Source organism: Peribacillus sp. NPDC046944 (genome assembly GCF_050272735.1).
Classification (GTDB): Bacteria; Bacillota; Bacilli; order Bacillales; family DSM-1321; genus Peribacillus.
The window spans coordinates 1-40,998 of record NZ_JBNNML010000011.1; the positions used below are offsets into that span (position 1 = coordinate 1).

General features: G+C 41.5%; 36 protein-coding genes, 15 tRNA genes, 1 rRNA gene and 1 pseudogene. 39 read left to right on the forward strand and 14 right to left on the reverse strand.

The window, feature by feature from the left end; all coding sequences use genetic code 11:
* The 18 genes from rrf to ACQKIC_RS17375 form a co-directional block, all read left to right on the forward strand.
* A 5S ribosomal RNA gene (gene rrf / locus ACQKIC_RS17290) occupies nucleotides 1-104 on the forward strand; the annotation flags it as partial.
* A gap of 9 nt (nucleotides 105-113) precedes the next feature.
* Nucleotides 114-188, forward strand: a tRNA-Asn gene (locus ACQKIC_RS17295).
* Between the two features lie 4 nt (nucleotides 189-192).
* Nucleotides 193-284: transfer RNA gene (locus ACQKIC_RS17300), tRNA-Ser, on the forward strand.
* 10 nt (nucleotides 285-294) lie between these two features.
* Nucleotides 295-369, forward strand: a tRNA-Glu gene (locus tag ACQKIC_RS17305).
* Nucleotides 370-384: 15 nt separating this feature from the next.
* A tRNA-Val gene (locus tag ACQKIC_RS17310) sits at nucleotides 385-460 on the forward strand.
* An 85-nt stretch (nucleotides 461-545) separates the two neighbouring features.
* Nucleotides 546-619, forward strand: a tRNA-Met gene (locus ACQKIC_RS17315).
* Nucleotides 620-624: 5 nt separating this feature from the next.
* Nucleotides 625-700 (forward strand) — tRNA-Asp (locus tag ACQKIC_RS17320).
* 13 nt (nucleotides 701-713) lie between these two features.
* Nucleotides 714-789 (forward strand) — tRNA-Phe (locus ACQKIC_RS17325).
* Nucleotides 790-796: 7 nt separating this feature from the next.
* Nucleotides 797-872 (forward strand) — tRNA-Thr (locus tag ACQKIC_RS17330).
* A 12-nt stretch (nucleotides 873-884) separates the two neighbouring features.
* A tRNA-Tyr gene (locus ACQKIC_RS17335) sits at nucleotides 885-968 on the forward strand.
* 6 nt (nucleotides 969-974) lie between these two features.
* Nucleotides 975-1,048 (forward strand) — tRNA-Trp (locus ACQKIC_RS17340).
* 14 nt (nucleotides 1,049-1,062) lie between these two features.
* Nucleotides 1,063-1,138: transfer RNA gene (locus tag ACQKIC_RS17345), tRNA-His, on the forward strand.
* A gap of 38 nt (nucleotides 1,139-1,176) precedes the next feature.
* Nucleotides 1,177-1,251 (forward strand) — tRNA-Gln (locus tag ACQKIC_RS17350).
* Between the two features lie 3 nt (nucleotides 1,252-1,254).
* Nucleotides 1,255-1,329, forward strand: a tRNA-Gly gene (locus ACQKIC_RS17355).
* 8 nt (nucleotides 1,330-1,337) lie between these two features.
* Nucleotides 1,338-1,411, forward strand: a tRNA-Cys gene (locus ACQKIC_RS17360).
* A gap of 9 nt (nucleotides 1,412-1,420) precedes the next feature.
* Nucleotides 1,421-1,501, forward strand: a tRNA-Leu gene (locus ACQKIC_RS17365).
* A gap of 422 nt (nucleotides 1,502-1,923) precedes the next feature.
* Complete coding sequence (locus ACQKIC_RS17370) at nucleotides 1,924-2,748, forward strand: methyl-accepting chemotaxis protein (protein ID WP_402990773.1); 825 nt, start codon at nucleotides 1,924-1,926, stop codon at nucleotides 2,746-2,748.
* A gap of 312 nt (nucleotides 2,749-3,060) precedes the next feature.
* Entirely contained in the window at nucleotides 3,061-8,022 is a 4,962-nt protein-coding gene (locus tag ACQKIC_RS17375; RefSeq protein ID WP_427592035.1) for a S8 family serine peptidase, read from the forward strand.
* A gap of 162 nt (nucleotides 8,023-8,184) precedes the next feature.
* Here the strand turns inward: ACQKIC_RS17375 and ACQKIC_RS17380 are convergent, their stop codons facing one another.
* Both ACQKIC_RS17380 and ACQKIC_RS17385 read right to left on the reverse strand, forming a co-directional pair.
* Nucleotides 8,185-9,075 carry a TauD/TfdA dioxygenase family protein gene (locus ACQKIC_RS17380; RefSeq protein ID WP_427592036.1) on the reverse strand — a complete coding sequence of 297 codons (891 nt, stop codon included), beginning with the start codon at nucleotides 9,073-9,075 and terminating at the stop codon, nucleotides 8,185-8,187.
* A 614-nt stretch (nucleotides 9,076-9,689) separates the two neighbouring features.
* Nucleotides 9,690-10,910, reverse strand: coding sequence for an ATP-binding protein (locus ACQKIC_RS17385; protein WP_427668716.1), 1,221 nt, complete (start codon nucleotides 10,908-10,910; stop codon nucleotides 9,690-9,692).
* A 299-nt stretch (nucleotides 10,911-11,209) separates the two neighbouring features.
* On the opposite strand from ACQKIC_RS17385, the gene ACQKIC_RS17390 reads away from it, so the two are divergent.
* Both ACQKIC_RS17390 and ACQKIC_RS17395 read left to right on the forward strand, forming a co-directional pair.
* Entirely contained in the window at nucleotides 11,210-12,349 is a 1,140-nt protein-coding gene (locus tag ACQKIC_RS17390; RefSeq protein WP_402867468.1) for a zinc-dependent alcohol dehydrogenase, read from the forward strand.
* A 300-nt stretch (nucleotides 12,350-12,649) separates the two neighbouring features.
* On the forward strand, nucleotides 12,650-13,108 hold the full coding sequence (locus tag ACQKIC_RS17395) for a hypothetical protein (protein ID WP_402867469.1): 459 nt from the start codon (nucleotides 12,650-12,652) through the stop codon (nucleotides 13,106-13,108).
* A 34-nt stretch (nucleotides 13,109-13,142) separates the two neighbouring features.
* Here ACQKIC_RS17395 and ACQKIC_RS17400 read toward each other — a convergent pair whose 3' ends face one another.
* Entirely contained in the window at nucleotides 13,143-13,916 is a 774-nt protein-coding gene (locus ACQKIC_RS17400; protein WP_402955170.1) for an STAS domain-containing protein, read from the reverse strand.
* A 157-nt stretch (nucleotides 13,917-14,073) separates the two neighbouring features.
* Nucleotides 14,074-14,967 carry a PdaC/SigV domain-containing protein gene (locus ACQKIC_RS17405; RefSeq protein WP_427592038.1) on the reverse strand — a complete coding sequence of 298 codons (894 nt, stop codon included), beginning with the start codon at nucleotides 14,965-14,967 and terminating at the stop codon, nucleotides 14,074-14,076.
* A gap of 112 nt (nucleotides 14,968-15,079) precedes the next feature.
* Here ACQKIC_RS17405 and ACQKIC_RS17410 point away from each other — a divergent pair, with 112 nt between their 5' ends.
* Together ACQKIC_RS17410 and ACQKIC_RS17415 are read left to right on the forward strand one after the other, a co-directional pair.
* On the forward strand, nucleotides 15,080-15,628 hold the full coding sequence (locus tag ACQKIC_RS17410) for a histidine phosphatase family protein (protein ID WP_402867472.1): 549 nt from the start codon (nucleotides 15,080-15,082) through the stop codon (nucleotides 15,626-15,628).
* A 202-nt stretch (nucleotides 15,629-15,830) separates the two neighbouring features.
* On the forward strand, nucleotides 15,831-16,619 hold the full coding sequence (locus ACQKIC_RS17415) for an HAD family hydrolase (protein ID WP_402867473.1): 789 nt from the start codon (nucleotides 15,831-15,833) through the stop codon (nucleotides 16,617-16,619).
* A 33-nt stretch (nucleotides 16,620-16,652) separates the two neighbouring features.
* Here the strand turns inward: ACQKIC_RS17415 and ACQKIC_RS17420 are convergent.
* A pseudogene (locus ACQKIC_RS17420) lies at nucleotides 16,653-17,159 on the reverse strand (DUF3231 family protein).
* Nucleotides 17,160-17,387: 228 nt separating this feature from the next.
* On the opposite strand from ACQKIC_RS17420, the gene ACQKIC_RS17425 reads away from it, so the two are divergent.
* Nucleotides 17,388-17,993, forward strand: a complete 606-nt coding sequence (locus tag ACQKIC_RS17425; protein ID WP_402868498.1) for a spore coat protein — start codon at nucleotides 17,388-17,390, stop codon at nucleotides 17,991-17,993.
* Between the two features lie 62 nt (nucleotides 17,994-18,055).
* Here the strand turns inward: ACQKIC_RS17425 and ACQKIC_RS17430 are convergent, their stop codons facing one another.
* From ACQKIC_RS17430 to ACQKIC_RS17440, 3 genes are all read right to left on the reverse strand, one after another.
* Complete coding sequence (locus ACQKIC_RS17430) at nucleotides 18,056-18,421, reverse strand: carboxymuconolactone decarboxylase family protein (RefSeq protein WP_402867474.1); 366 nt, start codon at nucleotides 18,419-18,421, stop codon at nucleotides 18,056-18,058.
* An 85-nt stretch (nucleotides 18,422-18,506) separates the two neighbouring features.
* The gene (locus ACQKIC_RS17435; RefSeq protein ID WP_427668718.1) at nucleotides 18,507-19,301 is read right to left on the reverse strand and encodes a cytochrome c oxidase assembly protein; all 795 of its coding nucleotides are present in this window, start codon (nucleotides 19,299-19,301) and stop codon (nucleotides 18,507-18,509) included.
* Nucleotides 19,298-19,813: a DUF2243 domain-containing protein gene (locus tag ACQKIC_RS17440; RefSeq protein ID WP_402867476.1), complete on the reverse strand. Its 516-nt coding sequence runs from the start codon at nucleotides 19,811-19,813 to the stop codon at nucleotides 19,298-19,300. The genes ACQKIC_RS17435 and ACQKIC_RS17440 overlap by 4 nt, the downstream gene beginning before the upstream one ends.
* 352 nt (nucleotides 19,814-20,165) lie before the next feature.
* Between ACQKIC_RS17440 and ACQKIC_RS17445 the strand changes: the two genes are divergently transcribed.
* Complete coding sequence (locus ACQKIC_RS17445) at nucleotides 20,166-21,005, forward strand: manganese catalase family protein (RefSeq protein WP_402867477.1); 840 nt, start codon at nucleotides 20,166-20,168, stop codon at nucleotides 21,003-21,005.
* 177 nt (nucleotides 21,006-21,182) lie between these two features.
* The gene (locus tag ACQKIC_RS17450) at nucleotides 21,183-22,163 is read left to right on the forward strand and encodes an NAD(P)H-quinone oxidoreductase (RefSeq protein ID WP_427592040.1); all 981 of its coding nucleotides are present in this window, start codon (nucleotides 21,183-21,185) and stop codon (nucleotides 22,161-22,163) included.
* A 52-nt stretch (nucleotides 22,164-22,215) separates the two neighbouring features.
* On the opposite strand, the gene ACQKIC_RS17455 is transcribed toward ACQKIC_RS17450, so the two are convergent.
* On the reverse strand, nucleotides 22,216-22,881 hold the full coding sequence (locus tag ACQKIC_RS17455; protein ID WP_427592041.1) for a TetR/AcrR family transcriptional regulator: 666 nt from the start codon (nucleotides 22,879-22,881) through the stop codon (nucleotides 22,216-22,218).
* Nucleotides 22,882-23,105: 224 nt separating this feature from the next.
* Between ACQKIC_RS17455 and ACQKIC_RS17460 the strand changes: the two genes are divergently transcribed.
* Nucleotides 23,106-24,575 carry an aldehyde dehydrogenase family protein gene (locus ACQKIC_RS17460; protein ID WP_427592069.1) on the forward strand — a complete coding sequence of 490 codons (1,470 nt, stop codon included), beginning with the start codon at nucleotides 23,106-23,108 and terminating at the stop codon, nucleotides 24,573-24,575.
* Nucleotides 24,576-24,766: 191 nt separating this feature from the next.
* On the forward strand, nucleotides 24,767-25,531 hold the full coding sequence (locus ACQKIC_RS17465; protein ID WP_427592042.1) for an arylamine N-acetyltransferase family protein: 765 nt from the start codon (nucleotides 24,767-24,769) through the stop codon (nucleotides 25,529-25,531).
* A gap of 36 nt (nucleotides 25,532-25,567) precedes the next feature.
* Here the strand turns inward: ACQKIC_RS17465 and ACQKIC_RS17470 are convergent, their stop codons facing one another.
* Nucleotides 25,568-26,050, reverse strand: coding sequence for a tetratricopeptide repeat protein (locus ACQKIC_RS17470; RefSeq protein WP_402867481.1), 483 nt, complete (start codon nucleotides 26,048-26,050; stop codon nucleotides 25,568-25,570).
* Nucleotides 26,051-26,243: 193 nt separating this feature from the next.
* Here ACQKIC_RS17470 and ACQKIC_RS17475 point away from each other — a divergent pair, with 193 nt between their 5' ends.
* From ACQKIC_RS17475 to ACQKIC_RS17500, 6 genes are all read left to right on the forward strand, one after another.
* Nucleotides 26,244-26,477: a hypothetical protein gene (locus ACQKIC_RS17475; RefSeq protein WP_402867482.1), complete on the forward strand. Its 234-nt coding sequence runs from the start codon at nucleotides 26,244-26,246 to the stop codon at nucleotides 26,475-26,477.
* A 371-nt stretch (nucleotides 26,478-26,848) separates the two neighbouring features.
* On the forward strand, nucleotides 26,849-27,643 hold the full coding sequence (locus tag ACQKIC_RS17480; protein ID WP_402990734.1) for a transporter substrate-binding domain-containing protein: 795 nt from the start codon (nucleotides 26,849-26,851) through the stop codon (nucleotides 27,641-27,643).
* A gap of 56 nt (nucleotides 27,644-27,699) precedes the next feature.
* Complete coding sequence (locus ACQKIC_RS17485) at nucleotides 27,700-28,344, forward strand: amino acid ABC transporter permease (RefSeq protein WP_402867484.1); 645 nt, start codon at nucleotides 27,700-27,702, stop codon at nucleotides 28,342-28,344.
* The gene (locus tag ACQKIC_RS17490; protein ID WP_427592043.1) at nucleotides 28,341-29,075 is read left to right on the forward strand and encodes an amino acid ABC transporter ATP-binding protein; all 735 of its coding nucleotides are present in this window, start codon (nucleotides 28,341-28,343) and stop codon (nucleotides 29,073-29,075) included. Before ACQKIC_RS17485 ends, ACQKIC_RS17490 begins: the two co-directional genes overlap by 4 nt.
* Nucleotides 29,076-29,374: 299 nt before the next feature.
* A complete protein-coding gene (locus ACQKIC_RS17495; protein ID WP_402867486.1) occupies nucleotides 29,375-30,262 on the forward strand; it encodes a YitT family protein in 888 nt (295 codons plus the stop codon).
* A 169-nt stretch (nucleotides 30,263-30,431) separates the two neighbouring features.
* Nucleotides 30,432-30,803, forward strand: coding sequence for a hypothetical protein (locus tag ACQKIC_RS17500; RefSeq protein WP_402867487.1), 372 nt, complete (start codon nucleotides 30,432-30,434; stop codon nucleotides 30,801-30,803).
* Between the two features lie 141 nt (nucleotides 30,804-30,944).
* Here the strand turns inward: ACQKIC_RS17500 and ACQKIC_RS17505 are convergent, their stop codons facing one another.
* Both ACQKIC_RS17505 and ACQKIC_RS17510 read right to left on the reverse strand, forming a co-directional pair.
* The gene (locus ACQKIC_RS17505) at nucleotides 30,945-32,009 is read right to left on the reverse strand and encodes an ATP-binding protein (protein WP_402990731.1); all 1,065 of its coding nucleotides are present in this window, start codon (nucleotides 32,007-32,009) and stop codon (nucleotides 30,945-30,947) included.
* Nucleotides 32,010-32,280: 271 nt separating this feature from the next.
* On the reverse strand, nucleotides 32,281-33,741 hold the full coding sequence (locus ACQKIC_RS17510; protein ID WP_402867489.1) for an aldehyde dehydrogenase family protein: 1,461 nt from the start codon (nucleotides 33,739-33,741) through the stop codon (nucleotides 32,281-32,283).
* Between the two features lie 118 nt (nucleotides 33,742-33,859).
* Here ACQKIC_RS17510 and ACQKIC_RS17515 point away from each other — a divergent pair, with 118 nt between their 5' ends.
* From ACQKIC_RS17515 to ACQKIC_RS17530, 4 genes are all read left to right on the forward strand, one after another.
* Nucleotides 33,860-34,738: a LysR family transcriptional regulator gene (locus ACQKIC_RS17515; protein ID WP_402990728.1), complete on the forward strand. Its 879-nt coding sequence runs from the start codon at nucleotides 33,860-33,862 to the stop codon at nucleotides 34,736-34,738.
* Between the two features lie 233 nt (nucleotides 34,739-34,971).
* Nucleotides 34,972-35,064, forward strand: a complete 93-nt coding sequence (locus ACQKIC_RS17520) for a putative holin-like toxin (RefSeq protein WP_402867491.1) — start codon at nucleotides 34,972-34,974, stop codon at nucleotides 35,062-35,064.
* 133 nt (nucleotides 35,065-35,197) lie between these two features.
* Complete coding sequence (locus ACQKIC_RS17525) at nucleotides 35,198-35,770, forward strand: TetR/AcrR family transcriptional regulator (RefSeq protein ID WP_402867492.1); 573 nt, start codon at nucleotides 35,198-35,200, stop codon at nucleotides 35,768-35,770.
* 63 nt (nucleotides 35,771-35,833) lie between these two features.
* The gene (locus ACQKIC_RS17530) at nucleotides 35,834-37,267 is read left to right on the forward strand and encodes a DHA2 family efflux MFS transporter permease subunit (protein ID WP_427592044.1); all 1,434 of its coding nucleotides are present in this window, start codon (nucleotides 35,834-35,836) and stop codon (nucleotides 37,265-37,267) included.
* Nucleotides 37,268-37,331: 64 nt separating this feature from the next.
* On the opposite strand, the gene ACQKIC_RS17535 is transcribed toward ACQKIC_RS17530, so the two are convergent.
* Together ACQKIC_RS17535 and ACQKIC_RS17540 are read right to left on the reverse strand one after the other, a co-directional pair.
* Complete coding sequence (locus ACQKIC_RS17535; RefSeq protein ID WP_402867494.1) at nucleotides 37,332-38,543, reverse strand: MFS transporter; 1,212 nt, start codon at nucleotides 38,541-38,543, stop codon at nucleotides 37,332-37,334.
* A 12-nt stretch (nucleotides 38,544-38,555) separates the two neighbouring features.
* Nucleotides 38,556-38,942: a MarR family winged helix-turn-helix transcriptional regulator gene (locus tag ACQKIC_RS17540; protein WP_402867495.1), complete on the reverse strand. Its 387-nt coding sequence runs from the start codon at nucleotides 38,940-38,942 to the stop codon at nucleotides 38,556-38,558.
* A gap of 295 nt (nucleotides 38,943-39,237) precedes the next feature.
* Between ACQKIC_RS17540 and ACQKIC_RS17545 the strand changes: the two genes are divergently transcribed.
* Both ACQKIC_RS17545 and ACQKIC_RS17550 read left to right on the forward strand, forming a co-directional pair.
* A complete protein-coding gene (locus tag ACQKIC_RS17545) occupies nucleotides 39,238-40,266 on the forward strand; it encodes an NADP-dependent oxidoreductase (protein ID WP_402867496.1) in 1,029 nt (342 codons plus the stop codon).
* A 193-nt stretch (nucleotides 40,267-40,459) separates the two neighbouring features.
* A complete protein-coding gene (locus tag ACQKIC_RS17550; protein ID WP_427592045.1) occupies nucleotides 40,460-40,840 on the forward strand; it encodes a YbjN domain-containing protein in 381 nt (126 codons plus the stop codon).
* Nucleotides 40,841-40,998: the final 158 nt, after the last annotated feature.

Sequence of the window (40,998 nt, forward strand, 5' to 3'; positions counted from 1 at the left end):
AGCGAAGAGGTCACACCCGTTCCCATTCCGAACACGGCAGTTAAGCTCTTCAGCGCCGATGGTAGTTGGGGGTTTCCCCCTGTGAGAGTAGGACGTCGCCAAGCTTGTATTGTTCCGCAGTAGCTCAGTGGTAGAGCATTCGGCTGTTAACCGAACGGTCGTAGGTTCGAGTCCTACCTGCGGAGCCATATTGGAGAGCTGTCCGAGTGGCCGAAGGAGCACGATTGGAAATCGTGTAGACGGGTAACCCTGTCTCAAGGGTTCAAATCCCTTGCTCTCCGCCATTTAATACCTGGCCCGTTGGTCAAGCGGTTAAGACACCGCCCTTTCACGGCGGTAACACGGGTTCGATTCCCGTACGGGTCACCATTTCGATAACTTATTGGAGGATTAGCTCAGCTGGGAGAGCATCTGCCTTACAAGCAGAGGGTCGGCGGTTCGATCCCGTCATCCTCCACCATTTCTTTTAAAAAGCATCAAGTTGTTTCTTTATGAATGGAACACTTAACACGAAAACTTGAGGCATATAGTAACATTATTATTATCGCGGGGTGGAGCAGTCCGGTAGCTCGTCGGGCTCATAACCCGAAGGTCGCAGGTTCAAATCCTGTCCCCGCAATCTATGGTCCCGTGGTGTAGCGGTTAACATGCCTGCCTGTCACGCAGGAGATCGCGGGTTCGATTCCCGTCGGGACCGCCATTTTTAATTGTTTGGCTCAGTAGCTCAGTCGGTAGAGCAAAGGACTGAAAATCCTTGTGTCGGCGGTTCGATTCCGTCCTGAGCCACCATAGTAGTGCCGGTGTAGCTCAACTGGTAGAGCAACTGACTTGTAATCAGTAGGTTGGGGGTTCAAGTCCTCTTGCCGGCACCATGTTTCATCCGTGGAGGGGTAGCGAAGTGGCTAAACGCGGCGGACTGTAAATCCGCTCCTTCGGGTTCGGCAGTTCGAATCTGCCCCCCTCCACCATCTTACAGGGGTATAGTTTAAAGGTAGAACAGAGGTCTCCAAAACCTCCGGTGTGGGTTCGAGTCCTACTACCCCTGCCAATTTTATTGTTATGGCGATTGTGGCGAAGTGGTTAACGCACCTGATTGTGGTTCAGGCATTCGTGGGTTCGATTCCCATCAGTCGCCCCATTTTCAATAAAATGATGGTATAATGAATATAACATTAATGGGCTATAGCCAAGCGGTAAGGCAACGGATTTTGATTCCGTCATGCGAAGGTTCGATCCCTTCTAGCCCAGCCATATGCGAAAGTAGTTCAGTGGTAGAATACAACCTTGCCAAGGTTGGGGTCGCGGGTTCGAATCCCGTCTTTCGCTCCAAAAATGTTGGCGGCATAGCCAAGCGGTAAGGCAGAGGTCTGCAAAACCTTTATCACCGGTTCAATTCCGGTTGCCGCCTCCAACAAATTTTGCCCGAGTGGTGGAATGGCAGACACGCTGCACTCAAAATGCAGTGCCGCAAGGCGTGCCGGTTCGACCCCGGCCTCGGGTATCATACGGTCGAAGATATTAAATACAAAAAGGATCTCAACTTAATTGTTGAGGTCCTTTTTGTATTTAATAAACATGAGATTTAGATTATACGTCAGAAAGGATGTGAAATATGTCCATTCTCAATTCAGGTTATGCAATTCTTTCTTCAATAACTTAAGACATTCCCCTTACTTGTTATTTACTATGGTGATTGGATTATCAAAAATTCGAACCATAATGTTTTTATATGCGTTTAACAAAGCGTTAAACGCAATGCTCTTAGTGAACGAAACTTATTGAAATAGGTTGAAACGCTAGGTGGTTTGCCCTGAAATTTTTTAATGACATGATTAATTTGAAAAATAAAGAGTTCAGTATAGGCGTTCTTACCCATTATCCTGTAATATTATTACTAAACGTAATAACAGGGGGTTTTTTGATATGAGCATTTCTTTAAGGACTAACATAAGCACTCAAGTATTGGATGAAACATCCGTTTTAGCTGCACTGGAGTCAAATTTAGCAATGATAGAATTCAATCTAAATAGAGAAGTAATATGGGTAAATGAAAACTTTGCAATGACCTTGGGATATACAATTGGTGAAATGAAAAATATGCAGCATCATCAATTTTGTACAACGGAATTCAGGAATACCCGAGAATATGAATCATTATGGGTTACCCTCAAAAATGGAAAAAGGTTTCAAGAAAAAATTCAAAGGGTCGGTAAAACCGGGAATCTCCTATGGCTCGAAGCCACCTATATACCCATCCTAAATGAAGAAGGTAAGGTCCATGCTGTTCTTAAAATCGCAACAGATATTACAGAGCGTGAAAACAACACAATAAAAATCATTTCTCAGCTAAAAGATATGCCTGAAAAATTAGTGAATATCGTTGTTGAGAATTCCAATGAGAAAATTCAAGCAGTGGAGTCACTAAAAAAACAAACGGGTTTAATAAGTGATGTATCTAAAATCATACAAACCATCTCTTTCCAAACAAATGTATTGGCCTTAAATGCAGCGATCGAAGCAGCTCGAGTAGGGGAACAAGGTCGAGGTTTTAAAGTTGTTGCAGACGAAGTTAGAAGATTAGCAGGAAATGTTGATAAAGCCATAAAAAATATAAATTCCAATGTAGAAAATATTACTTTAGACGTAGAGAAGGTTAGTGAGATAACAGAAGATTTACAAAAAAAAATCATCGACACTCAATCCATATTCAATAAGACGATTGAAAAGTTAGAAGGGATGACTAAATAAATGAGAATGCTAGGTTTCCCTAAACTAAATATTCTTAATTTTTAAAAAATGTGGATAAAGAGAAATCATTACTTGATATCATAATGGAGTTATTGAAAATCTCTACAGATTGGCCCTCTTAGTATAGGGCTTTTTTTGTTTTCCAAGCTATGGGCTATATCAGGGCATGGGGCTGAATAGTGAATCTAGGTATTAGGGATGATACTGCTAGATTTTTCGAAAAAATCATTGACAATGATAATCATTCTCGACTATGATGATTTGGTGTGGTCCACCACATATACGGTAATGAGTAGGGAGAGAGCTTATTTTATGAGACAGAAAAAAACTTGGCTTCAAACGATGGCGGCAATTACGCTTGCCACATCTGCAATTCTACCAGTCGGTTCAATAGCTTCTGCGGAGGAGGAATCCAATACAGAGACCGATCAATTAATAGTTAAATATAAAACGAATAAAGCCGCCTTATCAAAAAAACAAATGAAAAACATAGGCGTTGAAGATGTAGAAGAGGAAAATCAACTGGGGCTGTATGATGTAAAAGCTGAAGAAGCAAATACTGCCATTACAAAGCTTGAAAAGATGGATAACGTCGAATATGTTGAGAAAAATGTTACATATCAAACCGCTGAAACTATAGATGTAAATGATACATATTATAAAAACCAATGGAACTTAAGTGCCATCGATGCACAGGGCGCATGGGAAAACGTCAAGGATAATAGCAATCTAGTAAAAGTAGCTGTGCTTGATACAGGTGTTCAAGGTACTCATGAAGACTTAGCAGGCCGTGTACTAGAGGGGAAAACATTCGTAGAAGGATATGATGCAGCGTTTCAAGGGGATGACCAAGGTCATGGTACATTCGTATCCGGGATCATTGCCGCGAATGCTAATAATGGAAAAGGGATTTCAGGTATAGCAGGTGAGAAGAATGTCCAAATACTCCCTGTTAAGGTCATGAATAAATCAGGTGTCGGGGATGCCTTCAATATTGCACAAGGTATTGATTATGCAGTTGAGCAAGGTGCTGATGTCATCAATATGAGCATAAGCGGTGAATATAGCGAAACAATAGAAAAGGCCGTAAAGAATGCCGCGGATAAAGGTATCGTGGTTGTAGCTGCTTCAGGTAACGGCGGCGGCAATGCAGATGCATCCTATCCTGCCGCTCTTCCGAATGTCTTATCGGTTGGTGCCGTTGCTACAAAAGATCAAGTGTATGAACGCTCGAATTATGGGAGCACTTTAGATATCGTGGCACCAGGCGTCAATGTTTTAAGTACTTCATTACTTGGTGATTTAGGTACGGATGCAGGCCACTACTCTACAGGTTCTGGTACATCCTATGCTGCTCCACATGTTGCTGCCGTTGCGGCGCTGTATAAGCTCAACCATCCAGAAGCGACTTCGAGTCAAGTCGAGGAAGCACTAACATCAACGGCAATCGATTTGAACGAAGAGGGCTGGGATGAGAAAACGGGCCATGGTAAGCTAAATGCGAAAGCCGCGTTAGCGGATGATGTGGAAACTCCCTCATTAGCATTCGTCTTACCGAAAAAGAATGCGAATGTCGTTGGCACCACGACTGTACAAGTAGCGATTAATGATGCGAATACAAGTAAGACTATTTTCTATACAGACGAAGTAAACGATGGAAATGTCATCGGTGAGGTAAAGACAGCGAGTCAAACCTCGGTGCAATTCAAATGGGATACGACTAAGGTGGCAGACGGGTCACATCAGGTAATTGCCGTTGCACTCGATTCGAATGGTAAAGAACTGTCCCGTACTCAAACATCGGTGAAGGTAGTGAATGCCCCGCAATCAGGCTACATGTTCACGGTTACGACACCAAGCGGTACGATTGCAAAAGGTGCATCCGTTAAACTGTATGAAAAAGTGGAACAAGAGGATGACACAAATGCTTATGGCTACAATGAATTGTGGGCAGGCACGACAGATACGGAAGGAGCCGTTCGTGTTCCGAGCCATGTGGGTACGGATTTGAAAAACTTACAAGTTGTTGTCCAAGGGAAATTCGATACGGCAAAAGGTAACTCGTGGTTCATGTATTCACGTGAGGTGGCTTCATCAGGAACGATTACGTTAAAAAGTGAAAATACCGTTCCAGTCGCATTGAATACGGTGGATGAAGAAGGAAAAGGTTTGCCAGGTGCACAATACTTCATCGCCATGAAAGATGCAAAGGATATGACATTAGGTTCAACGACAATGATTAATGAGGAAGGTGCGAAAGAGGCACCGACTGTCTATTTAGATAAGGGCGCATATAACATTTTCTCCTACCATAAGGCCGAGGGGAAAACGTACTTCCTATCAAATACAGCAGCCCAAGTAGGGAACGATACGAAGACTTTGAATTTTGACAGCCGTGAAGCTGGGGAAGTGGCCATTGATAATCGTGATAAGGGACTGGAAAATGGCGTGTTGTATTTATATAATGATGCCATTTCAGAAGCAATCGGTTCAGACGAAGTCATCACTGGTCAAAAATTCTTTGTCACACCGGGTGACTACGATTATATGGTTGATGCGGAAGTGAAGGATCCGGATGGCGGGGAAAACTGGGTTTACGTCCTTGCGAATGATAAAACAAAAGCCGTCATCAAAAAAAATAAAAAGACGGTGATTAAAGCCGGTGGTTCAATCGATATTACAAAATTTGAACCGGATCAAGAATCACTTAAAAATTACTACAAGCAACGGGGCTTAACGTACATTGAACGTCCTTATCCAAATATTGCGTATAAACTAGATAGAGCATTTTACACGAAGCAAACATTTGGTGATGATTACGGCAATAAATTAGCGGGCATGTACCGAGGCTCCCTACATTCAGAAGATGCTTTGTATAAAAAAGATGTGAATACAGGAAAAACCGTGACCACTGTGGATGACGAAGCACAAATCGAAACGATTAACTTCGGTGACATCTATTCGAAGTACAAAGTTATGAGACTATCTGATAATAAAGTGATGCTTGATAGCCATGCGAAGAACGCAACAAACCCAGCCAACCGCCAATATTATTTCTATTCTTTCTGGGTGACGAGCAGTTCGGACGTGACGGAAGGGAAATATGAAATTTCACTGACGTTGGATGAAAATCCTTTAGCGAAAAAGGGCTTATACAAGGCAATCCATATTGACATGCAGGATTCAGGCACGACGATGCAGGTGAAAAATGAAAAAGGAGATAATGTTCCATCATACATTACGATCAATCGTTTAGAGAAAACGGAAGATGGCGATTCGGAATGGGTTCAATCTCTGGGTCAGAATACGGATACGACGAAAAGCTTATCATTACCAAGCAATCTCGAATTAAGCGATGAAGAAAATGGTAACATGGCGATTATTCGTTACACACAGCCATCAGGTGAATACTCGTATATATTCCGCCAGTTCACCAGTTTAGATGAATTAAAGAACATCTCCATTCCGGATAATATGCAAAAGGTTGCGGTGACGGCGATGGATGGGGACAAAAAGCTTGATGGTGTCTCTACAAGACTTTGGATGATTAAAAAGCCTGTTACAATAGGTGGTCAAGCAACCTATGTAACGGCGAATAATTTACAAAATTATAAGTATGATTCAATTTATCTAGAACCAGGAAACTTCGTCATGGAAGGGAACTATGTTTCATTACCGGATGAAAACAACCAGAAGGCCAACTATTATTTCCTTGAACCAACAGTACAAGTGAAAGATGGCCAAACGAATACAGTGGTTTTCGATAAAGAGAAATTAGCCCAAGTGAAGGTCTCAGCTGACGCAACAGGCTACAGCGATGTACGAGGGGCCATTATTTATCCGTACAACGAATATAGTCAGTCCTTTATAAAAACATTACGCGTTGGTCATACCTTTTATGTACCGTCCAACTTAAAAATGGATTTACAAGTTCAACTAGGTCTTGGCGACAATGAATCAGCGAATATCATTTGGAACTACTTCCTATCAAAAGGTGAACAAACATTCCAAAAAGGGCAGAAAGTCCAGTGGCAGGTTGGAGGCGACTTCAAGGCTAATATTACCCTCTCAAAAACAAAACTGCTTCAGGGAGACAAGCTTTCCGGTCATACATCCATAAACGATGCATATGGGAATGCCGTATCATCGGTATTAGTCAATCAGTCGACTGACTTCAGCATAGCTGACGATGCACTCATTGCCTATGAAAAACAAGCGAACGGGCAAATTGTTGAAAAAGCAGTGAAGAGCGACTATACGATTAGTCATGGTGGAACAACGGCTTCAGCTTCAAGTGTCAAGCCTGTACTGCGTATTTACGATAAAGCGGATAATAAGGTATTCGAAGACGCCAGTCTGGAATATTACGGACATATCGATGATAAGGATATATCTTTGAAGGAAGGTCAATATCGTGCAGAATTAGCACTGGCCGCAAGTCCTAAAGGACCAATCGCATCAGCGAAGAATACGGGTCTATTCCAAATCGGTAAAGATGCGGAGATCGTAGCACCGGTTCCGGGCATCAAAGAGGAAGTAAAGGTACCGACTATCTCACCGGTCACCGACCAAACAACCGTGGTAAAAGGAAAAACGACGCCTAAAGCGGTTGTGACCTTAAAAAATGGTAAAAAGAATATCAAATCCGCAAAAGCGGATAAAAATGGGCAATACACAATGAAGATTTCCAAGCAAAAAGCGGGTACGAAGTTATCTCTTTCTGCGACACTAAAAGGCTATAAGGCTAGTAAAGTAAAAACGATTACCGTGCTCGACCGCACTGCGCCAACCGTAAAGGTAAAGCCCATTACAGTTACAGATAAAACGATGGCTATCACGATCGTTACCGAAAAAAATGTGACGATGACATTCACAGCAAAAGGAATGACGTATACTAAGCCTGTTTATAAAAATGGCAAGTATACATTGAAAATCGCTAAACTCCCTGCCAAGACGAAATGGACATTGATCGTCAAGGACAAAGCCGGGAATAAAACGAAGAAAACAGGCGTTGTATTAGACCGAACTGCTCCAAAAGCAGCAACTGTGGAAAAAGTGACAACGACAACTACTGTCGTAAAGGGAAAAGCGGAGAAAAAAGCAACGGTCACCATATATAAAGGAAAAGAAAAAGTAGCATCGGGTAAAGTCAATGCGAAAGGTGCATTCTCAATCAAGGTGCCAAAGCAAAAAGCCAATACGATATTGCATGTTGTCGTCCAGGATGAAGCGAAAAATAAGTCAAAAGTGGCGAAAGTGAAAGTTGGGAAATAACTACGAATCAACCTCCGATATAGGAATATCGGAGGTTGATTTTTTTTAGCTGTAAACGATTTGGGGTTAAGCGGATTGGATTTCTTATAATTCAAATGAAGATCATGGAGTCCTATCAACATACTGAGAAGAAACAAATATCTGGTAGGCTCGTACTATCACTTATTTCTTATTAATTAGTTTACTGGCTTCGCCTTGCTGATTTACGGGAATATCTTTTCCGACTGTGACACGGCGTACAACGCGTTGGTCTTCGTAGTCTGCTATTGCGTAATGTTGAGTGGCCAAGTTATCCCAGATTACGACATCCCCTTCAGTCCACTGCCAGCGTACGGTGTTTTCCAAGCGCGTGACGTAAGAATCAAAGATGCTTAGTAGTCTTTCGGATTCGCTTGTGGAATAGCCTTCGATCCTGCCTGCAAATCCTCCTAGTAACAGATGTTTTTTACCTGTTTCGGAGTGCACATGAACTACGGGATGTCTTGTTTTATAAACGGTCGATGCAAATACGGCACGATAGTTCTTTTTCACTTCATCATCAATCGTTTCACTTGGTTTGAATTGTGCATAATCATATTCATTTGTATGAATACCCCATGCTTCATCTGCAAGCTTTTGCAAACCTACCGGAAGGTCTTCATATGCTTGATTCGTATTCGCCCAAACCGTGTCTCCACCCACATTTGGAATGGTGACGCCTCTTAGAATGGAGTATTTGGGAACTTCGGGAACGAACGTGACGTCAGTATGCCAATGGTTGGCTTTGGCACCTTGTTCGGAATCGAGCTCGAAGATATAGTTGGTCTTGTCTTTTACGGGTACGGTTGGATGTGCGTAGGGTTCACCCAATAGACTGGAAAATGCTTCTTGGCCTGCATCGTCTAAGTGGTGTTGCCCTCTGAAGAAAACCACTTTATGCTCGTTCAGTGCTTGCTTGATTTCGTTAAAAATAGCCGGGTCCAGGTCTCCGCTTAATTGAACACCTTGAATCTCCGCTCCGATTCTTCCTGCTACTGGTACCACTTTCACTTGTTTTGTCTTAACTTCAGTCATACTATATTCCTCCTCTATTTTTGAAATGAATGTCTCCTTGATATAACCTTATCAACTAAAAATATGATAAAGTGGGGGACTACTGGAAAAAAACCACTACGCTCTATCGCTGCATGATGTTTCAGAAAAATCCACTTTGAAAAATTTCTTTTTTCTTTCCACTAACTAGAAGTCCCGTTTTTTTAGATAGGTTGATTTTCTAGTGAGGTTTCACTGACATTTACAATACATCCCGCTAATACTAATCGAGAGACCGTACCTTTTTAACTGGTACTATTCCTTCAATAAGTCCCCTCCTTGTTTTAAATTACACTTTACCTACTCGAATAGTCGACTTTTAAGACGTAAGAAACAAAAAAGAGATCCAACAAAGAGTTTCCTCTTGTTGAATCTCTGGTAGACCAGTTGATTCCGAACGTCTAACTATATGGTCTATTCTGGAAAGTGGTTTGTGTATGAATGCATCTTACCAATGATTGGATGAGTTTGTCAATGAATTTTATATTATTCTTATAGTTTTAGTTGGAATAAATGGCAAGATCATTTTAACGTCCAATAGAAAAGGATGACCTTATGATAGCGGGTCACCCTTTGTACCTATAGTATCAATACACTCATCCCTTATATACAGGGAAATAAATAATAAAGGAAGTTCCTTTATTCACTTGGCTTTCAACGACGATTTTCCCCTTGTACTTTTGGGCAATGGTATAGCAGACTGTCAGACCGATACCGGTTCCTCTATCTTTCAGTGAATAAAAGGGGGTGCCGATTATTTCAAGCTGTTCTTTGGATAGACCGACGCCTGTGTCGGTTATTTTGATTTTTGCCATGTCTCGTTCCTGACTGGTCTCGACGATGATAAATCCTGGATTGTTCATGGATTCAATGCCATTTTTCATAATGTTGACCAGTAGTTGCTTGAGCTCAATGGGATTGATCTTGATGATTAAATCTTCCTTGAATCGTAGTTGGAATCCTATATTACGATTGTTTGCAAAGCTGGTCAAAAGGTCAGAGGTCTTCTGGATTTCCTGATTCAGCTGGATGACCTCAATATTATCGGTATGGGGTTTTGCCAATGATAGATAGTCATTGATAATGACCTGTGTGAATTCCAGTTCGGTAAGCATCGTTTGTACGTAGAATTTTTCCGTTTTGCTCAATTCCTTTTCTTGATCCAATAGCTGGGCAAATCCCTTTACGACCGTAATTGGGTTTCGAATCTCGTGGGCGATGGTGGCAGCAAGCTGACCGACCGAATCCAATTGCTTGGCTTGTTGTAATTCGGTATGAAAGGCATTTATGGAATTCATCCTGTTGTTCGTACTGATGAACACAAAGGCCAAGATGATCTGGATTGCGATGAAATTCAAGATATTTCCGAAACTATCAAGAGAGACGTACTTATATGTATATTGTAAATCTGTATGAGAAATAAGATGGATGGAAATTGGACCAAGTATGGCATTTGATGCAGCTACAATGTAAAATCCGATTTTATCAAATAAAAATATGGGGATTAAGGGTGCCATGGCAAACATGGCCATCATGATGGCGGTATCTGGATACAACCAGAATTTCAGGTATAGGTAAATCGTGATGAGTAGAATGAAAATCGTTTTCCATTTGTTTTCGTCTTTTTTTATGAAAAAAAACAAAGATAGTATGATGGCGGATATCAAGAAAACTTGTATAGCCATATCGATAGGGTCATGTTTCCAGCTTATTGGCGATACGGAAATGCCCACCACTAGTAATAAAGACAACACAATCATGAAACTCTTAAGAATGAATCGTTGTTGGTTTTGAAAATACTGATGGTTTTTTAACATACATCACCTTATTCTAAAAATTCTATTTAATTAATAGTAATCTTTTCCTGGTTCTTTGTAAATCAGAAAAGATAGGGTGTGTGTTCAGCTTTTGATTTCCTGTCTATTACTAGAGTATGAAAGGCAGGTCAGTAAGGAAGTTGTTAGGCAGCAATAGGAATAGGTAGGAATGTATGCCCTGATTGAATCGTGGAAGTTTATTTTTTTACAAAATTTTCTTTGAAAATTTGCAAATGGGGACATATTAGTAAGATGGACGGGTATAAAAAAAGTAATAAGAATCCATTAGGAGGTTGAATATGAAGGCGGTAACTTTTCAAGGTGCAAAGGATATAAAAGTAAAAGAAGTGGAGGATCCGAAATTACAGCAGAAGGATGATATCATCGTACGGGTGACATCGACGGCGATTTGTGGGTCCGATCTTCATATTTATCAGGGAGCGCTCCCGACACATAAGGATTACGTCATTGGCCATGAGCCGATGGGAATCGTGGAGGAAGTCGGACCGGAAGTCACGAAGGTAAAGAAAGGGGACAGGGTCGTCCTTCCTTTCAATATTTCGTGTGGACATTGTTATTATTGTGAACATGATATGGAAAGCCAATGTGATAATTCGAACCGTAATGAAGAAATCGATACGGGTGGATATTTCGGCTTTACGGAACGTTATGGGAACTATCCAGGCGGACAGGCTGAATATTTGCGGGTACCATACGGAAACTTCATGCCATTCGTGATCCCGGAGTCGTGTGAACTAGAGGATGAGGCGCTTCTGTTCATGTCGGACGTGCTCCCGACCGCTTATTGGAGTGTGGAGAATGCGGGTGTGAAGGAAGGCAGCACGGTCGCCATTCTAGGGTGTGGACCAATCGGTTTGATGGCCCAGAAGTTTGCCTGGATGAAAGGCGCCAAGCGTGTGATTGCCATCGATAACCTTCCCTACAGGCTGAACCGGGCAAAACAGATGAACAAGGTGGAGACGTATAATTTCGATGAGTATAATAATATGGGTGCCTATATTAAGGAAATCACTTCAGGCGGAGTGGATATCGTCATTGACTGCGTCGGAATGGACGGAAAAAAATCAACCATTGAAGCCATCGAGCAAAAACTCAAGCTTCAGGGCGGAACATTAAGTGCCATCGAGATTGCGATGAACTCAGTCAAGAAATTCGGTACGATCCAACTGACCGGTGTATACGGATCCAAATATAATATGTTCCCGCTTGGTAATTTATTCGAACGGAACATTAACCTGAAAATGGGACAAGCCCCGGTCATTCACTACATGCCGATGCTTTTTGATAAAATTACAAAAGGTGAGTTCGATCCGACAGAAATCATCTCACATAAAGTCCCGCTCGACCAAGCGAGTGCCGCTTATCAAATATTTAACGACCATGAAGATGAATGCATCAAAGTCGTGTTAAAACCATAAAAATGCTTCATGCATGCCAAAAGCCAATGCGTCTATCCATTGGCTTTTTTTTGTGCAGAGGATGAAAATACGAGTATACGAGGTCCGGTTATTCCAGTATGGTCGATATGGGAAATGGACATTTTGGTATGTTGTCTGGCAGATCGGGGCCAGGTGAGGAAGAGACTATCAACATTCACTTTTATGCTAAAGAGAAAAATGTACTGTTATTAAGAAAGAATCGCTTCGAAGGGAGATTGAATAGACGCGTCAGGGGGAGAAAATGTTATATAATAATAGCAAAAGTAAGGGGGAAAGTGAATGATAGTGAATACTGTAGCAGAATTGTGTGCAGAAGTTGAGAAGGTGTACCAGCCGTTACATGTTACATTAACGATTGACATCCTAGATAAGAGATTCGGTCCTGTAAAGGCGGAAGCGGAGATTACCGTTTGCCCCGTTGAATCCAAGGGGTATTTCGAGATCCTGGTCGAGGAACTTGAATCGGAGCATATCTATGCTGCTGAAAATGGGTCCATTTATGGCAGCTTTGGCATTGACCAAAGTATCCAGGTTTATGATGAGGTATTGAACACGGTTCCATTCGATGCATTAATCGGAACGGGAAACTGGAAAGAAAAGATGGATTCATATTTGGCGGAAGATACATTAAAGAGTCAACTTGAAACCGTGCTGAAGAATTACCAGTTCAGCGATATGAGCGGGAAATATAAATTCAGAAAAATATGCACGATAACGGACTTTCACCTTGAAAAGTGAACAAAATAATAGAGAAGGCGATGTCGCCTTCTCTTTATTCTTTAATTAATTTAAATCCATTGGTATCCAAGATATATTGAATGCCTTGCCTAAAGGAATTGAAGGGACGAAAATCGATATCTATCCGAGTTCGGAGGATCGACTGAGCAAGTTTTGGTCCGATGCCGACCACGACGGGTTCCACACCCATTAAGGACAGGGCCTTGAATATTTTATTGATACCATCCAATTCGAACATATCAAAGTCATGTTTAAACGAAGTGAAATCCAGGATGATATACTCGATTTGGTGATCTCTACAATAGTTCAGGATTTTAGATTGAATCGTTTCTAAACGGTCGGGCGTCATTTTTCCTATGATAGGCACTAAAGCCGTTGAATCGTGGACGGTTGGGATTATCGGCGTATCGATTTCCATAAGCAGTTTTTTGCCTTCCTTGATCGTTTCCTCATATTCCGTTACATCTTGCCATGAGAGGATAAAGCCTGTTCGCTTTCCACTTTCATTCAGTATTTCATCCACCATGATATTGGCACTGAATTTTTTGAAAAGAACGATTTGTGCCGAGTGTGGAAAAGGACCATCCCGAAGAATTTTTTCCTGTCGTTCCCCGTGAAAGGAACTGACGTTTAGTCCAATGAAATCATCGGGATTTGTTATTCTCACATAGGGACCGATGGTTACTAAAAGATCCCTCGCATATTGGTTAAACCAAACAATGGTATGGTCGGAATCCGTTAAAAAGATGTTTTCTTCTATTTTATCCAACAGTTGGTACGTGTTGACGTTATTTAATATATCTGACATGGAGATACCCCTTTATGCGATTTCTTATGATGCTCGCTCGCCAAAAATCGTAACAGATTGAGATGGATCTGTCTATTCTTTATCATATGTTAGCGAGAATGAATAAAGGGTAGTAAAAAGGCATAGGAGTTAAAGCCAATCCCCATGCCAAACTACATCATTTATAAACCGCCCCCGGGATTTTTATGGATGGGTTTCCGGAAGAATAGGGAGCTACTTCGTATTCCTGGAATATTAGATAAATTCCGTCTTTAGTGTAATAAAACTGGGAATGTTTGTTTACGGGAACATCACTTTGTTTATCGACAAAAAAGTCTTCATGTTTGCTCATGTATTTGTAAGCGTACTTCTGTACTTTCTTATATTTCTGTTTCGATGTGAGGATGTCGGCAATTTTCATTTGCTTGCCGGAAGATATTTTGAAATTATATGATGTTACAGCGCCGATTCCGTGTGCCCCGCCCTCATATACATAATTGTAGAGCAGGATACTTAGCTTTCCGTCTTGGTTGTACTTCACTTTATATTGGGTCGCATACATATAGTTACACGTTTTCCCATTGCACCACTCTTCATTTTTATCTTCCTTATCCGCTTGTTTCACTTTTAAATAGGATGTATAAGCTTCTTTGGCATGTTTAGTGAATGTTCGGTTGATTTTTTCCTGGGCTGTTTTACTTTTTAGTCCGGATACTTGAGGATACGATAAGTCACTGATACTTTTATACTTCTTCTTGGTAATCTTCACGGGGCTGAACGCTAAATATTTAGTAGATACATAGGATTTTTTGTCTTTGTAACGAATTTCCGACCATCCCGATTTGGTTCTGGAATAGACGGTCACTGATTTTCCTTTCTTTAGGGAGCCGACTTTTTTATAGTTGGTCCCAGGACCGCTCCTGACGGTCAAATCACTGTTCTTCGTATTGACCAAGGCATTTTCGGTAGTGGCAGCGGAAGCAGAGTCAGTTGATAGCAGAAAGTATGAAATAGTTGAAAAAGCTAGTATGGTAGCGAGGACGATTTTTGAGAGGTTTTTGATTGGCCACATGCGCATTCCTCCTAGTGCTATATTTTTACAGTTCCATTATATAAGGGTATTGATTAACTAGATAGTGTTATTTACGTATCAATTATATTACACAGATAATGAGGGGAATAGGATGAAAATTGGACTTGTACGACATTTTAAGGTCAATCATGATTTTCCAACCGGAAAGTATGTGACGGCCGATTTCATGGACCAATGGTTCAAGGATTATGATGAAGCGGATATTGTTTATGGGGAAACTCCACTATTGGATGTGGAGTGGAAGGCTTGCTACACAAGCGATATGTCGAGGGCACTGAAGACCGCCGAGCATATTTATCCCGATAAAATCATTCAAATGAAGGAACTGCGTGAAATTCCTTCGCCCCCTCTTAAAGGGAAAGTGAAACTGCCCTTCATTCTATGGGCCATCTGGATTCGGTGCTCCTCATTCTTGAACAAGCAAACGAGACTGGAAATCAAGAAAGCTGAAAAGCGGATCAATCAAGCACTGGATCAAATCTTGGCAAATGGGGAGCAAGATACCCTGATCGTGAGTCATGCGGCTCTCATGGTGTATATAAGGAAAGAGTTGATCCGAAGGGGGTTCTCTGGTCCGAAGTATGCAGTCGCCAGCAATGGGAGGTTATATATGTTCGAAAAGGTCCCCTTTCCTAAATAAGTGGAAAATAGTTTGTAAGGGGCCACAATGATAGTGGTATGGGTGGTTTGTATCCGTGTAAGTAATGCGAAAATCTTTTTATTATTCCAGAAAAAGATGTAGGTAATTTCCCCAATAGTTATTCTTTTTCCAACCGTTGTGGTTTATTATTGTAATAGTGCAATTTTTTCGAATATAACGAATGGAAAAGAGGGTGAACGTCTTGGTGAAAGCTATATTTTTTGATTTGGATGATACATTACTCTGGGATCAGAAAAGTGTGAAAGAAGCTTTTGTAGCAACATGTGAAGTGGCAAAGGCGAAGTATGACGTGAATATTGGCGAGTTTGAGGAAGCGGTGCGCAAGGAAGCACGTGAGCTTTATTCTTCTTATGATACATACGAGTTTACGAAAATGATTGGAATCAATCCTTTCGAAGGGCTTTGGGGAGATTTTCAGGATGACCATGATGAGTTCCGGAAAATGGCCAAGATTGTGCCGACATACCGGAAAGAGGCATGGACCAGAGGGTTGAAGGCCCTAGGTATTGATGATCCGGCATTCGGGGCGGAACTTGCAGAACGCTTTCCGGCTGAGAGACGGAAAAAGCCGTTCATCTATGAAGAGTCCTTCCGCGTGTTGGATGAGTTAAAAGGAAAGTACAAATTGTTATTGCTGACGAATGGTTCACCCCAGCTTCAAAATACGAAGCTTGAAATCACGCCTGAACTTGTCCCATATTTTGATCAGATTGTCATTTCCGGTGCGTTTGGACGCGGAAAACCGGATGCTTCCATTTTTGAGCATGCACTTGAACTCATGAATCTTGATAAGGATGAAGTGCTCATGGTCGGTGATAATTTAATGACGGATATTCTTGGTGCCACACGTGCCGGCATTCAGTCGGTATGGATCAATCGTCATGACAAGGAACGGAATGAAGTCATCCCTTCCTATGAAATCAAACATCTAGAAGAACTATATCCCATTCTTGAGGGGTTAAAAGAATAAAACAGAAATCCCCCTTTATTCGGGGGATTCATTTTATTTCGTTTTATTAAAATGGAGGGGTGGCGGGACCAACCATCCTTTTTTCTTGTTCAAATGAAGGAATTTGGCACCCATAGCTGCATGTTCAGCATGGAATTGTTCGAACATCCCTGCAATATCCTCCCGTATGGATTGGGCTATCATATTGCTGCAAGCTATTAAACCGGCTGCAATATCCATGGATATGGAAGCGGCGATTTCCGGGTCCTGAAAGCGGGCGCCAACGGGGATTTCATCAATATCGACTTTTGATCGATCAGGTGGCGTTGGCGGTAATCCGATACCATTTTCCTTCAATAGTGCTTCCACTTCGGCGATTTCCTGTTTCCCTCGTTCGATTTTTTCTTAAATCAATTTACGCAGATCTTCATCACCAGCATGGTTGAGCAAGGTTTGATGACAAGCGACACAGCCCTTTGTCGTTACTAAATAGGTCCACGTTCCAAATACTTCTCCATAGTGCATCGGTTCTTCTTTTGGATTTCCACTTAATATTCCCATCGTCAACCTCCTTATGAAATAGGCAATCATATTGTAATGTACCCCGATATCAAACCGTTATTCATCGCAACGAAGAACGATATATCAATGAGAAATTTGGTCAATGGAAGGGAACAGGCATGAATATTCCCTATCGGTTTACCCATACTAATATTGGTTCCAACATCATACAAGGAGGGGATGTAAGTGCAAAATCAAAATCAACAACAGGGTCAAACACATCAAAATATGCAAACAGGCGCGGTACCTCCGCAAATGAATCATGGTGGTCATGAACTATTTGATGCACACGAAGTGCTAGCGGGGACGATTAGTGTTTTGGATACCTATATGTTGCTCCGTCAACATGTACAGGACCCAGAATTATTGGATATCCTTGATCGTCAATATCAGTTCATCCAACAGGAATATAATACTTCCTTAGAGGCTTTCCAGACGGGGCAAAAACCTTCCGTCCCAACCCAAACCTACAATATGAATCAAGGCAATGATTTTATTTATGGCCTAAAACCATCGAAGCCGAAGAAACCTTACCAATCGGTGTCAGAGATTAATGATCAAGGAATTTCGGGCTTGATGCTAGGGGCTTTGAAATCCAGTGCAACGTTAAAAGCCATGTCCGCACTTGAGATGACAAATCCAGTACTGCGTCGGGTCATCGCTGATTCCGTTCCGAATTGCATAGAGATGGCCTATGAGATTTCGCTTTATCAAAACAAACATCATTATTACCAAGTACCACAGCTTCAACAGCAGGATATGCAACAAATGATAAACTCATTTGCTCCTGCAAGCGGGAATCCAACCAATACCAACAACAATATGACCCATTGATCGGACCATAATCATTAAAGAAGGCGAGCATGCAATATGCTCGCCTTTCCTTGTTTCGATTGTTATTGTTTGAGCTGGTTCAAATCATCAATGCACGTTTGGATGAGCGTGACTGCCTGGCTCATCGCTGCACCACCACCAAATGCAACGGTTACGCCTATTGTTTCAAGTATTTCCTGTTCCGAGCAACCTTGATCGAGGCAGCCTTTCGTATGATAGATTATGCAATATTCATCCTGGGAATATAAGCTTATCCCTAAAGCTATCAGTTGTTTCTGCTTCTTCGATAAGGTGCCTTCTTTAAAGCATTCTTCCGTTAAAGAATTGAACTTTGTTGCAAGTTCAGGCATCTTTTCCGTAAAAGAGCCAATTCCAGCTTTATATTCATGAAGAGCGGCTTCTGTCGTGTTCTTCGTTTCATATTCCAAGTTCCATTCAGCTCCATCCCTAATATTCTTTTCCTAGAAATTAGTATGAGCCAAATAGGGATGATTAAACATAAAATCATAGGGATTAAAATTCCGTATTTAGCGGCGGACGGGGTCTGGCGGTTTTATACCATTGAAAGCAAAGCAAACCAATGAGTACGAGGTCGATGGCATCCCCGGCATAGTACATGAGGACGGCTCCGGATTCCGCCTGGTGAGACATGACCCCGATTGGAGGGTTTGCATAGATGTATTTGGATAGGATTCCATGACCGGCTAAAGCAAGGACGAAGATAATGCATCGGAATACGAAACTGAACCGGTGCGGGGCCGGATCGATATAAACCATGGAAGCCGTGAAAAGATAGCCGGCAAGGAATACATGGATATGCACCAACAGATAGAGAGAGGCATGTTGGTGCATGGCCGCATACAATTCCGTCGTATAAAGCACCCAAAGCCCTCCGATATTCAAGGTGGATGCTGTGATGGGGTTACTCAAAATGCGCACTGGCCAGGTTTTCAACAGACGTGAAAGTCGTCTTGCGTGAGGTACTTTTAATGTGCGGAGCAGAAGAGTCATGGGTGCTGCAAGGACCATCAGCAGTGGAGCAAGCATGCCAAGGAGCAAATGGCTGACCATATGTGCGGTGAAATTCATATGACCCCGGTCTGCTATGGGTCCGATCACTGAAGCGGCAGCACAAGTCACTCCGAACACCCAAAAGAACATTCGGTAAAGTGGCCACTTTTTATGCTTCCGGTTGGAAAGGATCATCGCTGCTATATATAGGACCAAAATGATGACGAGTAGAATCACCAGAGAGAGTCCGGAAGCAGGCCCACTCGTGATATGGTGCATATGTTCATCCTTTGTCATGATGATTTAGATTCTTTCGCTCTTATTATCGTGCTTCGTCTTGTTCGATAGATAAGGTAGACACCGACTACAATCAATGCCGCAGCAATTATATTCCAAATCATATCGTACGGGAGGATATCCACATCATAACGAATTTGATGCAGCCTCATCAGCTTATGTTGAATGGTCCCGTCATATAATTGGAAGCCACCAGCCCCTAGAAACACACCGCCTTGCCATCTTTTCAACCATAAGGCATTCCGTCTGCGAAGGTCAGCGAACATGAATAAAGAACCGATGGTCGCAAACCAGCTCAAAGCATGAAATAAACCATCAGAAACGAGTCCGATATTGGTCGTCGACTTATCATAAAAATGATGCCAATGCAGGAGTTGATGAAAAACCATTTCATCTATGAAGGCGACAAGGCCAATGCCGAATAAGATGCCCGACCAAAGATTGCGGGACGAATGGATATAGCGATTTTCCGACATGGATTTATTTTTATGGTGCCGTGGTCTAACGTCCATATATGTATCCTCCTTCAATGAATCGTAGGTATACTAAACCGTGAATCCTCTCAGTTTTTTTGAAACTATAAGTCTCCCTACAGTTAAGTATCTTCCATATATTGATAATATCCATTGTTTCTACTATACCACCCGAAGGACAAAATGAACCTCTTATTCAACCAGTATTCACAAATTTTTTTGTGAAGATTTTTGTGGTTTTGGGGCAGGAAATCCGGGTAATAAAATAAACGTGACAGTAATTAGTAACCTTCCATTCGGAAAAAGGAAGGGACGATGTCAACCTAACAGCAAAGAAAGATTCATAAAATAGCACGGATAAAAACTCTAGAAAACTAAAGGAGGAATCATTATGTTTCGTCATCAAAAAGAATTGCAATTTGAAGTGAAACCAGATCGTCCGGATCCTATGCTTGCCCGTCAAATCCAAGAGGTATTGGGTGGACAGTTCGGGGAAATGACAGTCATGATGCAATATTTATTCCAAGGCTTTAACTGTCGTGGAGAAGAAAAGTATAAGGACATGTTGATGGACATTGGTACGGAGGAAATTGGACACGTTGAAATGCTTTGTTCCTTGATTAGTCAATTGCTGGATGGAGCTTCACCCGAAGATCAAGCAGAAGCAGCCAAAGACCCGGTAACAGCAGCCATCATGGGCGGCATCAATCCACAGCATCTGCTTGTAAGCGGACTTGGGGGACTGCCAACGAACTCAAATGGTGTTCCTTGGAACGGTTCCTACATCGTAGCGAGTGGTAATTTATTAGCGGACATGCGTTCAAACCTGCATGCTGAGAGTCAAGGACGTTTGCAGGTAGCGCGTTTGTACCATATGACAAAAGATGAAGGTGTACGTGCGACCTTCCGTAAAATGCTTGCACGCGATCGTTATCACCAATATCAATGGATGGCAGCCATTGCAGAGTTAGAAGAGAAAAATGGTGTAGTCGTGCCGGCTTCCTTCCCACCTGAAGCCGAATTGGAATCACAGAAGGAAGCCTATGAATTCTGGAACCTTTCAGAAGGACAAGAATCAGCAGAAGGTCTATGGGCGACAGGAAGCGCTCCGGATGGAACAGGAGATTTTGTCTATGTAGCCGAGCCCGTTGCAAAAGGTCAAATCCCTAATCCAAAGGTTCCCGCTACTCAATTGCATCATGATCTGGATGGTAAGGCCGTATTGAAATAAGACCTTTTAATTATCATGTTTTGTAACCTGTCCCTCGGGGGGCAGGTTTTTTCTGATTAGGAAGCAAGGGAATCATGCTTATTTTAACGCTTTCCTAGTTTTGACATTCAATGATTTGCCTGATGCTTTTATTTAGAGTAGCATATAGCTCACAAAAAGGACTGGGGGAGATTATAAATGAAAGCAGTGACAGTGAAGCAACCTGGAGGTGCGGATCAATTAGAATTTGAGGAATTTTCCATTCCACGTATAGGTCCTGGTGATTTGTTGATCAAGGTGCAGGCCTCTGCAATCAACAGAACGGATATCATAGCCAGGGAAGGAAAAGCTGGATACATGACCAATCCCATTTTAGGCATCGAAGTGGCCGGTGAAGTAGTGGAAGCAGCACCTGGAACCCGTATCGATTTAGGAACAAGGGTAATGGGACTCGTTAATGGTGGGGGATATGCAGAATACGCCGTCATGCCCGCGGACCGGGCAATGTTGGTACCGGAAAACCTCACATTTGAAGAAGCTGCAGCCATTCCCGAAGTATTTCTGACAGCTTTTCAAACTCTGTTCTGGTTAGGACAAATAAAAGATCAGGATACCGTGTTGATTCATGCCGGAGGAAGTGGAGTCGGTACGGCCGCTATCCAATTGGCTAAACAAATGACCCAAGCAAAGATCATCACAACCGCCGGTTCGGAAGAAAAACTGGAGTTTTGCCAATCCCTTGGGGCGGATGTATGCATCAATTATAAAAAACAATCGTTCGACGAAGAAGTACTGAAGGCCACTGATAATAAAGGCGTGGATGTAATTCTTGATTTCGTCGGTGCTTCATACTGGGAGAAAAATCTTAGAAGCATAGCCACGGATGGACGCTGGGTGTTAATCGGCATCCTGGGCGGAACCGTGGTGAATCAAGTGAACTTGATGGATCTGCTGCTTAAGAGGGTCCATTTGAAGGGTACCTTATTGACTCCAAGAAGCGATGCGTATAAAAAAGAGCTGACGGAAGAATTCGTCCAAAAAGCGATGCCGTTATTCAAACAAGGCAAAATCAGGGCGATAGTGGATCGAGCCTTCCCGTTTGAAGGTGTCCAAGAGGCCCACCGACATATGGAACAGAATAAGAATACAGGGAAAATAGTCATGAAGGTACATGAATAGAAGCAAAGGGGCTGACCAGAAATTTTCTTGGTCAGCCCCTTTTTCATGATCATCAGAATGTCGATGCAAGCTTTTGAAGGATGCGTTCGATCACTTCATGGATCTGTTCATCCACTTCGCCGTCAATTGCCTCAGGTTTTAGCACTTGTACTGTCTTCGCTTGATAATGATCATAAAGGACATGCTTCAAGGAAAGTCCTTCTTTTAATAAAAAGGAGGAGTCCGTCATGACTTTCAGTGCAGCTTCATCCTGAATGATCAGGATTGTGGGATTCAGCTCATGGAAAATTCCATCTGCCATTCCCTGTGAATAGAACGAGTGGACGGTAGCCAGCCGTTCTTTTCTCGCCTCCATCTTTCTTGAATAGAGTGCGGGACAGCCAATCTTTAAGTCACTCATGAATATGTCAGATGCATAAAGCGCCGATAAGATCGTTTGCTCATACACCTTTTGAAGCCGGATCTGATACGATAAGGACTCATCGGCAATCATCTGATCGGCTTCATGGATGTAGGCAAGGTAGTATTCGATCACTTCTAAAAGGATTTCTTCTTTTGAGGAAAAGTAATTATATAAAGAAGCCCGGCTTATATTCATCAATTTGGCCATATCTGAAATGGTCAGGGATAGGAACCCTTTCGTACGTACCACGTTCATGATTCTTTTTACATAGGATTTTCTCAATAATTGTTTTTCTTCAGGTGCGATTTTTCGCAAAAACGACACCCCCTTCAATACGAAAATTATATCATACTCCCATTTTCCATGCCTTGAGGCGGATAAGTTTACAAAAAGACGTAAGAGGTTTAAAGTATGAATATAAACACTTTAGACGCTTTCTATCTATTTTGTCTAAAGTGTTGGGCGGTTGCTTAAGCACATGAACAATCCCCTCGAAGTGAATGACACAATAGATACATGTAAAGGAGAAAACATAAATGATGAATATAGATTTTACTCGTATGTATATAGATGGAGAATGGCAAACAGGGAATAGTGACAAGTCGATGACGAACGTCAATCCTTTTACAGGTGAAGAACTTTTCACCATCCAGGCCGCTACAAAAGAAGATCTGAACAGGGCCTATGAAGCAGCAAGCCTTGCACAGGAAAAGTGGGCTAACGAACTTCCGCAAGTTAAACGGGCAGTGTTGGAAAAAGCCATCCTTGTCATGCAGGATAATAAGGACCTGATCACCGATTGGATTATTAAAGAATCAGGAAGTACCTTCATGAAGGCTCAGTCTGAATTCCAAGCTTCCCTCAACATCTTGAAAGAGGCTACCACTTATCCATATCGCATGGAGGGGAAAATCCTTCCTTCACAAGTACCGGGAAAAGAAAATCGTGTGTATCGAAATCCATTAGGCGTAATCGGCATCATTAGCCCATGGAATTTCCCTTTCCATCTGGCGATTCGATCTATAGCCCCGGCACTAGCTACCGGAAATGCGGTCGTCATCAAACCTGCTACAGATACACCGGTCACTGGCGGTTTGATCTTTGCCAGCATTTTTGAAGCGGCAGGCCTTCCAAAAGGCTTGTTGAATGTCATTGTCGGGCGCGGATCTGAAATCGGTGATGATATCGTTACCCATCCGACCCCACGCCTGATTTCCTTTACGGGCTCCACGGAAGTGGGCAGGCATATTGGAGAGCTAGCAGGTCGGGGACTTAAGAAAACAGCATTGGAATTGGGCGGAAATAATGCCTTCATCGTGCTTGATGACGCAAATATCGAGCAAGCCGTCGATTCCGCATTATTCGGGAAATTCTATCACCAAGGACAAATCTGTATGGCAATCAATCGGATTTTTGTCCATAAAGACATTTATGACGAATTTGCTGAACGATTCACCCAACTTGCAGGAAAACTTAAATACGGAAATCCTGCGAATGAGGATACCAATGTAGGACCGCTCATCAACCGAGATCAGGTCGATCGTATCTTAAAAGATATAGAAGGAAGCGTTGAGCAAGGAGCCAAGATTCGCTTGGGCGGACAAGCAAATGGCAATATTCTTCAGCCGACCGTGATCACTGGAGTGACAAATACGATGCCACTTGCTGAGAACGAAATCTTTGGACCGGTTGCCATCTTGATACCTTTTGAAAATGATGAAGACGCAATCCAAATGGTCAATGCGTATCCATACGGCCTAAGCGGATCCGTTCATTCTTCAAATCTTGAACGTGGCACACAAGTCGCTCATAAAATCCACACGGGCATGATTCATGTTAATGATCAATCCGTTAACGATGAGCCACACATGCCTTTCGGAGGAGAAAAAGACTCAGGTCTTGGCCGCTTCAATGGAGAATGGGTACTTGAAGAATTCACGACGTTAAAATGGCTGTCCGTTCAACATAACAGCCGTAATTATGGTCCATTCATCAATAGATTGAAATGAATGGGATAAACCGAAAACATCCAAAGAGAACGTTCTTTGGATGTTTTTTGCGCGTATACATTTTTAGAATGATTAAAGGAATCAAAGTATGAATATTCATATTTAATATTTTTCGATTTCACGGGGGATATGATAAGGTACAAGACATATACCACATATCTTATCAAAACATTGAATAAGGAGAGTCGAACATGGGACAAATCAATGAATTGTTTCGAAAAAGAATTGGAATCTCGGAAAGTGAAAAAGTAACGTTTGGAAATATTCCCAATATACTTGAGAAAACGGCCAACACGATTCCCTTTGAAAACTCATCGGTCCTTGCCAAACAATCAAGTGATATCTCCGAAGAAAACATTATGGAGAAAGTCTTGATGAGGAATGAGGGGGGCGTTTGCTATGAACTGAATGCGGCCCTCTATTTTTTCTTCCTCGAAAATGGATTGGATGTCTCCTTGGTTCGCGGAGTGATATACAACCAAGGATGGTCGATAACCGGAAGAACACATGTAGCCATACTCTTAATGCATGAAGGGAAACCCTATTTAGTGGATACGGGTTTTGGAGGCAACTTACCGTTAAGGCCAGTACCGTTAAACGGGGAAACCGTTCATTCTAACAATGGGGAATTCCGGGTGAAACGGATGGATACCGATCATGGCGATCATATCCTGGAACTGAAGCTGAAGCATAAAGATCCTGAATGGAGAATAGGCTATGCCTTTGATACGGCACATCCTGTAGAACAAATGAAGGAATTGAATGAGGTACAAACCATCATCAGGCAACATCCGAATTCACCTTTTAACAAAAGTCGACTGATTACAAGACTTACCGACAATGGGAGTATCACGTTGACGGAAACCTCCTTTACCCGATGGGCAGACGGGAAAGTAGAAAAAGAGGAAGTCGATAAGAAACGTTTTAAAGAGATACTGAACCAATACTTCGGATAATGCTGCAAATGGTGATAGGCTAACATGACCTGCGTATCACCATGTCTGATTTAATTTGTCACTATAAAAAACGATGGCTTCTTTATACTGTAATATGGATTCGTCAGATGTCGTTTCGACTAAAGTGTTTAGAAGGACTGCCATCGCTTTTTCATATTGCTTTAAATTATATAAGGTCATGGAATAAAAAACTTTTATTTGCTCAGAGTCTGGGAATAATAATAGCGCCTCTTCAAAAAGGTTCTGTGCCTCTACATATCTTCCTATTGATCGATAAGTACTTCCCAATCCTAAATAGGCTCCTTCTAAGTCTTTAGGAGGGAGTCCTAATTGAATGGCTTTTTCGTAATGAGGGACTGCCTCAGTTTCCAATCCCAAATTATCGTAGCACCAAGCCATTTGATACTGAAATATGGCATGGTCAGGTTCTTTATTTATTAATGTTTTCATTACGTTTTTAGCATCTTCAAATCTTCTCGCTTTTCGATATGTGAAAACTTTCATCAGTAAATCATTCATAGTAAACATCCTCCTGCCTCAGGTTGATTTGGTATAACTTGGAATATGGCCATTTATATCAAACTCCATAAAAACCCGCAAGAGAAAAAGAGACCAGGAATAAACGTTTTTATTTTTATATTCACCATATAAGCAGGACTATCATGTATCTCTGTCGAATAAAGTACGTTAGGTGAAAAGAGGATGATGAAAAATGAGTAAAGAGAAATATAAGTTTTATTATGTAAATGGAGTAACGGAAGAGTTAGAGGCAAATGAGCCATTAACTGATCATGCGAGCATCATTAACCTGCAGTTAATTCAGAATGCGACGTGGCTTCAAGTCGGCGGCAAACATATAAATTTGGCAAATGTCATTAGTATTGAGTTTGTTGGGGAACAAGATAGACTGAAACAAGACCCAATCCAGTATAGACCCAATAAATAAAGCGCAAATGTTTTTATTATGGAGTGAAAACTTTACGAAAAAGAATAATCCAGGGATGGTCATTTATGATCGTCCTTTTTCTTATGGGGATGAATTCTGGAAGAAGGGACAAGGCATATAGGTATCTACCCGTCTAGTAGGGTTATCGTACTATTCACCGGTACGAGTGTACTCCTCCCTAGTAAATAAAAACTTTTCATAAGAAATCTAGCCCATCCTCGAAAAGATTCTACTGAACCAGTAATGGATATCCAGCGGATGTTTTATATTTATCCAGACTACAAATATAACATTTTTTTATATTTATGTTATATTATAGGATATAAGTAGTTAGTGAGAAAATACCTAAAAAGGTATATCGGAGGGATTTTATGAAGAAAATTGGTGTACTTAGTTTGTTTTTCATTCTTACTCTTTTAATCTCAGCTTGTGGAAGCAGTGACACAACAGTGAAAGAGAAAGGGAATGGTAGCGCCACAGAAGAGAAAAATGAAAAGGTTTACAAAGTGGGTGTGGATACAACCTACCCACCATTTGAATTTAAAGATGGAAATGATTATAAGGGTATTGATATTGATTTAATCCAGGCGATAGCGAAAGACCAAGGCTTTACGATTGAACTTTCCCCAATGGATTTTGGTGGGATCATCCCGGCACTGCAAGCGAATCAGCTTGATGTGGCCATTGCAGGAATGAGCATCACCGATGAAAGAAAAAAAGTAGTGGATTTCTCGGAGCCATATTTCGATGCCGGATTGACGGTGGTCGTCAATAAGGATAATACGGCCGTTAAATCTGTTGATGACCTTAAAGGAAAAACCGTGGCCGTGAAAAAAGGAACGACGGGTGCCAAATATGCACAAGATAATTCTAAGAAACTAGGAATTAAAGTCGTTCAATTCAATGACAGCCCAGCTATGTTTCAGGAAGTGTCGAACGGAAATGCAGAAGCGCTTATCGAAGATTACCCGGTTATCTCCTATGCAATCACTCAGAAGGACCTAGGCCTACAAATCGTGGGAGATCGTTTGAATGGTGATCAGTATGGCATTGCCGTATTGAAAGGGAAGAATCAGGAGCTGCTGGAACAAATCAATAAAGGGCTTGCCAACCTTAAAGAAGACGGAACATACGATGAGATTTTAAAAACATATCTTGGTGAATAAAGGATGCTTAAGGCGCGCTTAAAGCGCGCCTTCTTTTTTGAAAGGAGATGAAAAGAATGGATATCATTGTTTCGGCGTTACCCTATTTATTACAAGGACTGCAAGTGACGCTATATATATTTGTGATTGCCATCATATTAGGTTTTTTAATCGGTTTAGTCGTGGCCATGCTGCGCCTGGCCCCACTCAAGATATTGAATTGGATAGCGAAGATCTATGTAGACGCGATTCGGGGAACTCCTTTTATCGTTCAATTGTTTTTCATCTACTTCGGGATAAACTCCCTGCAATGGATCTCCCTGAACAATACAACGGCTGGGATCATCACCGTTGCAATCAATGCAGGGGCATACTTTGCCGAGATAATAAGAGCGGGCATACAATCCATTGATAAAGGACAAACGGAAGCAGCGAGATCCATCGGATTCACCAGTCCACAAACGATGCGCTACATCGTTCTTCCGCAAGCTTTCAGGAGAATGCTCCCTACTATCACGAACCAATCAATCATCAGTTTAAAAGACACCTCGCTTCTATCGATCATAGGCATTGCGGATTTGACCCAGCAAGGGCAGATTCAGGCGTCGGCGACATTTGAAGCGTTCAAGATTTGGCTGACTGTCGGTGTAGTCTACTTTATCATCATTTACCTGTTAACCTTGCTTGCTAATTTCATAGAGAGGAGGGTCCAATTAAGATGAGCATGATCACGGTGAAAAATTTGAAGAAATCCTTCGGTCAGGTGGAAGTCCTGAAAGATATCAATGCAGTTGTGCAGGAAAAAGAAGTGATTTGCGTTATTGGTCCTTCGGGTTCTGGAAAGAGTACATTCCTTCGTTGCCTTAACCTCCTTGAGGATGTTACGGGTGGGGAGGTAGTGATAAACGGGCATGAGATAACGAATAAAAAAACGAAAATCAATATAAATAAAGTGAGACAAGAGGTAGGGATGGTTTTTCAGCATTTCAATCTATTCCCACATAAAACCGTTTTGGAGAACATTACATTGGGACCCATTAAAATAAAGGATATCGAGAAAGGAAAGGCGGAAGAATTCGCATATGGATTACTGGATAAGGTAGGGCTTAGAGAGAAAGCGAAAAGTTATCCCGGAGAGCTATCAGGCGGGCAAAAACAACGGGTGGCCATTGCGAGGGCACTAGCCATGAATCCAAAAATCATGCTTTTCGATGAACCGACTTCCGCACTTGACCCTGAAATGGTGGGGGATGTTCTAGAAGTCATGAAACAGCTGGCCAAAGAGGGGATGACCATGGTTGTGGTCACCCATGAAATGGGCTTTGCCCGGGAGGTCGGGGACCGTGTCCTATTCATGGACGGTGGGTATATCGTCGAAGAAAACGAACCAAATGAATTATTTGGAAATCCTCAGCATGAGCGCACCCAGTCCTTTTTAAGCAAGGTGCTTTAATAGAAAGGGCTTCGTTAGGGGGCTGATGTCGATGTGTAGCGAAAACGATGCGTTTTAAGGAAGGCAACTTACCCTCAAGGGAAGTTGCCGTTTTTGCGATGGAGAACTTTTTTATGAAGCCTTTTGCATCAACAGACAACCTCTTCTCTACCATGACAAATTCCGAGTTTTTTTACCTTATTATTTTTGATTTTTATTGATTTACGCTATACTTTATAACAGAACAATAAAAAATGTTATCGTTAAAAGCCACTTGCACCATGGGCTGGAGACTGAAAAATAAGTAGGAACGAAGCGAAATGAAACGGGGAAATCAAATGCATAGTAGAAAGAAAAGAAGTAATAAACTGAAGGTCGTTTCCAAAGTAATCCTTATTATAATCGGTGCGCTTATTGCAGCATACGGATTGGAAGCCGTATTGATCCCGAATAACGTATCGGATGGAGGCGTAACAGGGTTAAGCATCGTTGGTTCCCAATTGTTTGGATTACCGTTAGGCGTTCTGATTGGAATCATTAACATTCCTTTTGTTTGGTTAGGGTATAAGCAAATCGGTAAGAGTTTTGCTTTTTATTCCGTTATCGGCATTGCCTCGTTGGCAGTCGGTACGGTCCTGATGCATCATGTCCCTACAATCATTGAGGGTGATACATTGCTCGTTACCGTTGTCGGAGGGATCATCATCGGTTTTGGTATGGGTCTAGCATTGCGTAATGGTGGGGCATTGGATGGAATCGATATGTTGGCCGTATTACTTTCTAGAAAATTACCTTTCGGAACAAGTGACCTTATCCTATTCTTGAACACGTTCGTGTTTATTGTCGTTTCCACAGTATTTGGCCTACAGGGGGCTATTCTATCGGCAATCGCATACTTTATTGCATCTAAAGTCATTCATATCGTGGAAGAGGGTTTAAGTGGTTCAAAAACTTTCAAAATCATTACGAAACAACCAGAATTAATGGTAGAGACGATTCGCGATCGTTTAGGTCGTGGTGCTACTTATAATGATGCTTATGGCGGTTATTCAAATGAGCTATTCAAGGAAATCACTTGTGTCATTAACCGTTTGGAAGAAAGTAAAATGAAAGAAATCATTTATGAAATTGATAAGAATGCCTTTGTGACCGTATATGACGTAGCTGAAGTCAAAGGCGGCAGTTTCAGGAAGCAAGATATTCATTAAAAGTATCTATACAAGGCAACAAGAAGATGACCTCCGTGCTTTATACGGAGTGTCATCTTTTTTTTCTTTCTTATGAATCATGAAGGATTAAGTATATTGCTAGTATTAAAATAATATCTTAGAACATACACTCTTATTAGGATGGAAAGGAAAGAAGGGAAGGGGAAATATGAATTTCGAGATGCAAATGGCGAGAATGCTGGCTGAAAATATAGATGGTTTTGTGAAATTTGTCCAAGAACAGTACCAAGACGAACGTAATTGCTTTACATTGAATCGGGATAAACTGTATCAGGTGAAGCTTCTAATAGAAGAGTATAAGTTTCAAATATTAGCGGATGAGCTCCAAAGAATAAATCGATTCACTTGGGATGAAACGTACACATATTTATTGGTTGATAGATTTAGGGAAGGAATGGCCATCATCGATGAATATGTCGAAAATAACTATCAAGATTTATTCATCTTAACTGCTAGAATCTATACCTTGACTAACTTCAGCCTATCCATAGGCAGGAAGGAATCATTCAAGGAAAGTTGAAAAGGGCCCTGATAGGCCCTTATGTTATTTATATGATTTCATCTTAATTTTTGATTTAATTTTTCCTAATTTTCTTTCGTTACGCTAGCCTCTTGAGCTTAATGGAGTCCATATTCATCCTCTGCAGCCTTCGATTTTACCTTATTTAGGTTTAAGGACTTTAGGTAAAGTGATGTTCACTTCCGTTCCTTTCCCTACCTCACTTTTAAAATCAATGATTCCCTGGTGTAGCTCGATAATGCGTCTATCAATCATCAGGCCTAATCCTGTTCCTTTTTCCTTCGTCGTATAAAAAGGTTCAAATAGCCTTTTTAACCTTTCTTTCGTCATGCCTGAGCCCTTATCCGTTATTTGGATTAAATAGTGCTGTTGGTTGATGTCTTTCAATGATACTTCTATGTCCCCACTATTTTCGTTGGTTGCTTCCAAAGCGTTTTGGATAAGATTCTTCAAAACCTTTGCGATGAGGCTTTGATCACATTCTGCTGTAATCATCGTTTGGTTATGAAAGTTGAGCTTAATGCCCTTTATAGCAACCTGACTTTCCAGACTTTTTATAACAGAAGCGATGATAGAGTTAATGGAGCATTCACTAATATTCATAGTTTTATCAGGTTGTGCTATAAACATGAATTTATTGACAATGTCGTCGATTCTATCTAATTCGTTCCTCATGATATCCAGATAATCTTGGATGGAATCATCATTCACATGTTCTTTAATGACTTGGGTGAACCCGAATAGTGAAGTTAATGGATTTCTGATTTCATGAGCGATTCCCGCTGCCAACTCACTAACTACTGATAGTTTCTCTAATTCTTGTATTTTTATTTCGCTTCTTTTCTGATCTGAAATATCGATGGATGTCCCAATGACCTCCACGACTTGTCCATCCCTCATGATTGGATTTAATGAGGCAACATATTGTACGTCAGCGATACGCCCTTCATATGTAACGCTTTCCCCATTCCATGCCCTTTCATAGTATGTTAGCTTCTCCAAGGCTGTTTCCTGAGGTAAGAAGTCCTCTAAGGTATGACCAACAACCGTGGCGGAAGGGGTTATCGCATCTGTAATGAACGAACCTTCAACGAAAGTATGAACGAAGCGGTTATCTTCTTTTCTGAATTTAAATATAAACCCATTCCTTGGGATGAGTTCGCGGTAGTCAAGCGTATCGAAATCATGTAAGTCTTTATTTTTCATGTTTTTTCATCCTTAAAGGTGTTTTGTAATAAATTCCACATAATTCATGGCAATCCTTCATTAGGGAGAATTTTAATCTAATTGTAACAAACAAGGAAAATAATAGTGAGTAAGGGTGAAACCCTTACAAGGGATGTGGTGACTTACAATCCGAAAAAATAAAGAGAATTCTTCAGAGTCAGGGTGAGCAGTTGACTGATAGTAAAGTCCCTTTAAACAAAATCCCCTGACAATGTAAAATTGTCAGGGGATTTTATGGTAGAGATTTTAATTAAAAGGGAAATTCACGATAATTTGTTTGAAGGGAAATCCATTTCGTCACAGTGAATTCTTCGACAATCCATGGGTTACCGAACCTTCCTAAGCCACTCATTTTGTTTCCGCCAAATGGTACATTCGTGCCATCATTAACCGTTTGGTCATTGATGTGTGTCATGCCACTGTCGATTTGAAGACCTAACCGTTCCGCTTTCTCCAAATCCGAAGAGAAGATGGCAGAGCTTAGTCCATACTTTGTGTCATTGGCAATCTCGATGGCGTCTTCATCTGTTTCTGCTTCAATGATGGAAACGACAGGAGAGAACAATTCCGTTTGGGCAATGGCATCTGAATTTTTAACATCTCGGAAAATGGTTGGAGTCAATACATTGCCAACGCGTTCTCCTTCTAATGCTACATTCACGCCGGCTGCTTTAGCATCTGCGATGACTTGTTGAACCTTTTCTAATTGGCGTTCGTTCACAAGTGGTCCAATCACGGTTTTAGGATCTAATTGATCACCATATGGAAGAGCTTTTGCCCGCTCTACGAATTTAGTGATGAATTCTTCGTAAAGGTCTTTGTGGACAATCAGGCGGTTGATGGCCATGCAAATTTGCCCTTGGTGAATGTATTTTCCAAAGATCGCAGCATCAACAGCACGATCCACATCCGCATCGGACAAGACGACGAATGGGTTGTTCCCACCAAGTTCTAGTGCAACTCGTTTCAGGTTTTGTCCAGCGATGGCCCCGATATGTTTTCCGACAGGAGTAGAACCTGTAAAACTGATTAGTCTAGGAATCGGATTTGTCAGCATACCGTCACCGATTTCCTCTAAATCCGTAAGAATCATATTGAAGATTCCTTTTGGTAGTCCAGCATATTCGAAGGCTGCGGCAATGAAGATTCCGCCTGCAAATGCAACTTGAACATCGGGTTTATGAACGATTGCGTTTCCTAATGCAATCGCTGGAGCAATGGTTCTCATTGATAAATTCATAGGGAAGTTAAATGGTGAAATAGAAGAAATAACTCCCAAAGGCAAACGATGTATATGATTGACCTTTCCATCGATGGCTGATGGCACTTCATGCATTTGATGAATTTCATCGACCATATTGACCGAAGCTTCTACTATTTCTGCAGTTAATTGAAACTCTACAGTCGCTTTGATAAGTGATCCACCCGTTTCGCGAGCGATCATCTCGATGATTTCTTCACGATTTTCCTGTAGGTATTCCCCGACTTTCATCATAACCTGGCGACGTGTGTCTGCAGAAGCTTTTGCCCAGTCTTTTTGAGCTTGTTTCGCTATTTCAAAAGTATCTTCCAGTTGCTTTGCTGTAGCCAAGCTAACGTTCGAGATTACTGAATTGTCATATGGGTTTAAGATATCATATCTACGTGAACTTAATCCTTCTACCCATTCTCCATTAATGAAGCTTTTGTTTAAATCTTTGATAGTTTTCATTCCATCCACCCCTTTTTTATTGAAACGTAATGAGTTTATCATGGTTTGCAACTAATTAAAAATACCTATATTATTACTTTTATATATGTTTGTCATATATAAAAATTCGAGGTGAAATATGGATATTAGACAGTTACGCTATTTTCTTGCCCTTTCGGAGGAGGGGCAAGTTTCTCGTGCGGCCAAAAGATTGAATATGTCTCAGCCACCGTTAAGCCAGCAACTTAATCTTATGGAAGAAGAACTGGGCGTGACGTTGCTTGATCGGAAAAGAAATGGAAAAAGGATGGAGTTAACCGAGGCTGGAAGAGCGCTATATGAGAAGTCTAAGGTGCTGTTGGAATTATTCGATGACTCCATGCTCGAAGTGAAGGAGACAGGTGAGGGGATACAAGGTACTTTAGCCATTGGAGCAGTACTTGCTTATATGTCTTACTTACCAAGCAAAGTCAAACAATTTAACGATAAATATCCTTCTGTTACTTTTAAATTATTTGCAGGAGATCCCTATGAGATCAACAATTATATGGAGAATCAGGATATCGAGCTCGCAATTGTTTATTTACCTGTGGATAGTAATCAAGTTTTCATCAAGAATATAGGGGAGGTACCGAACGTTTTTGTTGTTCCTGAAGAATGGGAGGACTTTCATTTTAAGGATAAAATTTCGTTGAACGATTTGGAAAATACGCCTTTGCTATTAGTACATAGGGAAAAAGGGTTGGGGATCTATGAAGAGATTATTGAGGAGTTTAAGAAAAATGAATTGAAGCCCAATATTCTGTGCGAGTGCCATGATGTAAATGTACTGCTTTCTTTGGTTTCAGCGGGTATCGGCGCAAGCATCGTCCCGAAATCTGCCGTCTCACCACACGGTATAAAAGGCGTAAGGGTGCTTGAAATTATCGATTCGGCGATTCAATCGAAAATCGCATTGATCTGGCGGAAAGACCGCTACCTTTCTAAAACGGCTAAACACTTCATTGATTTGTTTTAATTATAGTAGTAAAAGGCATTCACCCGATCGTTACTTGCAATACCCGCAAATTTAATCTTCGAAGTATCTTCGATAGGGCATATTCCCTGGCATCGATTTGATTGAAGGATTTATTAAGTGAATGGTTAGGATCTTTACAAAAGCAGACTCAAATGGGTTTGCTTTTTTTTTCTTAATTTTGTATAGGACAATCTTGTATCCGTAAATGCTGAAAGAAAGGAGGCGATGAAGGAATGGGCACTTTTGAAGTTCTGTCTCTCATGCTTGGTTTTGGGATGTTTGTCATTGCGATTCTTGATTTTAAAAATCATGATAAGAATTCTTGAATGGGTGGCTATATATAGATCATGGGCCCTGTGCGATAGGCTTGGCCATGGATTCTCTGGATTGACAAAGCACAGGGCTACCCTTATTGTACTAGTAGACCGGTTGTTATAATTTTCAAGGAGTGATTCAGTATTGTCTGAAAAACCAACTTCCAAAGACATCCTTATTGAAGCGGCTTCTCGTCTTTTCAGAATCCGAGGTTATTATGGTGTAGGGCTAAAGGAAATCATTGAGGAAAGCAGTATTCCCAAGGGTTCACTTTATCATTACTTTCCAAAGGGGAAAGAAGAACTGGCTATTGAAGCGATTAACCATGCTAAGGATCTAGTCTTACGGGAGATAAAACATGTATTCGACAGCAATGATGATCCTGTCAAAGCACTTCAAGATCATGTTTATGAATTATCGAAGTTATTCGGTGAGAATGGGGATCTCGTTGGCTTGCCGATAGGTACGATAGCGGGCGAGACATATTCCACGAGTGAGCCAATAAGATTGGCCTGTCAAGATGCGTTTACACAGTGGCAATCCATTTATGTGAATGAGTTTCTGGATGCGGGATATAGTAGAGAGCGGTCGAAGGAGCTAAGTTTTGCCATTAACGCTTTGATCGAAGGGGGCATCCTGTTATCGTTAACAGCGAAAAGCGCAGAACCCCTACAAGCAATTTCCAAGCTTATTCCGTCATTATTCATGAACAAGTAAGAGATACAGAAAAACTATGATTAGCTAGGTCTATTCAGTTAGTAATTGGAGGGAATTATTTTTATGTCAGATGCAACACAGCAACAAAATTCGACACCCGTCATTAGAACGACCCCTATTTTGATCGCTTTCCTAATAGCGGGATTCATCGGATTATTTAGTGAAACAGCTTTAAATATGGCACTGGGCGATTTAATACAAGAATTCAGTGTCAGCCCTTCCACGATCCAGTGGTTAACGACAGGCTATCTGTTGACCCTTGGAATATTAGTTCCGGTTTCAGGGCTTTTGATCCAGTGGTTCAGTACTCGCCAATTATTCTTTGCTTCATTGGTGTTCTCCATCATTGGAACGCTCATCGCCGCCTTAGCGCCAGGTTTTGGTCTTTTGCTACTAGCCCGTGTGATTCAGGCAATTGGAACAGCGCTGTTATTGCCTCTTATGTTCAATACGATATTATTGATATTCCCAGTTCATAAACGGGGAGCAACGATGGGTCTAATGGGGCTCGTCATCATGTTCGCACCAGCGATCGGACCAACGGTTTCTGGCTTGATTCTTGAACATCTTACTTGGAATTGGATTTTCTGGATTTCGTTACCTTTCCTTGTGTTCGCATTATTATTTGGCTTGATATATATGCAAAATGTCTCTCCAATCACTAAACCAAAAATTGACGTTCCATCGATTATTTTATCGACGATTGGTTTTGGCGGAATCGTATATGGCTTCAGTATGGCCGGGGATAAAGGATGGGGTAGTGCCATCGTCTTGATTACGCTCATTGTCGGTTTGATCGCCCTTCTCTTATTCTCGTTAAGACAATTGAAAATGGAAAAGCCGATGATCGATTTAAGCGTGATGAAATACCCTATGTTCACGTTAGGGCTCATTACCGTTTTCCTTGCTTTCATGGTCATCCTGTCTTCCATGATTCTTTTACCGATGTACTTACAAACGGGGATGGCATTGGCTGCATTCACAGCTGGACTTGTACTTTTACCTGGTGGTGTCCTGAACGGGATCATGTCGCCAATAACGGGACGTATCTTTGATAAGTATGGTCCTAGAGGGTTGGTCACTCCAGGATTCATCATCATGATTGTCGTGTTATGGTTCTTATCGAACGTCACGACAGAAACGACGATCACCATGATCATCATCCTGCATTCTTTATTGATGGTAGGGGTTTCCCTTGTCATGATGCCAGCACAGACGAATGGTCTTAATCAACTTCCGAAAGAATTGTACCCTGATGGAACGGCTCTAATGAATACATTACAGCAAGTGTCGGGTGCAATTGGTACGACAGTGGCGATCACCATCATGTCTGCTTCCCAAAAATCTTATATGATGAAATTGGAAAATCCATTAGACCCAGCTGCCATAGGAGCTTCATTGACAGCAGGTGTTCAAGATGCTTTTATTTTCGGTCTGCTTCTTGCGGTCGCCGGACTGGTTGTTTCCCTCTTCATTAAAAACGCACGTGAAAAGTAAATAAAAAAAATTAGCCAGAGAGAGAGTGATTCTCCTCTGGCTAATTTTTTTATATCGGTAGTAATCAAGCTAGCTTAGATTTCTTAAGTTCTTCCATGGCGGCATGTTCTTTTTTACCATGTAAGAAGTAGTATAGGACGGTAGTGACAAGGACGGTAATACCCAGGATGACGTACAATGTACTGTATCCCGTTTTTGGAATGATGTATCCAAGAAGGTAAGGCCCAAATCCGAGCCCTGCATCAAGTGCAATGAAGAACGTTGATGTGGCTAACCCCATCCGGTGAGGCGGTGTCAGTTTGACTGCAATGGCCTGTGTGCTTGATTGCATGTTCCCAAATCCGAGTCCAATCAAGATACCGGACAATAGTAATGTAAAGCTATTTGTTGCTGTACTTAGGAGTAACATTCCCCCGGCAAAAATGATGAATGTAGGATACATAATGTAGTTTGCACCTTTGGAGTCCATCAATCGGCCTGTGAAAGGACGCGATACCAATACGGCAACAGCGTAGACAAGGAAGAAGAAGCTGGCTGTGCTGACCAGGTCGATTTCAATCGCATAGAAGTTAATATAAGAAAGGACGCTGGAATAACAGAATGCCACTAACAAAGTGATGATTGCAATTGGGACGGCATTCGGTTCAATAAAGCTAGAAAGCTTAAAGCCTTTCACCTCAGCTGTTTTAGTTGAGATCTCTAATTTCGGTACATATATGAAAAGAGCCGTCAGTACCCCGATGATGCCCAAGGCTACACAGAAAATCAATATCACTTGGAAGCTTGTATGCTGACTTAAAGATAGCCCGATGAAAGGTCCGATTGCTGTGGCTAATGTTGCACTCATGCTGAAATAGCCGATTCCCTCCGCTTTACGCGTAATCGGTATGATCTGGGCGACGATCGTTCCAGATGCAGTTCCGGCCATCCCCATTGTAAAACCATGAATTAAGCGGTTGGCGAGGAGGAAAGGAACCCCGAAATCCACAAAGTATAAAAGGGTAGCCAAGGTGAAGAAGACTAATCCGATCAATAATGTATTCTTCCGGCCAATGGCGTTGATGAAGCGACCGATCAAAAGCCGTCCAATCAATGAACCGATGATGAAAATTCCGGTAATGAGTCCTGCCTGGCTCGTGGTAGCACCATATTCTTCTACGGCATAGACCCCGATCGTGACCATTAATAAATAAAAGATTAACGTTATGAAAAAGTTGACGGAAGAAACGATGATAAAATCTTTCGTCCATAATTTTGGTTTAGCAGCTTGTTGCAATTTTTTGTCTCCTCACTTTATAAGTTTATTTCTTATGCTTTCCATGACGCGTATAGCTTCTTGCTGCTCAGCCTCCGAAACGCCTATCAGGATGTCCTGTTCGAATCGGTCAATCGTTACACGCACTTCCAGATAAACGGTTCTCCCCAGCTCAGTAAGATGCATGATTTTTTCACGCTTATCCTTACCAGGAATCTGTTCAACGTACCCGAGTTCTTCTAAGCGGTTAATCGTCCTTGTGACGGTCGGTTTTTCCACACCTTGATAATTGGATAACTCTACAAGCGTCGAAGGTCCGTCATTAAATAGGCGATATAAGATCGTCCATTGGGCCCTGTATAGATGGTGTTTACCAAGCTGTATATTGAGGTTGTTTTCAAAGGGTCTATATAACAACATTAGTTGATGGAAGAATTTACGATATGTCTCGATTTTTATTGCCTCCTCACCGATAATAGTTACCCTTGGTAACTATAGTAGTGTACCAGATATGGTAATGGTCTGTATAGTGCTATTTTTCTTGTTTTGTGGATTGGGAAATTCATTTGATACAAAATAAGAAAGTTTAGGATTTACAAATAGGGCTACATATAGAATAGTATGGAAAAAGTAAGCAGAAACTTTGACCGTTAATCTGCATCAATGCTACGCTAACTTTTCTATAGTATGTAATAAAAATCAAGGAGGAACATGCATGACACAATCAACGCAACAAACGATCACACTGGCAAACCGTCCAAAAGGGATGCCTTCCAAAGAAGATTTCAAATTTGTGGAGAGTGAAGTTCCCTCACCGAAAGAAAATCAGATTTTAGTACGGACGCTTTATTTATCCGTTGATCCTTATATGCGTGGAAGAATGCAAGATACTAAATCCTATATTGCCCCATTTGAGTTGAATAAAGTCATTACTGGTGGCGTCGTGGCTGAAGTGGTGGAATCCAAATCGTCCAGCTTCAAGCAAGGCGATGTCGTTGTGGGAAATATCGACTGGGCGGAATATACGGTCGTGAATGAAAAGCAAGTCAGGGTGATTGATCCTAAAGTGGCACCAATCACGACTCATTTAGGCATACTGGGCATGACGGGATTGACTGCATACTTTGGGTTACTTGATATCGGTAAACCGCAAGAAGGCGAAACGGTCGTCGTTTCCGGAGCGGCTGGAGCCGTCGGTTCTGTCGTTGGACAGATCGCAAAAATCAAAGGTGCCAAGGTAGTGGGGATTGCCGGTTCGGATGAGAAAATAGAGTATTTAACAAAAGAACTGGGCTTTGACGGAGCTGTTAATTATAAGAAGGAAAGTTTTGAAACGGATTTGAAGAATGCAGTCCCTGATGGAGTCGATGTGTATTATGATAATGTTGGCGGCCAAGTAACGGATGCCGTTTTCAAACTGTTAAATATGAATGCACGGATCCCATTATGTGGTGCAATCTCTTCTTATAATGCAGAAGGTAAAGATTTTGGGCCACGCCTGCAATCGGCCATGATCAAAACGAGCGCACTTATGAAAGGCTTCACGGTCGGGAATTATGCAGATCGTTTCCAAGAAGGAGCTTCAGATTTGGGGCAGTGGCTGCAACAAGGTAAATTGAAGTACGAAGAAACCATTGTGGAAGGGTTCGAAAACACCCCTGAGGCATTCTTGGACTTATTTAAAGGAAAGAACCTAGGGAAGCAGCTTGTCAAAGTTGCCGATCCAGAATACGCAGTTCTTTAAGTTTTTATACTGGGCATAGTGGAGGGAGACCTTTACTATGCTTTTTTTATGGTCCATGAAAGGGAACAAGTTAACTATTTTATAGGGAATGCACGAAATATGTGTAAAAATGCCATATTTCGTTATAAAATGTACATACAGACAGAAAGGGTGAGAGATGATGTCAAATGTTGCGAAATTTAGAGATTTTTTAATGCGCGAAAAAATCCATATGAATGAGTTCAAAGAGGAAGATATCACCTTTTTCAGAGTGGAACAGAAGTTGAAGGATGGATGGAAGGTCCTGTTAGTCTTTTCATTTAATCAAGATGAAAAAGTGGCGGATTTATTTTGTTTTAATGTAACAGAGCTAAAGAATCCCGATAAGAAGGCAGCCGTGCATACGTTATTGAATGAATATAATGCTCAATTCCGATTTTCAAAGTTATATGAGGAAAATGGGACGATTTCGATTCGCTATTCGTATTCCCTTGATGGTGAATTTTTACCGGACTTGGCATTCCGAAAGCTGATCATGTTGCTTGAAACAGCGGAACAAGTTTATCCAAGGCTTATGGAAGTGATCTGGTCTTAATGTTTGGAAGAATCCTTTTGCCGGGAACTTTTTAACATCTTTATTGGGTAGAAACATATACTAATTCTATCTCCAGGAATTATTATTATTTTTTTCGAAAAGACTATTGCACTTTTGTGAAATTAGCTATATAATTATTTTTGTTGTTAGTAATTCGA

What these genes read in the sequence shown, in the direction of transcription:
- ACQKIC_RS17370 (WP_402990773.1), top strand. Translation starts at nt 1,924, where the DNA reads ATGAGCATTTCTTTAAGGACTAACATAAGCACTCAAGTATTGGATGAA.
- ACQKIC_RS17375 (WP_427592035.1), top strand. Translation starts at nt 3,061, where the DNA reads ATGAGACAGAAAAAAACTTGGCTTCAAACGATGGCGGCAATTACGCTT.
- ACQKIC_RS17380 (WP_427592036.1), bottom strand. Translation starts at nt 9,075, where the DNA reads ATGACTGAAGTTAAGACAAAACAAGTGAAAGTGGTACCAGTAGCAGGA.
- ACQKIC_RS17385 (WP_427668716.1), bottom strand. Translation starts at nt 10,910, where the DNA reads ATGTTAAAAAACCATCAGTATTTTCAAAACCAACAACGATTCATTCTT.
- ACQKIC_RS17390 (WP_402867468.1), top strand. Translation starts at nt 11,210, where the DNA reads ATGAAGGCGGTAACTTTTCAAGGTGCAAAGGATATAAAAGTAAAAGAA.
- ACQKIC_RS17395 (WP_402867469.1), top strand. Translation starts at nt 12,650, where the DNA reads ATGATAGTGAATACTGTAGCAGAATTGTGTGCAGAAGTTGAGAAGGTG.
- ACQKIC_RS17400 (WP_402955170.1), bottom strand. Translation starts at nt 13,916, where the DNA reads ATGTCAGATATATTAAATAACGTCAACACGTACCAACTGTTGGATAAA.
- ACQKIC_RS17405 (WP_427592038.1), bottom strand. Translation starts at nt 14,967, where the DNA reads ATGTGGCCAATCAAAAACCTCTCAAAAATCGTCCTCGCTACCATACTA.
- ACQKIC_RS17410 (WP_402867472.1), top strand. Translation starts at nt 15,080, where the DNA reads ATGAAAATTGGACTTGTACGACATTTTAAGGTCAATCATGATTTTCCA.
- ACQKIC_RS17425 (WP_402868498.1), top strand. Translation starts at nt 17,388, where the DNA reads ATGCAAACAGGCGCGGTACCTCCGCAAATGAATCATGGTGGTCATGAA.
- ACQKIC_RS17435 (WP_427668718.1), bottom strand. Translation starts at nt 19,301, where the DNA reads ATGACAAAGGATGAACATATGCACCATATCACGAGTGGGCCTGCTTCC.
- ACQKIC_RS17440 (WP_402867476.1), bottom strand. Translation starts at nt 19,813, where the DNA reads ATGGACGTTAGACCACGGCACCATAAAAATAAATCCATGTCGGAAAAT.
- ACQKIC_RS17445 (WP_402867477.1), top strand. Translation starts at nt 20,166, where the DNA reads ATGTTTCGTCATCAAAAAGAATTGCAATTTGAAGTGAAACCAGATCGT.
- ACQKIC_RS17450 (WP_427592040.1), top strand. Translation starts at nt 21,183, where the DNA reads ATGAAAGCAGTGACAGTGAAGCAACCTGGAGGTGCGGATCAATTAGAA.
- ACQKIC_RS17460 (WP_427592069.1), top strand. Translation starts at nt 23,106, where the DNA reads ATGAATATAGATTTTACTCGTATGTATATAGATGGAGAATGGCAAACA.
- ACQKIC_RS17465 (WP_427592042.1), top strand. Translation starts at nt 24,767, where the DNA reads ATGGGACAAATCAATGAATTGTTTCGAAAAAGAATTGGAATCTCGGAA.
- ACQKIC_RS17470 (WP_402867481.1), bottom strand. Translation starts at nt 26,050, where the DNA reads ATGAATGATTTACTGATGAAAGTTTTCACATATCGAAAAGCGAGAAGA.
- ACQKIC_RS17475 (WP_402867482.1), top strand. Translation starts at nt 26,244, where the DNA reads ATGAGTAAAGAGAAATATAAGTTTTATTATGTAAATGGAGTAACGGAA.
- ACQKIC_RS17480 (WP_402990734.1), top strand. Translation starts at nt 26,849, where the DNA reads ATGAAGAAAATTGGTGTACTTAGTTTGTTTTTCATTCTTACTCTTTTA.
- ACQKIC_RS17485 (WP_402867484.1), top strand. Translation starts at nt 27,700, where the DNA reads ATGGATATCATTGTTTCGGCGTTACCCTATTTATTACAAGGACTGCAA.
- ACQKIC_RS17490 (WP_427592043.1), top strand. Translation starts at nt 28,341, where the DNA reads ATGAGCATGATCACGGTGAAAAATTTGAAGAAATCCTTCGGTCAGGTG.
- ACQKIC_RS17495 (WP_402867486.1), top strand. Translation starts at nt 29,375, where the DNA reads ATGAAACGGGGAAATCAAATGCATAGTAGAAAGAAAAGAAGTAATAAA.
- ACQKIC_RS17500 (WP_402867487.1), top strand. Translation starts at nt 30,432, where the DNA reads ATGAATTTCGAGATGCAAATGGCGAGAATGCTGGCTGAAAATATAGAT.
- ACQKIC_RS17505 (WP_402990731.1), bottom strand. Translation starts at nt 32,009, where the DNA reads ATGAAAAATAAAGACTTACATGATTTCGATACGCTTGACTACCGCGAA.
- ACQKIC_RS17510 (WP_402867489.1), bottom strand. Translation starts at nt 33,741, where the DNA reads ATGAAAACTATCAAAGATTTAAACAAAAGCTTCATTAATGGAGAATGG.
- ACQKIC_RS17515 (WP_402990728.1), top strand. Translation starts at nt 33,860, where the DNA reads ATGGATATTAGACAGTTACGCTATTTTCTTGCCCTTTCGGAGGAGGGG.
- ACQKIC_RS17520 (WP_402867491.1), top strand. Translation starts at nt 34,972, where the DNA reads ATGGGCACTTTTGAAGTTCTGTCTCTCATGCTTGGTTTTGGGATGTTT.
- ACQKIC_RS17530 (WP_427592044.1), top strand. Translation starts at nt 35,834, where the DNA reads ATGTCAGATGCAACACAGCAACAAAATTCGACACCCGTCATTAGAACG.
- ACQKIC_RS17540 (WP_402867495.1), bottom strand. Translation starts at nt 38,942, where the DNA reads ATGTTGTTATATAGACCCTTTGAAAACAACCTCAATATACAGCTTGGT.
- ACQKIC_RS17545 (WP_402867496.1), top strand. Translation starts at nt 39,238, where the DNA reads ATGACACAATCAACGCAACAAACGATCACACTGGCAAACCGTCCAAAA.
- ACQKIC_RS17550 (WP_427592045.1), top strand. Translation starts at nt 40,460, where the DNA reads ATGCGCGAAAAAATCCATATGAATGAGTTCAAAGAGGAAGATATCACC.